Source organism: Pseudomonas sp. RL_15y_Pfl2_60, from assembly GCF_963970595.1.
In the GTDB taxonomy this organism is placed as follows: Bacteria; Pseudomonadota; Gammaproteobacteria; order Pseudomonadales; family Pseudomonadaceae; genus Aquipseudomonas.
The window spans coordinates 1-56,564 of record NZ_CAXAOE010000007.1 but is presented as its reverse complement, the minus strand read 5'-3'; the positions used below and the strand labels follow the sequence as shown (position 1 = coordinate 56,564).

Genomic DNA, 56,564 nt, shown 5'->3' with positions numbered 1-56,564 from the left:
TTTACTGGATGCCTGCAAGTTTCGCTTTCAGTCACCTTATGTTCAGGTAAAACACAATTTTGCCCAGTACTCGGCAGATTGCTTTGCGCCTCGCAAGCCACTGTTGCTCGCGGTTCAGGCACTTATGAACAAGATTTTTACCGAGTTCACCTTTGATGCAGTGGCCACACAGGTGGCGACCCCCTTGTTGCAGGTGCTGGAAGAGCGCCGCGGTGTGTGTCAGGACTTTGCCCACCTGATGCTGGCCTGTTTGCGCTCGCAAGGCGTGGCAGCGCGCTATGTCAGTGGTTATTTGCTGACGCAGCCACCGCCGGGGCAGCCGCGTCTGATCGGGGCCGATGCTTCCCATGCGTGGGTTTCGGTGTATTGCCCGCGCCAAGGCTGGGTCGATTTTGATCCGACCAATAATATCCGCCCGGCGCTTGAGCACATCACCTTGGCCTGGGGCCGTGATTTTGCTGATGTCTCGCCCTTGCATGGGGTGATTCTTGGCGGCGGAAGCCATGACCCGGATGTACAGGTTACAGTGCTGCCGCTCACGGAGGACGGTGCGATCGCGCAGGCCTGATGCAATATTCCAGCAAGTTTTTTTCCGCGTGCTAGCTTTTTTAAGGACTGCTGTACCTATTCCTTAGTGGAGCACGACCATGGACGATACAACCATCGTTAATGTTGGCACGGAAAAAATGAACGCGCTGTACAATCTGGTGACGCAGTACGGCGCCGCATTTGCCATAAAGATCCTTTCAGCTGTCGCCTTCTGGGTGATTGGCCGCTGGCTGATTGGCTTTGCAGTAGGCTTGGTGCAAAAAGGCCTGGGGCGCCAGCATGTTGATCCGACTGTTCTGCGCTACGTCGGCAACTTCATCACGGTCACCCTGAACATTCTCCTGGTCATTGGCATCCTCGGCTTCTTCGGAGTGCAGACCACAACCTTTGCTGCGTTGATCGCCGCGATTGGCCTGGCCATCGGCATGGCTTGGTCGGGCTTGCTGTCAAATCTTGCCGCGGGCGGCTTTATTATCGTCTTGCGTCCGTTCAAGGTTGGTGACTTCATCTGTGCCGGCGGTGTAACGGGGACTGTTACCGAGATTGGCTTGTTCGTCACCGCCATCAATACTCCAGATAATGTGCTGACGCTGGTGGGCAACAACAAGATCTTCAGCGACAACATCCAGAACTTCTCGCACAACGCATTCCGCCGGGTAGACCTCAAAGCCCAGCTTTCAGGTGCTACCGACTATAAAGCGGCGGCTGCGCTGCTCCGAGAGCGGATTGCCGGGATTGATAATGTGTTGGCGGAGCCGGCGGTTGAAGTCGAGATTCTTGAGTTCAATCTGGTCGGGCCTGTGATGGCGGTGCGGCCTTATTGCCACACTGATCACTATTGGCAGGTGTACTTCGACACCAACAAGATGATCAAGGATGCACTGGGCGAGGCGGGCTTCCCGGCACCAATGCCCGCGCAAACGGTGATCATGCAGCAGGCTGGTTGAATCTGAGTCGGTCTGTTGGTGATCAACTGGTTGAACAACGGCGGGCAAGCTTCGCGTTGCCCGCCCTACAAATGTCAGTAGGCGATAGCGACGGTCAGCAGCCTATTAGCCTTTGACCGCCTTCCATAGTTTAGTCCCCAGCGTCACAAGCACGAGCGCGATCGCACCCGCGATAATGCCCGCTACGCCGTTTAGCAGCACAGGTGCTGCACTGCTCATCAGTTCGATGCCAGAGCTGGTGGCCAGGTGCTCGGACGTTTGCTCTATCCAATGATGCACAACTGGCACTCCGTGGGTAAGGATGCCACCACCGACCAGGAACATTGCAGCGGTGCCAATCACTGACAGGCTCTTCATCAGGTAAGGAGCTGCGAACAAAATGCCCCGACCAAAGCTGCGCGTGGCGCGTGTGAACAAACCTTCGCCTTGGCGTTCGTTCAAATAGAGCCCGGCGTCATCCAGTTTGACGATGCCCGCAACCAAACCATAAACGCCAACCGTCATCACCAGCGCAATGCCCGAGACCACGATGATCTGCTGCGTCAGCGGTGCTCCAGCGACTGTGCCCAGGGTAATCGCAATGATTTCGGCCGAAAGAATAAAGTCAGTGCGAATAGCACCGCCGATTTTTTCTCGCTCGAATGCCTTGACCTCCTCAGGTGATTTGCTCGCGGCCTCAAGCAGCTCGGCTTTTTCTTGTTGATCCTCTTCCTTGGAGTGCAAAAACTTGTGAGCCAGCTTCTCGAAGCCTTCAAAGCACAGGAAGGCGCCACCAAACATCAGCAGTGGTGTTACCGCCCAAGGTGCGAGTGCGCTGATGACCAGGGCTGCGGGCACCAGAATAAACTTGTTGCGCAGCGAGCCCTTGGCAACCGCCCACACCACCGGCAGTTCTCGTTCAGCCCGCACGCCAGTGACCTGCTGGGCATTGAGTGCCAAGTCATCACCCAGTACGCCTGCGGTTTTCTTGGCTGCAACCTTGGTCATCAACGACACATCGTCGAGCACGGTTGCGATGTCATCCAGAAGGGTTAAAAGGCTACTGCCTGCCATGTAAGGGATTCCTTTGGTCTGCGAAGCTTGAAGTATCTGAGCAGTACCTTAGCCCAACAATCAAGCATTTAGCGATTAGAGATGTGGTGTCCGATGGATGTGTTTTACAGCAATATTGGTGACTTGCCGCAAGCTAATGGCACCAAAGCATTGTCCTAAAGCGCTTGGTGCGGCACTCTTGGGATTCTTATATAACCCATGGACGGAGGCTCGGCACGATGGATGCCAATCAAGCGCATATTTCGTTGACGGTTTCAGGTTTCACGGCAGACCTGCAAGTACTCAAGTTCGACGGCTCGGAAGCGCTAAATGAGCTGTATCAGTTTGACATCGAACTGGTTAGCGAAAAGCCTGATCTTGACCTCGATGGCCTGATCAATCAGCCCGCCTACCTACGCTTTGGGCCCGAGCAAAAGGGTGTTCATGGGATTATTTATTCGGCGCAGCAGGGTGATTCCGGCAAACGCCTGACCCGCTATCACATCAGCCTCAGGCCCCAGCTTGCGTACTTGATGCACAGTACCGATCAACGCATCTTCCAGCACATGACCGTGCAGCAAATCATCAGTGACGTGCTCAACAAGCACGGTATTCAAGCGGATGCCTATCGTTTTCAGCTTGGGCCGTACGTCTATCCTGAGCGCGAATACTGCGTGCAATACAATGAAACCGATTTGCACTTTATTCAACGCCTGTGCGAAGAAGAAGGCATCAGCTTCCACTTCCAACACAGTGCCGACGGCCATGTGCTGGTGTTTGGCGATGACCAAACCGTATTTCCCACGCTTGCGCCCCTGGCTTATCACCCCGACAGTGGCATGGCTGCGGCCAATGCGGTGGTCAAATCGCTGTTGGTCACCTTGGAAACCCGCAGCAGCGCGGCCAGTTTCCGTGACTACAACTTTGAAAAGCCCAAGCTAACCCTCGACGGCGAATACAAGGCCGAGTTCTTGCCCGAGCTTGATGTTTACGAATATCCGGGCCGTTTTACCGAGCGTGCGCGTGGAAAACACCTAGCCAAACGTGCGTTGGAACGCCTGCGCAGCAGTTATGAAGTGGCTGCCGGGCGCAGTGATGCGAGTTTGCTCAGCGGCAGTTTCCTCAGTTTGAGCAACCATCCACGCGCGCAATACAACGATCTGTGGCTGATCCACAGCGTCGAGCATCAAGGCCGCCAGCCACAGGTGCTTGAAGAGTCGGTCAGCAGCGATGCTAAGGCTGAAGACGGCTTCACCCAGGGCTACCGCAACAACTTTGTCGCCACACCCTGGGATATCACCTTCCGCCCGGCGCTCAAGCACCGCAAAGCTAAAGTCCAAGGCGCGCAAAGGGCGATTGTCACCGGTCCCAAAGGCGAAGAGATTCATTGCGACGAATACGGCCGGGTGAAAGTACAGTTCTTTTGGGATCGCGTCGGTCAGGCGGACGAGCAAACCAGCTGCTGGTTGCGCGTGAGTAACAGTTGGGCAGGTAACGCCTATGGTGCAGTGACCATCCCGCGCATCGGCATGGAAGTATTAGTGAGCTTCTTCGAGGGCGATCCCGACCAACCCATGGTCAGCGGTTGCTTGTACCACAAAGAAAACGCCGTGCCTTATGCGCTGTCCGAACATAAAACCCGCAGCACCTTCAAAACCAACAGCAGTCTTGGCGGTGGTGGGTTCAATGAACTGCGCATTGAGGACAAGGCCGGCCAGGAACAGATCTTCGTCCACGCCCAGCGCGATTGGGATCAGCGGGTCGAAAACGACCAGAAAATCCGTGTTGGCAACGAGCGTCACGACACAGTCGAAGCCAACAGCTACAGCGAATTCAAGGCTGAAGAACAGCGCACGACCCATCTCGACCGCAAGACCGCGGTCGACGCCAGCGACCACCTGAATGTCGGCGTGACCCAACATGCGAAAGTAGGTGTGGGCCAGTTCGTCGAAGCCGGTACAGAAATCCATTACTACGCGGGTAGCAAAATCGTCATCGATGCAGGCATGGAACTGACCGCAGCGGGTGGCGGCAGCTTTGTCAAAGTCGACCCAAGCGGCATCACCTTCAGCGGTGCAACCATCAAAATCAACTCCGGCGGCGCCCCTGGCGTTGGCTCCGGGATCGCCCTGCTGCTGCCAAAAATCGGCCAGCCAGCGGACCAGGCAATGCCGGGGGAGTTGCCCATGGCGCTAACAGCTCGCCAAGTCGGCGCTAGTCGTTGTCCTATCTGCGAGGCGTGTGCTGGAGGTGTCTGTGAAACCGGCGTTGCCTCATGAACACAGTGGTGAATGACTGGCTGATTGAGCAGCGACGGAAGCAGCGCGAATTCATATTAGTGATCGACAGCATGGCTGACCCAGACCCTATCAAGTATTTGTTTGGGGCAGATGTCATGCACGACTACACGCGGGTTTATGCCAGTAGTGCGCTGGCAGGCTTTATTGGCGCTAGCCCTTGGTTGGTACGATTGAGCGGGCAGCAAATAAACTTGGTCAAAGAGTTGCTGGCAACACCTGAAACCAATTGGGGGTGGATAGCCAGCACCACGCAAATGGATATCCACTTGCACACCCAGCATTGGTTGGATCGCACTTTGATTGAGGATGGTACTAAGCGCTCGCTGTATCGCCTGCAAGATAACCGCGTCATGGCCCATCACTTAAGCACGTTAGAAGTTGCGCAGCGGCCATTGCTACTGGGCTTAATGGACAGCGCAATTTGCTGGGACGCAGAAAAGTGGGTCGCTTTTGATAATCCGAGGCCAGACTTTTATCCCAAGCCCTTTGCGGCTCCCTGGCTAGACATCGCTGAGCCAGCGCCAGTAACCGATGCCATCGTCCGCCACAACCTCAAGCAATGGTTGTGGGAAGAACACCCTCACGCAACCAGTGCGTTAATTGAAACTCAACCCCTCGACCCTTGGTTGGATGAGCAATTGCAATTAGCAAAGGCTTGGGGTTGGAGTGAACCCGCACAACTCGAGTTCTTGCTCATCCACAAAATGCACCCTGCAACTGCGGACCTGTCAGTTTGGGCCCGACGCGATGATGAAACGGCTGCACAACATTATGGCCGTTGTGTAGATGTTTTGAGCGCAGTTTTGCGATCCAACTAATTGCGCCTGTGTCATCACTCAGTTGCTTTATGGAGCACATCAGATTGAAGGTTATTTATCGCTTGCAACGGGGCTTATTGATTTTTATCAGTGGTTTTACTCTGGCGAGTTGTAACCTTGCGGGCGATGCAGCAAAGGAGGGCGCGTTATCCCTTGTTTCCTTTGATGGGGCGGATATCTTTACCTTGCGCGGTACGCTGCCCGCCAACTTCAAGATAAAAGCTGAAGCCTATTATGGCTCAACCGATGGCGCCTGCAGCGCACGCGGTGATGGAAATACTTATAAAAGCACGCAGGATAATACGCCACACAGTTATGAGTTTAAAATCCCGGTTAGTTATCACAAAGGCTTATGTACGCTAACACTTGCTCGGGTGGCGCTCTATACGACAGGTCGGTATGGCGAGAAAGATTGGCAACAAACCTATGATAACGGCGGCTTAAGGGCTGTTGATAAATTGCCAGCCAAAGCCCCGGACTTTAATGCGCAGGGTGAGTTAGTCAAAGAAGCTCAGTGTACGTGGTGGTTTCAAATGACAAAGGCTAAGTCGCGACAAGGTGAGATTAGCAAGCTACTGGATTGTAAGGGTCTTGGTGCTTATATCGTTACTGAAAACTTACCGGGAAAAGTATTGACTATAAATATAAATGAAAATCCGGAGGAAGAACCATATATGAATGGTTACTGGCTAAAGGCTGAGAACGGTTGGAAACCATGTACAGGTAGATGGGGAACTGATTACGAAGAGCTTTGCACATCTCCACCGAAATTTAGAACCTTCCGGATGAATGATCAAGAGTGCAGTGTTTATCCGAATTGCACGGAGTGAGTTATTTTGAACGTTATTTATCACTTACAACGTGGCTTATTGATTTTTATCAGTGGTCTTACTCTGGCGAGTTGTAGCCTTGCGGGCGATGCAGTAAAGGAGGGCGCGTTATCCCTTGTTTCCTTTGATGGGGCGGATACCTTTACCCTGCGCGGTACGCTGCCCGCCAACTTTAAAATAAAAGCCGAAGCCTATTATGGTTCAACCGATGGTGCATGCAGCGCACGCGGTGATGGAAATACTTATAAAAGCACGCAGGATAATACGCCACACAGTTATGAGTTTAAAATCCCGGTTAGTTATCACAAAGGCTTATGTACGCTAACACTTGCGCGGGTGGCGCTCTATACGACAGGTCGGTACGGCGAGAAAGATTGGCAAGAAACTTACGATAATGGTGGCATAAGGCTAGTTGATCCGTTACCTGCGAATGCCCCTGGTTTTAGTGAGCAAGGGGAGTTGCTCGTAAACTCACAGTGTACGTGGAATTTCCAAATTAGTAAGTTGTACTTGGAATTGGGTAAGCTCCTAAACTGCAAGAATCTGGGTGCTTATGTTGTTGGTGAAACTCTCCCGGAAAAAGTGTTGACGTTAAATATAAATGAAAATTCTGAAGAAGAACCATATATGAATGGTTACTGGCTAAAGACCCAAAGCGGTTGGAAGCCATGTACCGGTAGGTGGGGGACTGACTACGAAGAGCTTTGCACATCTCCACCGAAATTTAGAACTTTCCGGATGAATGATCAAGAGTGCAGCGTTTACCCAAATTGTACGGAGTAAATTAGATTGAACGTTATTTATCGCTTACAACGTGGCTTATTGATTTTTATCAGCGGTCTTACTCTGGCGAGTTGTAGCCTTGCGAGTGATGCAGCAAAGGAGGGCGCGTTATCCCTTGTTTCCTTTGATGGGGCGGATACCTTTACCTTGCGCGGTACGCTGCCCGCCAACTTCAAGATAAAAGCTGAAGCCTATTATGGTTCAACCGATGGCACATGCAGCGCACGCGGTGATGGAAATACTTATAAAAGTACACAGGATAATACGCCACACAGTTATGAGTTTAAAATCCCGGTTAGTTATCACAAAGGCTTATGTACGCTAACACTTGCGCGGGTGGCGCTCTATACGACAGGTCGGTACGGAGAAAAGGACTGGCAGCAAACCTATGATAATGGCGGTTTAAGGGTTGTTGATAAATTGCCAGCCAAAGCCCCTGACTTTAATACACAAGGTGAGTTAGTCAAAGAAGCTCAGTGTACGTGGTGGTTTCAAATGACTAAGGCTAAGTCGCGACAGGGTGAAATTAGCAAGTTACTGGATTGCAAGGGTGATGGTGCTTATGTTGTTACTGAAAATCTACCGGGTAAAGTGTTGACTATAAATATAAATGAAAATCCGGAGGAGGAGCCTGCACAGGATGACACTTGGGTCAAGTTCCCCGCAGGATGGAAACCTTGCTTGCCCAAAAAGGGTTGGCCGAACTGTCAAACCCCTCCAGTATTTCAAAAATTCAAAATGGATGACCGTGTATGTACGGTTTACCCAAGCTGCACGGAGTAAATTGCTATGGAAGGCTCTAAAAAAGCTATATTACTAAATTGTCCTATGCGAAAAGCATGGGTCAGTTTTCGGTTTGTCAATGAGCATGGGGTCGGGGACGACTATGCAGGTTTAGAATTTACTGCTACTGATGCTTTAGGTCAAAAACATAGCGGAAATTTAGACTCAGATGGATATGTGAGAATAGATAATATTTGCAGCGGTATTTTGACTTTGTCTGTTGCAAAGCTCGACGCAGGAGATAAAGATCCGTGGTACAAAACGCTCCTGATTCGTCGAAAATTTAAGATATCCTTTACGCAGTTACAGGTTGCAGCAGAGCGGTCAGCTCATGGGCCGCGTCTGTTATCTGGAAATACCTATCTGGCGGAGCAACGTGCCGTCAAAGAAAATGCAAAATTTTATCGGATTGAAGTTCGTGATTTTACCGAGCATACCGGGCATCTTCCAGATACTGATTCCTCGTGGGGACCTAAACCATCAGTCAAGTTAGTGCAGGCCAGTAACGCAGCCACTGAAAAGTGTGTGGAGTTACAGCCCTGCCAACATCATGTATTTGAAGTAAAGGCACTGCGTGCCTACAGCCCATTATTATCTCGGGATAAAGCGTTTTGCGCCTTAAACGCTTATCATCTGGCGGTGATGACCACATTTGTCTATGCACCCTTTAGCACTGAAAGTGACCCTTATAAATCAGCACCGCCGCCCTATAAGCAACAAGGTTCTATTGGCAATGTGTTGCGTGAGCAACTGGCTGCACTGAAAAAAGCTCAGCAGTTTAATGATGCAGGGCCGTATAACTTGCTTTATGAAGAGGTGCCCTACTCAAAGCGCTTAGAGGTGATGCCTTATGACCCTGCGCTTTATACAGAAGAGGCAGCAGAAGGGTGGGAAAATCCCGAAGATGTACATTTTCTGTTTGATAGAGAGACTGAAAGCCAAGCGTTTATTACGCACAATGACAAGGTGGTTTTAATCTCTGTAAGGGGCACGGCTGGTGGGGCCGATGGGCTGCGCGATATGGACGCCCGGCAAGTACCTTATGCTGAAGGTGAAGGGCAAGCACACCGTGGATTTTATAATGCGTTTCTAGCCGTGAAACCATTTGTTGAGCGTTATCTCGATGCATTTTACACAGGCGAACAGACCGTCATCGTATGCGGCCACAGCCTAGGTGGCGCCATTGCATTATTACTGGCTGAGTGGCTGCGTAGAGAGTGGTCATATGATGACACTTTGCTTTACACCTTCGGCTCCCCTCGTGCAGGGGATCAAGGCTTTGTTACCGGTGCCAGCGCACTGACTCACCATCGCTTGGTTAACCACAATGATCCGGTGCCTTCCGTGCCAACAACCTGGATGGACGCTGAGTGGAAAGTCGCACTGGCGGGTACCGTTGTCTTGTTCAGTTCGCCGCCAGTTGGCGCGGGTTTATTGCTGGGCGGGTTGATTAACCTTAAGGGTGATAACTACGAGCACCATGGGCAACAGCGTCACTATATGCCGCGTAAGCCTAATGGCGGCAGTGAGGCATCGATTCTCTGGCAGTCGGGGTGTGAGTCTATTGATCAGCAGGCCTGCGCTGAGTTCGCTGGACGTATAAGCTTGGAAGGCGATATGCCCAAACGCGCCGGATTTATCAGGCAAATCATTAATATGGGTGAGCACTCCAGTGACACAGGTTATAGCCGGGCAGGATTGACCACACTTGTACGCTGGTATGCCAGTGCGACCGAGCGTGAGGGGGCTTTGTTCACCCCGCAAGAACTTAGAGATTTAGAGCCGCAAATCAAACAGGTTGAGCAACAAGTAAACGCTTGGCAAGCTGACTCTTTCCTCAGCTTCAAGCGTGCGACGCGCAACGATATGCGCTTTTATCGCAAAACCGATTTAGAACTGCTGGCGATGTATAACAACGGCATCTCCGAAGCGAAGTCATTGCAAGCTGTACAAAGCAAAAAGCTCAATCAAGTACGTGCCCGGTTACTGGCAGAAGCTCAACGAGTGGTCACCTTTCAGAGTGTTTTTGGTGAGCACGCTCAACGCGCGGATATGCCTGAGCTGATGGCCGAGTGGCGTGAGCTTAAAGAAATCCAGGAAGCTGAGCGACTGGCTCAAGTTGCCCCAGCCGCAAGTAATGCACCACGGTATGCGTAACCCAGCACTGCCAACCCCGCCTGTTGCTTAAGGTATTGATTGATATACCGGAAGTAGCTGCAGGTGGGGCGGGTCTGGCGCTTATACACAGCGAGGGTTTTCCCGGGGCAGCCCGAGATTATCTTGGGTGCCAATTGCCTCCACTGCAATCTCTCACCAGTGCTTTCAAACTTTGTGAACAGTAGCAAACTGCTGGCACTGTGATGAATTAGAATGCCGGCCCGCTGCTGGCGACGGAATGTTTATCCCCTTGCATTCACGCACGCCCATTTCATAAGAACAATACAGCGTCCTCTGTCCTCATAGCGCCCTCGCTTGCGCTGTGATCGATGTTCTTTTGATGTTCGCCTGAAGGCGAAGTAAGGAATTTCTTGTATATGAAAGGTTTTATGCGTGCGTTGCTGTTCGGTGGCAGTCTATTGATCAGTTTTGCAAGCTGGGCGCAGATGGAGACCCTGGAAGCGATGAATATGGCTGGCCTGCAGCGCAGCCTTGGGCAGATTATCGCCAAGGATTACATGATGATCGGCTCCGATGTGAAGGTGACGTCTGCCATACGCCAGCGAGACGAGAGCATCGCGCTGTTCGAGAAGCATCACCAGCAACTGAAAGACTACGCCCCAGATGATGAGATCCGCGCGTCGCTGGCGAAGGTTGAGGCGATCTGGGTTGAATACAAGCCAATGATCACTGTGCAGCCGGATAAGGCCCAAGCCGCGCTTGTGTTGGCCACGGCCGAGAAGCTGGTTAAGGAATGCCAGCAGATGGTCGATCTGCTAGAGAAGCACAACGGCGACGCAGCCTCTCACGCAATCAATCGCAGTGGTTGGAACCGCGTACTGACCCAACGCACAGCAATGTTCTACATGGCGCGCGCCTGGGGTGTGACGGCAGCGAACCTGGATGCCGAGTTTGATGCGTCCGTGAAGGAGTTTGGCAGCATCATGCAGGAGCTTCAGGCCAGCAACGCGCCTAATCCGGAAATCGCCGAAGCGCTGCGCAAGACCGATGCTAAGTGGCAGTTCGCAAGCAAGGCGCTGTCCTCCAAGGATTTTGTGCCAACCATTGTTGCGATCAATGCAGACTCGATGTTCCGTCAGCTCAATGAGATGACTCGTCTGTACGCAGGGCTAAGTACCGATAGCCTTTAGCAAGTCGCGCCCCTTTTGAATAGGGGCGCTGCGGTCTGGCAAGAGGTCTAGTCCGGCTTGCTGTTCTGCCAGCGCGGCGCTTCTAGGGGCTGCCAGTTTTGCAGCAATGTGAGCAGTTCATCTGGTGTTTCGCTGAGTTGCAACATGGCCCGGTGATTGGCGCGCACGAACTGCTCTTCTACCAACTGATCGAGAAAGTCCCCCAGCTTGCTGTAGAACCCCTCTACGTCGAGTAGACCCAGCGGCTTGCTGTGGTAGCCAAGTTGCGCCCAGGTCCAGACTTCAAATAGTTCTTCAAGGGTGCCAAGCCCGCCGGGCAGTGCGATAAAGGCGTCGCTAAGCTCAGCCATGCGTGCTTTGCGCGCGTGCATGCCATCAACCACTTCGAGCCGGGTAAGGCCCTGGTGGCCAACTTCAGCGCGTTTCAGGCTCTGTGGAATGATACCGATCACTTCACCGCCAGCCGCCAGTGCTGCGTCTGCGACAATCCCCATCAGGCCGACAGCACCGCCGCCGTACACCAGTTGGATATCGTGCTGGGCAAGGTGTTGGCCAAGCTTTATTGCCGCTTCACGGTAGATTGGATTGGCCCCGATACTCGCGCCACAGAACACACAGATCGAACGCAAACTCATGGTTTTGCTCCTGAACAGTTTTATGCTCAGGTTAGCTTTATTGGCTGCCCAAAACCATTTGGATGCTGTGTTTGCACCTGTCCACGCGGTTTCCTGTCTATGGGCTTACGCCGCTGTTACCGCCCGCATACGCTGCTAGCAGGCTTTGTAGCAGTTGGCTTAGGTGATTCTGTTGGCTGTTCATAAAAGTGGCTCCTTATTGATGAAGTCAGGTTAGCCTTGCGGGTTGGCAGTGGCTTGTTGATTGAGTTGATCGGCTTAATAGTATTCACCAGCAGTTGCACACAAAGACTGTGGAGTGAGCTGTGGGTAAGGTGGGCGTATCGGTCTGTATGCCGTGTAATACAAGGCTTACAGATGTTTGTACGTTTTTTGATCAAAAGTTGCTTGCTGTGCATTAAACAGTTATCCACCTGCCATTTCAGCCTGATCAAGTTGTCCACGGCTGCTGTGGGTAGGCCTGTAGATAACTATGGTATGTATTGCTGCATGCCTTATAAATAAAGGCTTGCAGGATATTGTTTGTTTTTTGATCAGCCCGTTTCAGGCTAAAAAAACAGGCTCATCAAGGCGTTTAGTCAAGCAAAAAGTTAATTATTTAGGCGTCTGGACTTACTTCTGTGCACAGTTATCCAACTTCTCTGTGGAGCGAGCTGTGTATAACCTGAGAGCTAAGCCAGCAAAGCCTTTAAGTACTAGGTGTTCGGCCATCTGTTTGTTTTTTGACCAATATTAATAAACTGCTGAATCAATGAGTTAGTCGCTTAGCTAAAAACTAGCCAAGCGCCCACGACATTTGTCCACGGCAATTGTGGGCAGTCTTGTTGATAACTAGGGTATGCATTGCTGAAGCCCTTGTAAGCAGGGGCTTTGCACAATTTGGTTACTTTTTGTACAGCCATATTTTGGTGTAAATGCCCCGAGAAAAATGGTCACTCGTCAAGCGAGTTCTTAACTATTTGCGATGCTGAACGAGGCATTTCAAATAGTTATCCAGTTTCTCTGTGCAGGGTTCTGTGGATAAGCTGCGTGCTAAGTTACCAATACCCCGGGAGACTAGGCTCGCACGCCGCTGTACGTTTTTTGATCGGTATAGATTAAATAACTAAATCAGTGGCTTAGGACCTTGTTCAGGTTTTGCATTGGCGCTGAAAGTTGTCCCCGTCTGCTGTGGGCAGTCCTGTTGATAACTAGGGTATGCATCGTCACAGCCCAGTGAAATCGAGGCTTTGCGCGGGATGGTTGTTTTTTGTACAGTGATTTTCAACCCAGAAAAAGTCTGTGATAAAGCGCCAGAGTCAAGAAATTATTCCGCTATTTCAGTGGCTTATGATTTTAACAAGCGCAGTTATCCCAGATCTCTGTGTAAGCTTCTGTGGATAAGCTGCGGGTTAAGACCTGTGAGCCACGCAAGACTAGGTGTTGCTGGGTCTGTACGTTTTTTGATCAATTACTGCAAGGCGCTGATACGGGTAGAGCGGCCCAGTAGCTGCAGTGCGCGGTCAGGGTAATCTGTGATTAATCCCTGGGCGCCTAAGTCAATCAGCTTGCGCATGGCTGGCTGTTCGTTGATTGTCCACAGCTGCACGTTGAGACCGCGTGCTTTCGCCGACTCGATCAATGCATGGCTGGCAAGCTCCACGCCGCTGTGGCGAGGGGGGATTTGCAGTACCTGATAAGAGGGCGAAAGCACGCGGCTCAGGCCCAGCCAGTCCATCGCGAGCCAGAGGCGTATCGAGCTTGGGCTAGCTGAGGTGGCGACCCCAGGGCAGTTGTGGCGTAGGCGGACCAGGTTGGATTCGTAGTAGCTGGCAATGATCACGCGGTCGCGTTGCTCGTTGCGGTCCAGGCTCTGGCAGACTTTGTCCACAAGGCTATTGTCCGCCAGCTTCAACTCGATGACCTTGGCCATTTTGGGTTCAGCTTGCAGCACCGTATCGAGCAATGGGATGCCGATGCCCTGGCCGCGGTATGGGTAGCTCTGTCCACCATCGGCTGTCCACCTGTAGCCCGCATCCAGTTGCTGCAGTTGCGCCAAGGTAAAACTATTCACAGGGCCTTCGCCATTGGTCGTGCGGTCAACGCTGTCGTCGTGGATAACCACGACTTGCCCGTCGCTTGTCAGGCGTACATCCATTTCCAGCATATCCACACCCAGTGCAGTGGCGCGCTGGAAGGCAAACAGGCTGTTTTCTGGCCACAATCCACGGCCGCCTCGGTGCGCAATGACCAGGGGTTGCTGGTCAAATGAGCTGAGCACCTTGGGTGTTTGCGCAGGTTTGCTGGTCAGCGCCAACACTGCGAGTGCGATGGCAATCAGTAACGTGGGGGCAATAAGGAAACGGGCGAGGCGCAACATGATTTTCTGTCCGGTCCGGGGGCTAATTGACTATGACAGAGTAGAGGCTAAGTGGCTGATGAACTGGAGCACAGTTGTGGGTATTGGGGATAAACCTACAGCCGCACGGCTGTAGGTATAGTGCGATAGACCCTGGAACTAGCCGGCAAGCAACCAAGCACCGGTCAGCGCAGAAGCTGCACCTGCAATACGCACCAGGGGCGCGGCTGTTTGTGGCAGAAAGCGCACCAGGGCGTAACCGCTGGCATGCAGTGCCGCAGTGGCCACAACAAAGCCAATAGCGTAGGTTGCCGGGCTTGCCAGTGCGGGCAGCTCAAGGCCGTGGGCAATGCCGTGGCTCAGGCCAAACACAGCGGTGAGCGTGATGGCGAAGACAGCTGGCAGGCGAGCAGCAACCGCAACCAGCACGCCGAACGCCAGTACCGAGCCAGCAATTGCGGTTTCCATCAACGGCATCTCGACACCGCTAAAGCCCAGTACGCCACCGATCAGCATGCTGCTGACGAAGGTTACCGGCAATGTCCAACGCGCCGCGCCCTGTTGTTGTGCTGCCCAAAGGCCTACAGCGAGCATGGCCAGTAGATGGTCAAGGCCAAATACAGGGTGGGCCAGGCCAGCCATAAGTCCGGATTCGTGATGACCGGGGTGGGCAAATGCCAGCGCAGGCGTGAGAAACAGGGCAAGGCTAAACAGGGATTTACGCAGGTTCATAATAAGCGTCCTTGTGGATATTCGAGTCAGGCAGCGTTGAGCATGCCGTGGCGTTCAATGAAGGCGATGATGTCTTCGAGGCCTTGGCCAATTTTCTGGTTGCTGAAAACAAAGGGTTTGTCGCCGCGCATTTTTTTGGTGTCGCGGTCCATGACCTCAAGCGATGCACCCACCAGCGGAGCGAGGTCGACCTTGTTAATCACCAGCAAGTCTGACTTGCAGATGCCGGGGCCACCCTTGCGCGGCAACTTGTCACCGGCGGATACGTCGATCACATAGATGGTCAGGTCCGACAGTTCCGGGCTGAAGGTGGCCGACAGGTTGTCACCACCGGACTCGACCAGAATGATGTCGAGGCCGGGAAAGCGTTTATTCAACTGATCAACCGCTTCAAGGTTGATCGAGGCATCTTCGCGAATAGCGGTATGCGGGCAGCCACCGGTTTCAACACCGATGATGCGCTCGGGGGCCAGGGCCTCGTTACGCACCAGGAACTGGGCATCTTCCTGGGTGTAGATATCGTTGGTCACGACGGCGATGTTGTAGCGTTCACGCAGGGCCAGGCACAGGGCCAAAGTCAAAGCGGTTTTGCCGGAACCGACCGGGCCGCCGATGCCGACGCGCAAGGGTTGGCTGTTCATGTTGGAGTTTCCTTTTAGGAGCGAAATAGTCGGCTGTACTGGCGCTCATGCGCCATGCTCGCCAAGGCCAGGCCAAATGCGGCGCTGCCCCAGTGAGCGGATTCAGTTTGATTGCATAGCTGTTGCGCCTGTTGCAACACCGGCAACAGGGTCGATGTCAGGCGTTGCGCCGCTTGTTGGCCGAGGGGCAGGGTTTTCATCAGCACCGCCAGTTGGTTTTCCAGCCAGCCCCAGAGCCATGCGGCCAATGCGTCGTTCGAGTCGATTTGCCAGGCCCGTGCAGCCAAGGCCCAGCCAAGCGCGAGCCCTGGTTCTTGCAGGCTTTCGAAGAATTCGCGGGCGGGCGCATCCAGTTCGGGCAGGCCTTGCAAGAGTTGTTGGATTGAATAACCCATCTGCCGGCTTTCCAGGCGCAATTCGCGGGTCTCGCGGCTGGCGCGGTGTTGCTCGGCGAGCGACTTCAGCGTTTGCCAGTCGTTGCGCTGTGCTGCCTGGCAGTGGGCGAGCAACAGGGGAGCTTCGAAACGTGCGAGGTTGCATAGCAATTGGTCGCTGATCCAGCGTTGTGCGCTGGCCGCATCCTTGACTATGCCTTGCTCCACCGCCATTTCCAGGCCTTGCGAGTAGCTGTAGCCGCCAATGGGCAGCTGCGGGCTGGCCAGACGTAACAGCGCCCAGGCTTTATTCACTTGCGCACACCAAACTGGTGCAGGCGCGGTGCATAGCTGAATTCGGCATCACCTGCATGTGAGTGGTGATGGCCGCCACCGTAGGCGCCATGTTCTGGCTGATAAGGCGCCTCGATCAATTCAACCTTGGCATCGAGTTGTTCGAGCATGGCCTTGAGTACGTAGTCATCGGGGAGGCGCAGCCAGCCATCACCCAGTTGCAAGGCGACGTGGCGATTACCCAGGTGATAGGCCGCGCGCATCAACTCAAACGGGCTGTCGCAAGTCACGTGCAGCAGTTGTTCGGCGCGGGCGCCGACGCGAATAACCCGTCCATCCTGAGCTTGCAGGCATTCGCCATCGTGCAGGGGTGGTTGGCCGCGCTCAAGAAACAGACCGACGTCTTCACCCGTTGTTGTGAAGCAGCGTAGGCGGCTTTTACTGCGAGCCTCAAAGGTCAGCAGCAGCTCTGCGTCCCATTTTTCCTGAGGCTTGATACGTTGATGAATCACCAGCATGCGTTAGTTTCCTGCAGGACAATGCAGTGTTACAGAGCAAGGGGCTTGCCAATGCTGTGAAGCGCTGAAATGGTGCGGGTTGTAGCGTCTGCGTGATTATTGTTGATGCGTGGCTTGGGGCTTATTTGGTGCGATACAGCGGCTATTGCGCCACTTTGGTGCGTCGCAGGTGCTTGGCCAGGGGTTGGGTGCCGGGAACGTGCCAGTATTTAGCGCCGATGAAGATGACTCGTAGTTGCTCGATCATCTTGGCGGCGGGTTGCAGGTGAGGTGGTAATGGCTGTGCCGGGGTGTCGATCAGCTCCGGCAGTGTGGCAAACACCGTTTTCACGATCATGTCAGCGAGCAGTTCAAGTTCTTCGCGATCATGATGCTGGTGCTTGGGCATCAGGGCCAAGTCCGCCGCAAGATCGGACATTATGCGACCCCGCAAGGCGCCGATGGCTTGGCGCACAGGCAGCGAACCGCCAAATTGCTCACGGGCGAGAAAGATGAACTGGGGCCGATTGGCATCCACTGCGTCGAGGAAGATGCGTACTGATGCGTCGATCAATCCGCCCAGCTCGAATTCGTTGTGGCGAACCTTGCGGATGGTCCCGCGAAAGGTCTCGCCGACTTCAGCCACAAGGGCCAAGCCCAGTGAGTCCATGTCCTGAAAGTGCCGATAAAAACCGGTCGGGACTATGCCCGCTGAACGTGCGACTTCACGCAGGCTCAGGCTGCAAAAGCCACGACCTCCGGCCATCAGGCTGCGAGCCGCATCCATCAAGGCGTGGCGGGTTTGCAGTTTTTGTTCGGCGCGAGGTTGCATCAGTCAAGACTTCCGGAAGATTGCAGCACACTTTAACAAATGGCTCGCAAGGGCGTCGATTCTAGCGTGCTTGTGCCTGCTGCGCGCACTCAACGCAGTACCAGCATTGTCCTGGAGGTTTGATTGCAGCGGGTCAGTAACCTAACACGCGCGCCCGGGCCCGGGCATTTTCTTCCATTTGCTGGCAGCTCATAAAGCCTTTGCTGTCGACACGATCCGCCGAGTTGAAGCTCACATAATACGGCTGCTGGTGACCCTCATTGTTGAGGATATAGTTGTTACAGGTTCCAGGTTCAACACTGCGGTTAATGACCGATGAAGGTTGGCCGCCGAGCTGCAACACTTCCTTTTTAGTCATGTCGTCCACCACATCCCTGACCAATGGCTGGTCATTGAAGGTGAAGTAGTCAACCGGGTTCTCCGGCTTGTCTCCAGCGCAGCCAGACAAGCCAGCGAGGGCGGTTAAAGTAAAAGCAATGCCCAGAACTTTCTTATTCATGATGTTCTCCTGTTTAAAATCAGCAATCACTTTAATGCATGAGTCTTATGACTGTAGATCGCTTTAGAAGTTGTGTTCCTGGGCTTTTATACCGTCGAATTATAAGTGCGCTGCAGGTATGCTTGCAGGCTCTCTAGCTGGCACGTCAGGGCGCGTCAGGCGGTTGTGACGTAGTTGAGGAGCCTTGGGAATATGCCTGCTGTTCTAGCAATTTTGCCGATCTTTGGCTTGATCGTACTCGGTTATCTGTTGGGCTGGCGCCAATGGTTGAGTATTGAGAGTGCCGCTGGCTTGGCCAATATCACGTTCAAGCTGTTTATGCCGACACTGTTGTTTGCCGGCATCGCCAAGGCACCGCTGGCCGATGGGTTATCGGTCACCTTATTGCTCGCTTATTTTATTCCCGTGGTGCTGGTGTTTGGCCTGGTCAACTTTATCGTCCATCGCCAGAGCGGCGCGGCGACACCGCTGGGCCTGGCCGCTGCGTTTTCCAACAATGTGCTGGTCGGTATTCCAATCGTCACCACCTTGATGGGCCATGATGGCTTGGTGTACCTGTTCGCCATTCTGGTGTTTCACAGCCTGACATTGTTTTCGATGCAGAGCTTCTACGCCGCGTTCGGTAGCCCGGAGCGGGTCAATGTGCCTGCATTGCTGAAAAACCTGGCCAACCCAATGATCATCGGCTTGTTGCTGGGCGCACTGCTTAACCTGTCGGGCTGGGTTGCGCCGGAGCCGCTGTGGAAAATGGTCACTTGGTTGGGGCAGGCGGCATTGCCCTGTGCGCTGATTGTATTGGGGGCGAGCCTGTCGCGTTTTCGATTGCGGCCAAGCATCAGTGTGCTCGCGCTGACGGTAACCAAGCTGGTGCTTTTTCCGGCACTGGTTTGGTGGTTCAGCGGTCTCTTGCCACAATTGAGCGATGGTGCACGAAGTGTGCTGGTGTTGATGGCTGCGTGCCCGAGCGGGGTGAATATTCTCGGCTTTGCAAAAACTCAGGATGATGTGCGTAGCGTCAGCTCCACGGTGTTTTTATCCACCGTTCTTGGTGCGCTGACGCTACCTGTTTGGGTTTTATTGGTCATTTAGGAAGTCCCGTCGCACTGCATTAGCCAGTGGTGCGGGCATCAATGGTGCGTTGGGCGCCACCTTCGGCGATGCGAAATTGCGCGCCTGGGGTGCGAGACGAGCCGTTTTCGGCCAAAGGTTCCAGGATTTTAATATCTTCCTGGCTGCCTTTAAGTTCACTTAACAACGGCTGTGGGCTGAAGCTGGGCAGTGCAAATGCCTGTGCGGCGAATAGGCTTAGGACCAAGCTGATAGCGAATTTGCTTTTCATGACTGACTCCTCGAATTGGGTTGTGATGCTTACGGGAGTCAATACTAGAGATGTGGCGAAAAATAAGAACTTGAGCGCTTTAATAGTATTCATCGACTGTGCTGATGGCGACTGCTGACAGCGTACAACGCCGTTGTGAAGTGCTGTTTTGCCAAAGGCGGCTAAGCTACAGCATCAGGCCCGATGGGGGAGGCTGTTGCTAAGCTCCCTGCGAAAAGTGCCTGAGCGCATGACTTGTCATCCATGCCCAAGTGCAGCCAATGCGCGACTTTTGTCCGCGAGTTTTTCAATCCAGTAGAAACAAGGACGTCAGGTGATGAGTCATTCTGCGGCGGTGCGCTACCCATTGGTCTTGGTGCCTGGGATGTTGGGCTATGTGAGTTTGCTGGGATACCCCTATTGGTACGGGATTGTCGGTGCATTGCGCAAGAGCGGCGCCAAGGTCTTTGCGATCCAGGTTTCGCCGCTTAATTCCAGCGAGGTACGTGGCGAGCAACTCTTGGCGCACATTCGAGATGTGCTGGCCAAAACCGGTGCCGAAAAGGTGCATCTGTTAGGGCACAGCCAAGGTGCGTTGACTGCACGCTATGCGGCAGCATTGCAGCCGCAATGGGTCGCCTCCGTGACCTCAATCGCAGGGCCAAATCATGGTTCGGAACTCGCTGATTTCTTGGCCCGGAAAGCGGCCAAGGGCAGTCTCGCCGAGACGTGCTTGAGGTTGCTGTTGGTTGGCTTTGCGCGGGTCATGGGTTGGCTTGAACTTGGTTACAAAGGGCCGCCTTTACCTGTTGATATTTCGGCCGCACATGGCTCATTAACCAGCGAAGGGGTTGCGGCCTTTAATCGCAAGTATCCACAAGGCTTGCCTGAGCATTGGGGAGGGGAAGGGGCTGGCGAGGTCAATGGGGTTCGCTACTATTCGTGGTCCGGAACGCTGCAGCCGGGGATCACCAATCGTGGCGGCAACCGGGTTGACGGGCCAAATCTGGTGTGTCGAATATTTGCCAAGACCTTTCGCCGTGAAGCCGGCCAGTGTGACGGCATGGTTGGGCGCTACAGCTCGCACCTGGGGAAGGTGATTGGCGACGATTTCCCGCTTGATCACTTCGATATCATCAACCAGACCTTCGGCCTTGTCGGTAAAGGTGCGGACCCTGTGCGACTGTATGTGGAGCATGCACAGCGTCTGCGCGATGCAGGGCTGTGAAGTCTCAACCATTGTTGGCCCCAGCGTACAAGCCTGTTTGTATCAAGGATAAACCATGCGCCGCCTGATCAGACTACTGCGCGCTATTGCGCTGATATTCGTCCTGTTTGCCGTTGGCTTTGTGGTGATCAATTGGGCGCCTGACTTGCCTCTTGCCGAGCTGAAAGCACGCTGGGCGCCGCCGCCTTCAAGCTTTGTCAGCATAGATGGCATGCAGGTACATATTCGTGACCAGGGCTTGCGCGAAGACCCTGAGCCTGTGCTACTGCTGCACGGTACTTCAGCAAGTTTGCACACCTGGCAAGGCTGGGTTGAGCGCCTTGAGTCAAACCATCGAGTCATCAGTATTGATCTGCCGGGCTTTGGCTTAACCGGCCCGTTCAAGGACGATGATTACAGTATTGAGCATTATCAGCGCTTTCTAGAGCAGCTTTTGCTCCAGCTTAAATTGCAGCGAGTCACCTTGGTGGGCAATAGTTTTGGTGGCCAGTTGGCTTGGTTATTTGCACTTAAACAACCGCAACAGGTCGGGCATTTGGTGCTGGTCGACGCGGCGGGTTATCCACGCCAATCCACTTCGATCCCGCTGGGGTTCAGGCTGGCTCAAAATCCTCTGCTGGCGCCTCTGATGCGTAAAGTGCTGCCGCGCAAGATGATTGAATCCAGCGCCCGTAATGTCTACGGCGACCCATCCAAGGTCAGCGAAGAGCTGATAGATCGTTACTACCAGCTCACCTTGCGTGAAGGTAATCGCCAAGCACTGGTTGAGCGTTTTAGGCAGGTTGGATTTGAAAATTATGCGCAGATAAAACAACTAAAAGTGCCGACCCTGATTCTATGGGGCGCTGAGGATCATTTGATTCCTGTCGCCAATGCCGAGCGTTTTGCTGCTGATATTGCTGGTAGTCGGCTGGTGATATTCGAAGACCTTGGGCATGTCCCGCAAGAGGAAGATCCCGTGCGCACAGTGGCAGCATTGAGCAGTTTTCTAGCGCAATAACAAGGCTGAGCAGCTCACAAGTGACAGCCAACTTCAGGGCTGGTGACTTGTGCGCAAAGCCGCGAGCCCGGCACATCCCGCTCATGCAGTGGATTTCGCGTCTATATTCAGACTTGGGTGAAACGTTCAGCTGTGCCCGGTGCGTGTCGCGTGCCGCGGATATACCTGGCTGCTGGGGCATAAAGTGGCCGGAGTTGGTTTTATTTGATCTTCGACTAGTCTGACTAAATAACTATCAGAAAGCAGGGATCGCCATGCGTAGGCTTATCTGTGGCTTTGTACGGGGAGTGGAGAAGATCAATCGGCTGGTAGGCCGGTTTGCGATGTACTTGATTTTCGCCATGTTGGGCGTCTTGTTGTATTCATCAATCAGCAAAACTTTCTTCCAGCCCTCCATCTGGACGCTGGAAAGCGCGCAATTCTTGATGGTCGCCTACTTTCTGCTGGGCGGCGCCTACTCGATGCAGCTTGATGCGCATGTGCGCATGGATCTTATCTACAGTCGCTGGTCGCCAACCACGCGGGCGGTGGTTGATGCATTCACCGTGGTTTTGCTGATCTTCTATCTGGTGTTCTTGTTGTATGGCGGCATATCGTCAACCCAGTACGCCCTTGAATACAGTGAGACCAGCTATTCGGCATGGTCGCCATCCATGGCGCCGATCAAGATCGTCATGTGTATTGGCATCTTTCTGATGCTGTTACAGGCAATTGCCACCTTTTTTAAAGATGTCGCTGCCGCGCGTGGGGAGACCTTGTAATGGGGTATGAACTCATCGCGCTGCTGATGTTTTCTTCAATGATGTTGCTTCTCCTGACCGGTAAACGCGTATTTGGCGCCATTGGTTTCGTCGCGGTTGTGGCTGCCTTGATGCTGTGGGGCGATGGTGGCTCCGAAGTGGCTTTCAGCGCTGCCATGAAACTGATGAAGTGGTACCCGTTATTGACCTTGCCGCTGTTCGTGTTCATGGGCTACATGCTTTCCGAATCTGGCTTGGCGGATGATCTGTACCGCATGTTTCATGTGTGGATGGGGCCACTCAATGGCGGGCTGGCGATTGGCACCATCGCCTTGATGGTGGCGATCTCGGCGATGAATGGCTTGAGTGTTGCCGGTATGGCGATCGGTGCAAGCATCGCGCTGCCTGAATTGCTGCGCCGGGGCTACGACAAGATCATGGTCACCGGCGTTATCCAGGCGGGCAGCTCCTTAGGTATTTTGATTCCGCCAAGCGTGGTGCTGGTGCTCTACGGCATGATTGCCCGGCAACCGGTTGGCCAGCTCTGGCTGGCAGGCGTATTTCCCGGCTTGCTGATGGCCGGGCTGTTTGTGTTGTACATCGCGATTCGTTGTCGCCTGCAACCTGAGCTTGGGCCAGCGCTCAGCGCCGAGGAGCGCAAGGACATTACCTGGGGCCAGAAAATTCGCTTGCTGCAAGCCGGGATCGTGCCGCTGTTTATCTTTTTCAGCATGACCGGTTTATTCCTGATGGGCATTACCAGCCTGGTCGAAAGTTCTGCAGTAGGCGCTGCGGCTGCAACCCTGGCGGCCCTGTTCAAGCGCCGTCTGAATCGCGTTGTGATGGAAGAAACGCTGCGTAAAACCCTGGCGATCAGCTGTATGTTCATGTGGATCATTCTTGCCGCGCTGTGCTTTGGCGCCGTGTTTGATGGCTTGGGGGCGGTCAAGGCGATCGAAGGCTTCTTTATCGACCGTATGGACCTGAGCCCGTGGCAAGTGCTGATCATGATGCAGGTCTCGTTCATCATCATGGGTATGTTTCTCGACGACACAGCGATGCTGGTGATCGTCGCGCCCTTATATGTGCCGTTGGTGGGGGCATTGGGCTTTGATCTGGTCTGGTATGGCGTGCTCTACACCATCACCTGCCAGATCGCCTATATGACGCCACCCTTTGGCTACAACCTATTTCTGATGCGGGCCATGGCGCCGCCTGAAATCACCCTGCGTGACATCTACGTCTCCGTGACTCCGTTCGTGTTGATCATGATGCTGGCGCTGATCCTGGTGATGGTGTTCCCGCAAATAGCCTTGTGGCTGCCGCAATGGCATTACGCGCGCTAAGGCCTGTGTCAGATAAACCGTGCGCGTTGTTCAGTTGTGCGCACAACCAGGTTAGCGAGTGATCGCCAACCTTATAAAGCGTGTCCACCGAAGGGAGTCCCTAAAAACCTTGGCAAAGGGCCGTTGAATGTTGTGAGCGGCTCATTAGCTGGGCACTGGCTGGTGCAGTGGTTTTCAGGGGGTGTTTAAGAGTGGGCGCCAATCTGCGGTTGTATTGCATCTGAATCGACACTATGGAGAGCACAGCATGAGTACGAGACGCGATTTTCTGAAGACCGCTGCGGTGACTACCGGCGCAGTTGGAGCCACGGCGCTGGGGTCAGCGCATATTTACGCGGCCGAACCGAAAAAAATCACCTGGCGATTGCAAACCTACGCAGGCCCCGCATTGGCTGAGCACGTCATCAAGCCGTCCATCGACGCCTTCAATAAAGCGGCCAATGGCCAGATGGAAATTCAGCTGTATTTTGCTGATCAGTTGGTCCCGACAGGAGAGCTGTTTCGCGCCATGCAGCGCGGCACCATTGATGCAGTGCAGAGTGACGACGACTCAATTGCAGCACCGGTTGATGTCGCGGTGTTCGGTGGTTACTTCCCCTTTGCCACACGTTACAGCCTGGATGTGCCGGTGTTGTTTGAAAAGTACGGGCTCAAGGAAATCTGGGAAGAAGCCTACGGTGAGGTCGAGGGCGTGACCTGGCTCGGCGCTGGCGCCTGGGACCCATGCAACTTTGCCACTGTTGAGCCGATCAAGAGCCTGGACGACCTCAAGGGTAAGCGCATTTTCACCTTTCCAACCGCGGGCAAGTTCCTTGCGCGTTTTGGTGTGATTCCGGTCACGCTGCCTTGGGAAGATGTCGAGGTGGCGGTGCAAACCGGCGAGCTCGATGGCATCGCTTGGTCGGGCATCACCGAGGACTACACAGTCGGCTGGGCCAACGTCACCAAGTACTTCCTGACCAATAATATTTCTGGCGCCTGGTGCGGCTCCTACTTTGCAAATTCGGAGAAGTGGGCTGAGGTGCCGGAGCATCTGCAGACCCTGTTCAAGTTGTGCATGGACAGTTCCAACTATTACCGCCAGCACTGGTATTGGGGCGGCGAAGCCCAGTTGCGGGTTGAGGGCAGCAAATTGCAACTGACCAGCATCCCACCTGAGCAGTGGAAAAAAGTCGAAGACGAAGCCCAGCTGTTCTGGGATGAGATTGCCAAGACCAGCCCACGCTGCGCCAAAGTGGTCGAGATATTCAAGAAATACAACGCACTGATGGCCAAGGCTGGCTCGCCGTATCGATAACCATGGGCCTTGCACGCCTGAGCCTGTGATCAAGCGGGCTCAGGCGTTGTGCGTTTAATCATTCACTGCCATCTAGTTCGTGCGTTCGCTAAACCGACAGGGATGTTGGTCATAACAATTAGACAGGGGGCATCATGCTCAATCCGCGGGATGTGAAAACCATCGAGGATGCCAAGCGCATTATCGAGGAGCGAAACCTGAGTCATATCAAAGTCGGTCTGTTTGATAACGACGGCGTCATGCGCGGTAAATACATGAGCCGCAGCAAATTCTACTCATCGCTGGAGCATGGTTTTGCATTCTGCGATGTGGTGCTCGGCTGGGATGTCAAAGACCAGCTTTACGATAACGCCAGCTACACCGGCTGGCACACGGGTTATCCCGATGCGCCAGTGCGTATTTTGCCTCACACCTGCCGCGATATTCCGTTCGAGAATGGCATGCTGTTGTTCCTTGCCGAGTTTGACCAGCAAGCTGAAGCGGTCTGCCCGCGCGGTACTTTGCGCAAGGTTATCAAGCGTTGCCAAGACATGGGGTATGACCCATTTGCAGCGCTGGAATATGAGTTTTTCATGTTTGATGAAACACCCGAGTCGGTACGCGAGAAGGGCTATCGCAACCTCAAGCCCTTCACGCCGGACTGGTTTGGATATTCGATGGTTCGCAACTCGGTACACGCCGAGCTTTACCATCAGATTCTCGAAATGTCGGAAATCATGGATTTCCCCATCGAAGGCCTGCACACCGAAACCGGGCCGGGCGTGCTTGAAGCCGCAATCGCATACGACCATGCCGCCGATGCTGCCGACAAAGGTGCGCTGTTCAAGACCTTCATGAAGGTCTTGGCCCAGCGCAATGGCTTGATGGCGACTTTTATGGCCAAGTGGTCGGGAAAGTATCCGGGGCAGAGCGGGCATATTCATGTTTCGCTGCGTAATCGCAGCAATGGCAAGTCGGCCTTCTTCGACCCCGGCCAAGCGCACAATATGAGCGAGGTGCAACGTCACTTTCTGGCGGGACAACAGCGCTTGATGCCCGAATTTCTGTGCATGGTCGCGCCTACGCTCAACAGCTACCGGCGGATGATTCCTGGCTTCTGGGCGCCGACCGATGCGACCTGGGGTGTCGAGAATCGTACGGCTGCGCTGCGGGTTATTCCCGGCAGCGATAAGTCACAACGCCAGGAGTACCGCCTCGGCGCTGCGGACGCCAATCCTTATCTGGCGTTGTCCGTTGCATTGGCATCGGGCCTGTACGGTGTGATGCAAAAGTGGCAGCCGACTGATCCAGTCGTGGGTAACGCCTACGAGCAAAAGCACCCTGAACATCTGGCCCTGCCGCGCACCTTGTGGGATGCCGCCCAGCGTTTAAGAGCCTCAAGCGCTGCCCGGGAGATGTTTGGCGATGCCTTCGTCGAGCACTTTGCGGCAAGTCGCGAGTGGGAAGAGCGTGAGTACCGCCGGCACGTCAGCGATTGGGAGCTGGAGCGCTACTTTGAAATTATCTAGCGCGGTTGCATCAAGTATTGCGCCTGCCACTTTGTGGCCAGGCCCGGCAAATGTGTGGAGTGTTTTATGGCTAGCTTGAAATGTATTTCACCGATTGATGGCTCGGTCTATGTCGAGCGAGAACTGGCGACAGCCCATGAGATAGACGCCGCATTGGCACAGGCTGAAAAAGCCCAGCTGCACTGGAAACAGACGCCCTTGAGCGAGCGCATTGCTATCGCCCGTAAGGCGATTGATATCTTTAGCGCTAAAGAAGGCCTGCTGGCGCAAGAGTTGTGCTGGATGATGGGACGTCCAGTCCGCTACGCCGCTGGCGAAATCAAAGGTTTTGTCGAGCGCGCCAGTTATATGGCCGATATCGCCGAGCAGGCATTGGCGGATATCCAGCTTCCCGACAAAGCCGGTTTCATTCGGTTTATCCGTCGTGAGCCGCTGGGTGTCGCGCTGGTCATTGCACCCTGGAATTACCCCTACCTCACTTCTGTAAATGCGGTGCTCCCGGCATTGTTGGCCGGTAACACGGTATTGCTTAAACATTCTGCGCAGACGCCGCTGTGTTCAGAGCGCATGGTGGCGGCATTTCAGGAAGCCGGGCTGCCTAAAGGGGTCTTCCAGTATTTGCACCTGAGCCATGCAGACACTGAAAAACTGATACAAGCACCCGCCGTACAGCACGTCGCGTTTACCGGCTCGGTGCCAGGTGGGGCGATGGTCGAGCGCGCAGCGGCCGGGCGTTTTATCAGCACCGGGTTGGAGCTTGGCGGCAAAGATCCAGCGTATGTGCGCGCCGATGCTGACTTGACTCATGCGGTGGAAACCACCATCGACGGTGCCTTTTTCAATTCAGGGCAATCCTGCTGCGCGATTGAGCGCATTTATGTGCATGAGTCGCTCTACGAGGACTTCGTCAAACAAGCGGTGGCGCTGGTCAATACTTACAAGCTGGGCCGTTCCGATGACCCGGAAACCACTTTGGGCCCCTTGGTAAAACCCCAGGCTGCTGATTTTGTCCGCGAGCAAATCGAGGAGGCAACACGACAGGGCGCCACTGCGCATATTGATCCGGCAGACTTCGCCATGGATAAACGCGGCAGCGCCTATTTGGCGCCGCAACTGTTGACCGACGTCGACCACCGCATGCGGGTGATGACCGAGGAATCATTTGGCCCGGTGGTGGGTGTGCAGAAGGTCAAGGATGATGAGCAAGCCCTGGCCCTGATGAACGACAGTGAGTTTGGCTTGACCGCGGCAATTTTTAGTCGCGATATAGAAGCGGCAATGGCGCTGGCTGATCAAGTCCAGGCCGGTACTGTATTTCTCAATCGCTGTGACTATCTGGACCCTGCGCTGGCCTGGACCGGAGTGAAGAACTCAGGGCGTGGCTGCACCTTGTCCAGTGTTGGTTTCGAGCACCTGACCCGGGCAAAATCCTTTCACTTCAAAACCGAATTGTGAGGTCGATATGAGTCTTGATCAGTACCGGATGAACTGGAACTACCCGACCTCCATGCGTGTGGGCGTCGGGCGTATCGCCGAGTTGGCGCAGGCCTGTAGCAGTTTGGGTATGCATGCGCCGTTGATCGTGACCGATCCTGGTCTCGCCGCATTGCCGATGATTGAAGCCGCGCGGGCGCAGTGCCGTGATGGCGGCTTGAAGGTTGGCGTGTTCTCGGCAATCAAGGGCAACCCGACGGGTGACAATGTCATGGCTGGCGTCGCCGCGTTCAAAGCCGGTGGCCATGATGGAGTGATTGCCTTTGGCGGTGGCTCGGCCTTGGATGCCGGTAAAGCCATTGCACTGATGGTCGGGCAAGACCGACCGCTCTGGGATTTCGAAGACATTGGCGATAACTGCAATCGGGTAAATGTCGCTGGCATGGCGCCAGTGGTTGCGGTGCCGACCACCGCTGGCACCGGCAGCGAAGTCGGACGTGCTTCGGTGATCACCGATGCCGAGGCTCATATCAAGCGGATCATTTTCCACGCACGAATGCTCCCGGCTGTGGTGATACTCGACCCGGAATTGACCTTGGGCTTGCCCGCCAGGATCACTGCCGCAACGGGCATGGATGCGCTGTCACACAACCTTGAAGCCTATTGCTCACCCTTGTTTCACCCAATGGCTGAAGGTATTGCGCTCGAAGGCATGCGCCTGGTGCAGCAGTTTTTGCCGCGAGCGGTTGCCCATGGCGACGATGTCGAGGCGCGTTTGCAGATGCTGGTGGCCTCGAGCATGGGCGCGACGGCATTTCAACGTGGGCTGGGCGCCATGCATGCGCTGGCGCATCCGCTTGGCGCCCTGTATGACGCTCACCATGGCTTGCTCAACGCCGTGCTGATGCCCTATGTGCTGCAAGCGAACAAGGCGCAGATTGCACCGCAAATGGAGAAGCTGGCGCGCTATCTGGATTTGCCGGAAGTGGGCTTCAATGCTGTGCTTGATTGGGTGTTGGGGCTGCGTGAGGAACTGGGCATTCCGCACAGCCTGGCTGAAATTGGCATCGACGATACGCAGATTGAGCGTGTCGGCAGTATGGCCCAGGCTGATGCTTCGGCAGGCACCAACCCGATTGCGTTCAGCGCGGCGCAATACAGTCAATTATTCCTGCGAGCGCTGGACGGCAAGTTGTAACCTTGTGGGTCTGTAGCCGGGCCGCCTGATTGGCGGCCCGGCAGGCTGTTTATTCCTCTGCTTGTTGCGCAGCTTTCAACGCTTCATAGGCGGGTGCTGCGTAGATTCCAGCCTCAACCGCCAAGGCCATGACGCGATCAAGGTCAGTGCTGTAAACCAGCACCGCCTGCAACTCGTCATCCAACGGCTCGCTTAAATCAACCAGCACATACCCCTTGGTTTCCGGGCTCAGGCTGCCGAGCTGTACCTGGATACGATTAAGCGCTTTTAGCGGCTCGACTTTCACCAGTTGCTTGGGCTTGAGTACAAAACTGACCTGTGGCCCGAACGAGTCGACAATCTGCTGGAACAGCGCGTCGTAGCTGTCGGCCTGAAACAGCACGGTTTCCGGCAGGCTGCCGATGACCACCCACTCGCCCAGCGGGATAGGAAAGCTGTCGTCATAGTTGATGTCTGGGTTAGCGGCCAGAAACGCCTGCGGGTCGGCATAGGCTTGCGCCGCCTCATCAGCGATCTTGGCCACTTCTTCAGGGAGCATGCAGCCCGAGCTAATTTTACTGATCAATTCTTCGAGCTGGGCTTTCATCTGGAATCCTGTGTATGTGGCTGGGAAGTAAGTAGGAATGTTGGACGTCTCAAGGGACCCTAGCGTAACTCCGCCTCCGCCAAGGTTAGTTTGCGCGGTATCAGGCTGCTGTCCCAATGCAGGATCGCCCATTTCAGTAATTCGCCGGGGCTGGCGGCAGTGGCATCTTCCGGCGTCGCTTGGCCTAGGCTTCGCAGGGCGCGAAGTAGCTGCGCAGTCGCCTGCTCAGCCTTTAACGGCGGTGAACGATAGGATTTACCCAGTTTATGGCCATCTGGCTGAATAATCAGCGGCACATGCAAGTAACGCGGCTGAGCGAAACCGAGTAGCTCCTGTAAATACAGCTGGCGCGGGGTTGAGTCGAGCAGGTCTGCGCCGCGCACGACATCGGTAATTCCTTGCCAGGCATCATCGATCACCACTGCCAACTGATAGGCATACAAACCGTCGCGGCGGCGAATCACCATGTCGCCCACTTCTTGGCCCAGATGCTGGCGAAACTCACCCTGTACACGATCGGTAAAGTGATAGCTCAGCTCGGGCACTCGCAAGCGTATTGCCGCATTATCGACTGGCTTGCCGAGGTTGCGGCAAAAACCGGGATAGATGCCGTGGTAGGCCTCCAGCTCTTTGCGTGAGCAGGTACAGGCGTAGGCCAGGCCTTTGCTGAAAAGGTCCTCTAAAACATGCTGATAGTGCTCATGGCGCTCGCTTTGGCGCACCAGTTCACCGTCCCACTCGAATCCGTAGTTCTCAAGGGAGGTCATGATCGCCGCTTGCGCGCCGGGCATTTCACGTGGTGGGTCAAGATCTTCCATACGCACCAGCCAGCGACCACCGACTGCGCGTGCGTCTAGATAGGACGCCAGGGCTGCGACCAGTGAACCGAAGTGTAGGTAACCGCTTGGAGTGGGGGCGAAGCGCCCGATATAGTCAGGATTATTCATGGGAGCGAGCCAGCCTGATGCAGGCAAGTGTGCGCGTTGGAAGCGGCACGGGGAGAATCAAAACGGGGTGCCTTGGCACCCCGTTTTTCAGATCAGGAACCGACCTGTTTTTCTTTGATTTCCGCTAAGGTTTTGCAGTCAATGCAAAGTGTCGCGGTTGGGCGGGCTTCAAGTCGGCGGATGCCGATTTCAACGCCGCACGACTCACACCAGCCGTAATCTTCGTCTTCGATTAACTGCAGGGTTTCGTCAATCTTCTTGATCAGCTTGCGCTCGCGATCGCGTGCGCGCAGTTCCAGGCTGAACTCTTCTTCCTGGCTTGCACGATCCGCAGGATCAGGAAAGTTGGCTGCCTCGTCCTGCATGTGATGCACAGTGCGATCGACTTCTTGCATCAATTCCAGCTTCCACTTGTTGAGGATGCCGGTGAAATGCGCACGCATAGGCTCACCCATGTACTCCTCACCCTTACTCTCTTGGTAGGGTTCGAAGCCACGAATCAGTTGACCGCTTTTTGCTTTTGCTTTGGTGGGCATGGATGACCGCCTCTCACTTTCTCAATTCTACTGCGCAGGATGATATCCCTTTGCCGATTTTCAATCGGCCCTGCGGCTGCAAGCGGGCGAACTTACCAGATCAATACCCATCGCGCTACTCCCGGTTGTCTAGCGCATCACGCTTTTGTGGCCTTGGTGGGCATATATGCCTCTGTTTTTATTGGTAATCCGATTTTGCGTCCGCACTGGATGCCTGTAATAGATGGCTTTCAGCGGTTTTCGTGGTTCGTTTAAACAATAAGCGTATAGACAGAAGATTTAAGTATTTTTATTTTGGCGAAGGCGTTTTCGGCTGACTTCTCTGCCGTTTTGCCCTCCGGTTGGTTAGACTCCTGCGTTTGTTTACCTGCCAAGGCAATTTCATGGCCCAATCCTACAGTGCTCGCAGCCGCGCGATCGAACCCTTCCACGTGATGGCGCTGTTGGCCCGCGCCAACCAGCTGCAAACGGACGGCCATGATGTCATTCACCTTGAAATCGGCGAGCCCGATTTCACCACGGCTGCGCCAATCGTGGCTGCCGGACAGGCCGCCTTGGCAGCAGGACATACCCGCTACACCCCGGCGCGTGGCATTGCGCCGTTGCGTGAGGCTATCTCGAACTTTTATACCCAGCGCTATGGGCTCAATATTGATCCGCAGCGAATCCTGATTACCCCGGGTGGCTCCGGCGCCTTGCTGCTGACCAGCAGCTTGTTGGTCGATCCGGGCAAGCATTGGTTACTGGCTGACCCGGGTTATCCCTGTAACCGGCATTTTTTGCGTTTGATTGAAGGCGCCGCGCAGTTGGTACCGGTGGGGCCTGATGTACGCTATCAACTGACGCCCGAACTGGTTGCCCGGCATTGGGATGGCTCTAGTGTTGGGGCTTTGGTTGCATCACCGGCTAACCCGACCGGGACGATTTTGCAGCGCGAAGAACTGGCCGGTTTATCGCAAGCGGTGAAGCAGCGTGGCGGCCATCTGGTTGTCGATGAGATTTATCACGGCCTGACTTACGGCGTTGAGGCGGCGAGTGTGCTTGAGGTTGACGACGACGCTTTCGTGCTTAACAGCTTCTCCAAATACTTCGGCATGACCGGCTGGCGCCTGGGCTGGATGGTCGCGCCTGAAGCGGCGGTGCCTGAACTTGAGAAGTTGGCGCAGAATCTCTACATCAGTGCGCCAAGCATGGCGCAACATGCAGCGCTGGCCTGTTTTGAACCGGCCACTATCGAAATTCTCGAACAGCGCCGCGAACAGTTTGCCAAGCGCCGCGACTTCTTACTGCCAGCATTGCGCGAGTTGGGCTTTAAAATTGCGGTTGAGCCCGAGGGTGCCTTCTATCTATATGCAGATATCTCGGCGTTTGGCGGCGATGCCTTTGCCTTTTGTCAGCACTTTCTTGAAACCGAGCATATCGCCTTCACTCCGGGGTTGGATTTTGGGCGTCATCAAGCGGCGCAGCATGTGCGCTTTGCCTATACGCAAAGCCTGCCGCGCTTGCAGGAAGCGGTCGAACGTATTGCCCGTGGCCTAAAAAGCTGGAGTGCCCATGCAGTTTGATCCGCCGCTTGAAGAGGGGCGATTACTGCGTCGCTATAAACGGTTTTTGGCAGATATTGAAACCTGCAGCGGCGAGTTGCTGACGATTCACTGTGCCAACACCGGCTCAATGCTCAATTGCATGAGCGAAGGCGCGCGAATCTGGTTTAGCCGCTCCAATGATCCCAAGCGCAAGTTGCCCGGCAGTTGGGAAATAGGCGAGACCCCACACGGGCGCCTGGCCTGTATCAATACGGCGCGGGCCAATGCTCTGGTTGAAGAGGCGCTGCAGGCGGGGCTGATTAGTGAGCTCAACGGTTTTACCGCACTTAAGCGCGAGGTGCCTTATGGGCAGGAGCGCAGCCGGATTGATTTCCGGCTTCAATACCCTTCTGGTTTTGCCTTTGTAGAAGTTAAAAGCGTCACCCTAGGCTTTGCTGATAGTGATGTGGCGGCTTTTCCCGATGCGCGTACCGAGCGCGGAGCCAAGCACCTGCGTGAATTGGCCGCTTTGGCCAGGGACGGGGTGCGCGCGGTGCAACTTTATTGCGTCAATCTTTCGGGAATCACCGCAGTGCGCGCGGCCAGTGAAATTGATCCAGCCTATGCCGCCGCCTTGCTTGAAGCCAAGCAGGCTGGAGTCGAGGTGTTGGCGTATGGGGTGGATATCAGCCCCTTGGGAATAAGTCTGGTGCGGCCTTTGCCCGTCAATTGGGCAGGTTGACCCAGATACCCTGGGCGTCTTCCCCGCAGTCCACGGCCGCCAATGATTGCCCCTCGCAAGGCCCGGTGACGCACTCGCCTGAATCGATCAGGAACAAGGCGCCATGGGTTGCGCATTGGATCAAGCTGGCGCTGCTGTCGAGAAACTGGTCGGGCTGCCACTCCAGTGGCACGCCGCGATGGGGGCAGCTGTTGTGGTAGGCAAACAGCTGGGCATCTTTGCGCACGATCAGGATTTGCTGCCCAGCCACTTCAAAACCAAGGCTCTGGCTTTCTGCAAGCGCCGTGCTGGCGCATAGGTAGATCATGAGGCTCTCCACAATTAGCGCGCATTATCACGCATCTGATGGCGAGCGGAATAGGGTGCGCATCCTTGCGCAATTTGTAAACTCGGGTGGCGTCTTGGTGGACAGGCTTCGCGTTGTCACACCCTACTGACGGCGTTCATTTGTCGCGGTTCATTAGTATTGCCAGGAGGCCGACATCCGCACGCTGCGCCCGACTTCGCTGTAGTAGTCATCGGGTTGGACGAGCGCGCCGTCTGGTACGTTCAGTGCATTCCAGTATTTCTTGTCGAGGATGTTGAAGACACCCGCTTGCAGCTTGACGCCGTCCAACGCTGCGGGCTGCCAATAGGCGGTCATGTCCACGACACCGTAGCCGGGGGCTTTAAAGTCGGCATCTGTCTCGACCTTGTCACGTGCGCTGGCTGCGGTCAGCATCAAGTCACTGCCAAAACGCTCGTGCTCGTAGCTCAGGCCGACGGTGGTGGTCAGCGGCGCAACCGAGTTCAGGTCTTGATTGGTTTTGCGGTCTTTGCCGCGTGCCCAGGCAACGGCACCCCACAGTTTCCAGTCTTTGCTAAAACCCCAGTGCGCGGTCGCTTCGGCGCCGTAGATGCGGACTTTGTCACGGTTCTCGGTACGGGTTACACCGAATGGGTAATCCGCTACATCGAGGCCAAGATCGGCAACTTGTTGGCTGTCGAGCAGGACGCCTTCATCAATAAAGTTCTTGTAGTGATTGTCGAACAGGCTCAGCGAGCCGCCCAACTGGTTGTTGCCAAATTGGCCACCAACCTCGTAACCGTTACTCTCTTCTGGCTTGAGATCCGGGTTGCCGACGCGCAGGTAAGTGCCCGAGGCGCCGTAATTCATGTACAGCTGGGTGGCGTCCGGCGCTTTGAAGCCTTGCGCCCATTGCGCATAAAGCAGCGCTTGCTCAGCCACCTGCCAGGTTGCCAGTAAGCTGGCGGATAACTTGCTGTCATCGCTGTCGGTAAGGGATGAGTTGTTATTGAGGTTGACGTTGTTGGCGTAGTCGCCACCTGCGTCGGGTTCAACTTTATAGGCGTCGTAGCGCAAGCCCGGGGTCAGTTTGAATACTCCATCGGCAAAGCTGATTTCGTCTGCTGCGTACACCGCCCATTGGCGGCCTTTGGCTTCAGGACTGTCGGCCTGGTTGGTATGCAGGAAGTCGCAAGCGCTCGGACCCATGTACACGGGTGAGCCTGGCGACGGAGATACCAGGTTGGCCGGGCAGTTATCCTGGCCTTTGGAGGCTTGTTGGGTCTCGATCCAATACAGCTCGCCACCCAGGCTGAAGTCGTGGTCCAGGCCCGCCAGTTGCTGCTTTTTACCCACCTCGCCGGTGAAGCCATACAGGGTTTTTTCGATACGGTTGTTACGCTGAAAAACCCCGCTTGGGTATTTGTACGGGTTTTCTGGCAAGCCAAACATCTGGAATACAAAGTCAGGAATGCCAGCGCGCGAGTCGAGGGCGCGCACGGCGTCCTGATCATCTTCGCGTTCGATTTTTTGCCAGTAAGTGATTGCATGGGCGCGGTCGAGCCAGCCGTCGCTGTCTTGTGCCTTGAAGTCATAGTCCAGCGACAGGCGTTGGCGCTTGGTGTCTTCCTGGGTGCTGTTTTCACCGGCCAGATAGGTACTGCCTTGGCCGGTGCGGGTGTCGATGTCATTCTCGCGTTTGAAGTATTCAGCGGTAAAACCTAGCTGGTGGCCACCGTCGAAGCCTTGTTGCAGCTTGAACAGGGTGTTGTGCCGGTCGACATCAGCTGGGTTGGCCTCAGTGCGCCCGGTGCCCAGTAGATTGTCATTGCCCGAGGTTTCGAGTTCGTCGCCTTGGCGTTTGCCCGCTTGCAACAGCCATTTGGTGTTGTTGTAGCGGCCCGCTAGCGCGGCGTTCAGCCCCCAACTGTTGTCTGCGCTGTCGTAATCGGTTTTGGCCAGGGTTGCGAAGTCTTGTCCTTCGCGGAGCAGGTCATCCGGGTTGAGGGTGAACAACTGCACCGCGCCACCGAGTGCACCGGAACCAGCCTGGCTGGAGTTGGCGCCGCGAACGATATCCACCGCCGACAAGCTATTGAAATCAATTGCATCCAAACCGCCCTGGGCTCCACCGGTTGGTCCCTGGCTGCGTGCGCCGTCCGTCATCCAAGGCACGCGAATACCATCAATGGTGGTCAACACGCGATCCCGGTCAAGCCCGCGAATATTGATGCTCTCATTGCTGCGATTGAAGTTAACCCCAGGTTCAGAACGCCGCCCAAGGTCATCAAAACTGCGGATAAAGCGCTTGTCCAGCGCTTCGGCATCGGTGCGGGTTGTGGTCGGCAAAGGTGCCTGTATCGGTGCCCCGGTCACTTCCGTGTCGGCGAGTTGAGCTGGCTCTGTTGCCGCAAGGCTTAAAGATGGGCTGAGCAACATAAGCACCAGGTATGAGCGCAAGGGAAAGGGTGCAGTGGCAAACATGAAAACTCCTAAAGGTGTGTTGGGCAGCTTCTGTGAGTGCTTGTTGGAATTTGCGCAAACAGTAATGAGATTGATATGCTAATGCAAATGATTATCAAGTCTAATTGATAAAGAAAAAATGCCAGCCGTCCTTTGCTGCCGCAGACATTCGTCGTGCGGCAGTAGGAAAAAACCGTTTATTAGGAGCCGTTCAGTTATGAGTAATCTCAACGCGTCGCAGGTCTGCGATCTGTACCGAAACTGGCAACAACTTCGTGGCGCCCAGCCTCGATTACGCGCGCGTGATGCCGCTGTGCACTTGAGTGTCAGTGAGGCTGAGCTGGTTGCCAGCCGGTTGGCGGTTGATACAGTGCGATTGCGCCCTGATTGGGCAGAGTTGCTGCCGGCGCTGGGTGAGTTGGGCTATGTGATGGCTTTGACCCGCAACGAGCATTGTGTGCATGAGCGCAAAGGTTTTTATCGCGATGTGACTGTGAGTGCTGGCGGGCAAATGGGGCTGGTGGTATCGGCTGATATTGACCTGCGCTTGTTTCTGGGCGGCTGGAACAGTGTCTTTGCCATCGCCGAGCAGACCGACAAGGGCATCCAGCGCAGTATTCAGGTGTTCGACCATCAAGGTATGGCGATCCACAAGGTATTTCTCACCGATACCAGCGAGTCAGCGGCCTGGCAGCCCTTGGTCGAGCGCTTCCGTGCTCCGCAGCAAACTGCCGAGTTACAGCTGCAAGCACGGCCCGAACTTCAAGCGGCCAGGCCGGACAGCGAGATTGATCAGCTGGCGTTGCGCGAGGGTTGGTCCGAACTTAAAGACACACATCACTTTTTTGCCTTGCTGAAAAAGCACGGCGCTGCGCGTACCCAGGCGTTGCGTCTGGCGGGGAATGAATGGGCTGAACCCTTGGAACCGAGCGAGCTGACCCGAGCGATGGAAATGGCGGGGGAGCGGGATATCGCCATTATGGTGTTTGTTGGCAATCGGCATTGCATCCAGATTCATTCCGGGCCGATCAGCAAGCTACGCTGGATGGATACTTGGTTCAATGTGCTGGATCCGGAGTTCAATCTGCACCTTAAAACCCCGGCCATCACCGAGTTGTGGCGTGTCCGTAAACCCAGCAGCGATGGCGTTATCACCAGCCTTGAGGCGTTCGATGCTGATGGTGAGTTGGTGATCCAGCTCTTTGGCGCGCGCAAGCCTGGTATCCCGGAACTTCGAACCTGGCGTGAGCTGGTTGAGTCGCTGCCGGTGGCAACGCAATAGTCTCTGTTGGTTTATGAAGGCGGTGCCAGCGCCGAGTCGCGCGGGTGCTTTTAGCGGATAAGTGTCGCGAGATTTATGGATATCAGCATGAGCATGGGCATTAGTGGGTTTGTTGTAAGTGTGGTGGCAGGCATGATGTTTTGGGGTATCGCCCAGGCTGAAGCATTGCCGCAGCGCTGGGTGAGTGCGGGTGGGTCGATCAGCGAGTGGGTGGTCGAGCTGGGCGGTGAGTCGAAACTGGTCGGGGTCGACACCACCAGCCAGCATCCAGCCGCGTTGCAGGAGTTGCCAAGCATTGGTTATCAACGCCAGCTCGCCGCCGAAGGCATTCTCGCGCTGAAACCGGACGTGCTGCTCGGCAGCGATGAAATGGGGCCGCCGCCCGTACTGGGGCAGTTGCAGGCAGCGGGGGTGAATATTGAGCGCCTGTCGGTTAGCCCGCAGTTATCTGCCTTGCAGGCCAATCTGCAACGTATTGGCGAACTGCTTGGTGATCCCGCGCGCGCTCAGTCTGTATTCGAGGCCTATCAACAGCGCCTTGAGCTTCAGCAGCAGTGGGTTAGCCAGGCGCAGGCAGATAAAGCCGCGCCGAGGGTTTTGTTGCTGTTGGGGCATACCGGCGGCAGCCCGCTGGCGGGTGGTGTTGAGACTTCGGCAGACTGGCTTATCAAGCAAGCGGGCGGCGTCAATCTGGCCAGCCATAGCGGGTACAAGGCCTTGTCCAGCGAGGCATTGGTCGGGCTCGATCCGCAGGTGATTGTGATTGCCGATCGCAGCCTTGAGGGCGAGCAAGCCAAACAAGCCTTGCTCAAGCAAAACCCCGCATTGGCTGCGACTCGGGCGGCACGGGATGGTCGGCTTATTGGGCTGGACCCGACGTTGCTGGTGGGTGGTTTAGGACCGCGTTTGCCGGATGGGCTGGCGGCCTTGTCCGCAGCCTTTTATCCTGAGCGCCAACCTTTGACTGCTGACGCCAAGTTGACCCCATGAATCTAGTTGTCAAACCGCGCCCACTGCTGATTGCATTGGGCGTGTTGCTGTTGTGCGCATTCAGCCTATCTTTGGCGTTGGGGCCGGTCAGCCTGTCTCTCGCCGATACCGCTAAAGCCTTGCTTAAGCTACTGGGTTTGCCTGTTGAAGGTGCTGAGCAAGCGCAGTTGATCATTGAGCAAATCCGCATGCCGCGCAGCCTCTTGGGCGCAGCGGTTGGCTGCGTATTGGCGCTGTGCGGGGTGGCGATGCAAGGGTTGTTTCGTAACCCCTTGGCAGACCCCGGTTTGGTCGGTGTGTCGAGCGGCGCGGCCTTGGGCGCTGCGGTGGCCATTGTGGGCAGCGCGATGTTCGGCGGGATCCCGGCGGCGATTTCACCCTATCTGTTGTCGCTCTTTGCATTCGCTGGCGGCATGCTGGTGACGGCGATGGTCTATCGATTGGGCCGGCGCGACGGCGTTACCCATGTTGGCACCATGTTGTTGGCGGGCATCGCCCTGACCGCATTGGCTGGCGCAGCGATTGGCTTGTTCACCTATCTGGCTGATGACGCAACACTGCGCACCCTGACATTCTGGAACCTGGGCAGCCTCAATGGCGCCAGCTACCCGCGCCTCTGGCCATTGTTGATCGTCACCATTGGTGTTGGTTTGTGGCTGCCACGTCGGGCAAGCGCATTGAATGCCTTGTTGCTCGGTGAGTCCGAGGCCCGGCATTTAGGCATTGATGTCGAGCGGGTCAAGCGTGAGCTGGTGCTCTGTACCGCCCTTGGGGTTGGCGCGGCTGTTGCGGCGGCTGGGATGATTGGCTTTATCGGTCTGGTCGTTCCGCATCTGGTCCGCTTGTTGGCCGGTCCGGATCATCGCCTGCTGTTGCCTGCATCGGCACTGGCTGGAGCGAGCCTGTTGCTCTTTGCTGACTTGTTGGCGCGCCTGGTGCTGGCCCCGGCGGAGTTGCCAATCGGTATTGTGACCGCGCTGATCGGCGCGCCGTTCTTTCTCTATTTATTGCTACGAGGGCGCGCCTGATGTTGCGAGCCGAAAATGTCGCAGTCAAACGCGGAGCCAGCACCGTGTTGTCCGGAATCACCTTGCAGCTGCAGCCGGGCCAAGTGCTGGGTGTGTTGGGCCCCAATGGCGCGGGCAAAAGTACTTTGCTGGGTGCTTTGAGTGGCGAGCTTGAAACCGCCGAAGGTGAGGTTTACCTCGAGCACAGGCCCTTAACGGATTGGTCAGGCACAGAGCGTGCGCGGCGTTTAGCTGTGCTGCCGCAAAGTTCGACGCTCAACTTTGGCTTTCTGGTCGAAGAGGTCGTGGCGATGGGGCGCCTGCCGCACGCCAGTGGCGCAGCCTGTGACGCCGATATTATCAAGCAAGCCTTAACCGCTGCCGATGCCATGCATCTGGCTGGGCGCAGTTATTTGGCGCTGTCCGGCGGTGAGCGCCAGCGTGTACATCTGGCGCGCGTGTTGGCGCAATTATGGCCGGGGCTTGAAGGACAGACGCTGCTGCTTGATGAGCCAACCTCGATGCTTGATCCACTGCATCAACACACCACCTTACAGGCCACCCGCACCTTTGCCGAGGGCGGCGCGGCGGTGATGGTGATCTTGCATGACCTGAACCTTGCCGCGCGTTATTGTGATCAGCTGTTGCTGCTCGATCGTGGTCAGGCGTGCTTGCTCGGCAGTCCGGCAGAGGTTCTTCAGGCTGGACCGCTACGTGATGTGTTCGGCCTTGAAGTGTTGATCCAACAGCATCCCGAGCGGGGACATCCTTTGGTGATTGCGCGATAAGGACGTGGTATGCGACTAGGGCTATTAATCTGTGCCGGCCTGCTTGCTGGTTGTCAGGCGGCATTGCCAACTCTGCCTGAGTGGCAAAGCCCGCAAGGGCGAGACGCCAGCTACCTTGGCCAGATCAAGGATTTGCGTAGTGGGCAAATATTGACCGCGGCCGAACTGGTTGAGCGACTATCAGACGCAGGTCAGGTGTTGGTTGGCGAGCAGCATGATAATCCCGACCATCATGCGCTGGAGCTGTGGTTATTGCGTGCGCTTGCCAGTCATCGCGAGCAGGGCAGCGTCTTGATGGAAATGCTCACCAGCAGTCAGCAGCGGGCAGTTGATCAAGCGCAAACAGCTTCACGGGTCGGCCAGCCGATAGCTGATTTGCCCAAAGCCTTGGATTGGCAAGATGGCTGGGATTGGTCGATGTATGGGCCCATTGTGCGTTATGCACTGCAGCAGCCCGCGCAGTTGCAGGCTGCGAATCTGGACCGCGAAGAGATGATGCAGATTTACCGCAAACAGCCCGCGCTGAGAGGGTCGGCATCAACCTCAAATGCGGTACGTGAACCTTTGCTTGAGCAAATCCGTGAATCGCATTGCGGCTTGCTCCCCGACAGCCAGTTGCCCGCCATGCTGGCGGTGCAACAGCAGCGTGACCGGCGCATGGCCGAGCGCCTGCAACAAGCCGACAAACCCGCTGTATTGCTGGCAGGCGCGTTTCACGTGCGCCGTGATTTGGGCGTACCTGTGCATTTACGAGACCTGGGCGATAGATCAACCAATGCGGTGTTGATTTTCAGTGAAGTGGGTAAACCGGTCAGCGCTGAACAGGCGGATTACGTCTGGTACACCGCTGCGGTCGAAGATAAGGATTATTGCGCCGAGATGCGCAAGCGCTAGAAACAGGCGTCTAAGGACTTACACAAACGAACGGTGGGTAAAAAAGCGTTACCCACCCTACGGCGAATTACCCAGCCTTCAAAAGTAGGGTGCGACAACGCGAAGCTTGTCCACCAAAGCAATTACTCTCAGATTACGCCCCGGGTGATGACCCAGCGCCCTGCTTGATGCAGGCACTTTTGCGCAGGCAAAAAAAGACCCGGCAAAAATGCCGGGTCAATAACCGTGATTAGCCTGATGAGGAGATAATCTGAAGAGTCCGACTGAAGGTCTCTTGAGCTTATCAGCTGATCTCGCGATCAGATGGTTGAATAATAACAATTCTCATTATCATGTCAACAGCCTAGGAAAATTAATTTCAAAGTTCTTTTCGCAGGCAAAAAAAGACCCGGCAAAAGTGCCGGGTCAATAACCGTGATTAGCCTGATGAGGAGATAAGCTGGAGAGTCCGACTGAAGGTCTCTAGAGCGTATCGGCTGATCTCGCGACCAGTTGAGTTAATAATAACAATTCTCATTATCATGTCAACTGTCGTTGTCAGTTTTTTTGGAGCGGGTGTTCTGGCGTGTTTCAGATGCAACAAAGCCGGCGCGTGGCCGGCTTTGTTTTGAGCACAAAGTGCCTACGCCTCGTTGCTTGAACGCAGCTGGGTGACTTCTTTATTAAGCAGGTCGATGCGCCGGGCCATATTCTCTATCAGGCTGTGGGCAATGCGTGGGTTGCTTTGCATCAGGCTGAGGAACTGGTCCTTGGGAATCAGCATGACGGTGCAGGCCTCAGATGCGATAACCGTAGCGCTGCGTGGCTCATGGGTGAAGACAGCCATGGCGCCGAAGATCTCATCTTTCTGCACATCACCCACTTTTTGCCCGTCAACAAAGGCTTCGGCGTGGCCCTCGATGATCACGAATACATGCTCGGCATCATCGCCTTGGTGAATCAGTTCTTCACCCGCAGCAAAATGCTGGAAGCCGGTAGAGGGGCGGATTTCCGGCTGCTTCAAGCGTGCCAGAGCATCTGACAGCAATGCGGTGTGGCCGATCAGGTATTGAACCAGCAAGTCCTGCCGGTTGGAGTCGGCATAGATGTGGTTGAAGGCTTCGCTGCGTGAATAAGGGATCAGGCTCAGGGGTTCATCGCAGCTGTAGCGACAGCTTGGCAGGTCGAGGCCTTGGCGTAGCCCGAGGAGGTCGCCTTCTTGCAGGTAGAACAGGGGGCGTTCATCTACCAATGCGTGGAGCAAGCCATTTTCGATGATAAATAGCGTGTTGTCGGGTAGACATGCGCTCAAGTCATCGCTTTGCTCTACATGGATGACCTCGCCTGAGGGGGCCAAACCTTCCAGCAATTGACTGGGAATACTCTGCAGTCGGTTGATCAACTGGTCGGCGTAAGCGGGTTGCTCCCCGAGTAGATACATAATGTGATTCCTTGAACTGGCTTGGCAGGCATAAACGCACGAACATCCCTCCGACAATATGCTGGGCAGCCATTTTGGTAAATCACTCTTGGCGGAGGTTGTGAGCTAGCTCTTATTGCGCGAGCTTCCTGCGTCGAGTTGGCCATTTAATTTGGCTTTGTGGTCTTCTGGCAGCTCGTTCCAGTAGATATCCAACAGTGCGCCCTCGATCGAGTAAAGCAACACTTTGGACGCTCTGAACCCCCGTGCCTTTACCGCTCGGTAGGCGCTGACTGCACCGAGCCTGCGCAAGTCATTGGCGCTGTGGATACCCGAGGCATGCAGCCACTGGGCAGAGGTTTTCCCCAAGTTTTTCAAGTGTTGCAGCTCGTCGTTCATTGAGCCTCCATGGCGCCGCCCATGTGCGATTATTAGCTATCGCCTTTGTGTACTTGAACGAAAGTGTAGCGGCACACTGAGAAATATGTGGCGAACTGACATCTTTGGTGGTTTTGCTGGCGCGCAACGCCACTTGGGCTGCCTTAAGGCGTCAGTCAGGCGAGGGCAGGGAAGAGGTGATTCACGCCAGGGCAAGCGCGTCTGGCGGCTGTTTCTCTATACCGGGGCAGCTTGCCCGCCCCGGTAAGTGACGGGATTGTTACAGGCCTGGCAAGCGCTGACGGATGCGTGCAACCAAGCTGTCCAAACTGGCGCTGTCATTGGTTTCAATGCATTGCTCGTTGACCCGTTCTGCGGCGGTTAGTGCTTCACGGTTGGCCAGTTGTGCCTCGATAACGTGCATCGTCGCGTCGGAAGGGTCCTTGGCTTCTTGCTGGCGATGTTTGAGCCAGCCAGCAATCACCTCGGTGGGTGCGTTGCAGCTGAGGATCAAAAACGGCACGCCGGTTTGTTCTGCAATCTGCATCGCCGCCTGGCGTTGTTCCAGCTTGAGGTAGGTTGCGTCTATGACCACCGGGAAACCTGCATGCAAGGCCGCATCGGCAACCTCATGCAGACGTCGATAAGTGGCAATGCTGGAGTCTTGGTCGTAGATCCCTTGGTCTTGCTGGCCTTTTTGGGCATCGCTTTGCTCGCCAAACAGGCGTTTGCGTTCGACATCAGAGCGCAGGCGAATGGCGCCAAGCGCTTCGACCATGCGCATGGCCACCTGGCTTTTGCCAACTGCCGAGACGCCATGGGTGATGGCCAGGAAACGCGAAGGAATCGAACTGTAACTTTCAGCCAGCGCAGCGTATTTGCGGTACTGGCGCAAAATGACCTTACGCTGCACCGCGCTTTGCTCTTGGCCGAGGCGGAACAGGCTGACTTTGCCACGGACCATCGCCCGGTAGGCCTTGTAGAAATTGAGCAGTTCGAGCGATGCGTAATCGCCGGTGTATTCAAGCCATTTGCTGACAAACCGGCGCGCAAGGCACTTTAGGCCACGGTCTTCGAGGTCCATGACCAGAAAGCCGACGTCCGCCATTACGTCAGTCATGCGGAACGGTTGGTTGAACTCAATGCAGTCAAACAAGGTGACATGGCCATCAAGAATGGCGATGTTGCCGAGGTGGATATCACCATGGCATTCACGAATAAAGCCATCGGCTTTGCGCTTGGCCAGCAAAGGCTTGAGTCGCTCATAGCTGGTTTCAGCCCAGGCCTGTAACGCGTCGAGTTGTTGCAGGTCGGCTTTTTCCGAGAGCATGGGACGAGCCTGCTCGAAATTTTGTAAGACTGGGGTCATCACCGCTTCGGGTGTCCCCAGTTCATGGTCTTGGGCGACCTGGGGTGCATTCAGGTGAAATTGAGCAATTTTTTCGGCCAGTTCGTCTATGTGCGCTTCGCTGAGCTCGCCGCGCGCCTGTACTTCGCTGAGCAACTGGTTTTGCGGGAACTGGCGCATTTTCAGCACGTACTCAATAACCGGGCCGTCATTTGCCAGGTTTGGCGCCTCGACGCTGCCACAAACGGGTAACACCTCGAGATACAAACCTTCGGTTAGACGTTGGTTGAGGCGTAGTTCTTCGCCACAGAAGTGCTCGCGGTCGCTCAGTTGCGTGAAGTCGAGAAAACCAAAATTAACTGGCTTCTTGATCTTGTAGGCGTACTCGCCAGTGAGCAAAACCCAGGAAATATGCGTCTCGATTACTTGGAAACTGTCGACCGGGTGCGGGTACAAGGCCGGGTTCTGCAGGGCTTCAATCAGGGCTTGGCTCACGGAGGGTCCTTGGTTTTAAACAACAAAGTAGTGGCGCTCATTATGGCCTTTGAATGCCCGTCTGCAAACCGCTGGGTAGCGCCTGCTTGTGGCAAGCAAAATGCGTATAATGCCGCGCCATGACTCGACCTAAATCTTCCCGTTCCCGTTCTAAACGTCGCTCTCGCGGCACTCGTCCTTGGCTTGGCTGGGCTGTAAAGCTCGGTTTGGTTGGCTTAGTAGTGTTTGCAGGATTTGCGGTTTACCTCGATGCCGTGGTGCAGGAGAAATTCTCCGGCAAGCGCTGGACTGTGCCCGCCAAGGTCTATGCCAGGCCTTTGGAATTGTTCGTCGGTGAAAAACTGGCGAAAACCGACTTCCTCAAAGAGTTGGACGCGCTGGGTTATCGGCGTGAAAAAACCGTTGATGGACCGGGTGGCGTTTCAGTCGCCGGTAACAATATCGAGTTGTACTCACGTGGCTTCCAGTTCTATGAAGGTGCCGAGCCTGCGCAGCATGTGCGGGTGCGTTTCTCGGGCGACTATGTGGCTGGCCTGTCCAAGGCCAATGGCGGCAAGCTGGCAGTTGCACGCCTGGAGCCGATGCTGATCGGTGGCCTGTACCCGGCGCACCAGGAAGACCGTGTGCTGATCAAGCTGGATCAGGTGCCGCCTTATCTGGTTGAAACCCTGGTGGCGGTTGAGGATCGCGAGTTCTTCAATCACTTTGGTGTATCGCCGAAGTCGATTGCCCGGGCGATCTGGGTCAATGCCTCCTCTGGCCAGTTGCGCCAAGGCGGCAGTACGCTGACCCAGCAGCTGGTGAAAAACTTCTACCTGACCAATGAGCGTAGCCTCACGCGTAAAGCCATCGAGGCGATGATGGCTGTGCTGCTTGAGCTGCATTACGACAAGAAAGACATCCTTGAGGCGTATCTCAACGAAGTCTTCCTCGGCCAGGACGGCAATCGCGCCGTGCATGGCTTTGGTCTGGCCAGCCAGTACTTTTTCAGCCAGCCATTGTCCGAGTTGCACTTGGAGCAGGTCGCGTTGTTGGTCGGTATGGTCAAAGGCCCTACTTACTACAATCCGCGTCGCCATCCCGAGCGGGCCAAGACGCGTCGCGACTTGATTCTTGACCTGCTCGCCGCCCAAGGTGTGGTAACGCCTGAGCAAGCAGCAGCAGCCAAGGCGCGCCCGCTGGGCGTGACCACGCGCGGCAGCATGTCTAATGGCTCGTTCCCGGCGTTCCTTGACCTGGTCAAGCGCCAGTTGCGTCAAGATTATCGTGATGAGGATCTGACCGAGGAAGGTCTGCGCATCTTTACCAGTTTCGATCCGATCATGCAGATCAAGGCCGAAGATTCGCTCAGCGAAACGCTCAAGCGTCTGTCGGGCCGCAAAGGGGTCGATAAGGTTGAGGCGGGCATGGTCGTAACGAACCCGGAAACCGGCGAGGTCCAGGCTTTGCTGGGTGGACGCCAGCGTAACTTTGCCGGGTTCAACCGTGCAATTGATGCCGTGCGGCCCATCGGTTCTCTGGTCAAACCCGCTGTGTACCTGACCGCCCTGGAGCGTCCAAGCCAGTACACCTTGACCAGCTTCATTAAGGATCAGGCGTTTTCGGTCAAGGGCCAGGATGGGCAGGTGTGGCGCCCGCAGAACTATGACCGCAAGTCCCACGGCACTATTTATCTGTATCAGGGCTTGGTCAACTCATACAACTTGTCGACTGCCAAGTTGGGCTTGGAACTGGGTGTGCCCAATGTGCTCAAAACATTAGCGCGTCTTGGTGTTGAGCGTGAGTGGCCGGCTTATCCGTCGATGCTGCTGGGGGCGGGCTCATTGAGCCCGATGGAAGTTGCTGGCATGTATCAGACCATCGCCAATGGTGGTTTCAATACGCCGTTGCGTGGTATCCGCAGCGTATTGACTGCTGAAGGTGAACCACTCAAGCGCTACCCATTCCAGATTCAGCAGCGCTTTGATGCCGGTTCGATTTACCTGTTGCAAACCGCAATGCAGCGAGTGATGCGTGAAGGAACCGGGCGATCGGTTTACAACCAGTTGCCACGTTCGCTGAATTTGGCGGGCAAGACCGGCACCAGTAACGACTCCCGTGACAGCTGGTTTGCCGGTTTCAGCCAGGATGTTCTGGCCGTTGTGTGGCTGGGGCGTGACGATAACGGCCCAACACCGCTCACTGGTGCGACCGGTGCGTTGCAAGTGTGGACCAGCTTTATGGCAAAAGCTGACCCCTTGCCACTGGACATGCCGCAGCCTGATAACGTGGTTCAAGCATGGATTGATGCAAAGACCGGTCAAGGTTCTGATTCCAGCTGCCCGAATGCAGTGCAGATGCCGTATATTCGTGGCAGTGAGCCAGCACCTGGCCCTGGATGTGGTATCCAGGCTCCGGTCGACTCGGTCATGGACTGGGTTCGTGGCTGGATGAATTAAGGCAAGAGGGCGTAACGTGATTAAGTGGTTGATTCCAGTAATAACAGCTTCGACAGTATTGGCAGGTTGCGCCAGTGTGCCCAATGGCTCGATTCCAGTGGTAGACGCCGGTGCACCGGCCTCAGCCAACCGTATGGATCGCGTAGGCGGCGCGGCACCGACCAATGCCCCGCAAGCACAGCCGCAAGACTCTGGTGTTGTGGTGATGGTGCCAGGTACCGCAGGTGGCTCTGGCAGCCAGCCATTGACGACTTCGCCAATTACCACGGGGCCAATCACTACCGGCCCCATCACCAACGACTCCGCAGGCAGCAGCACCTATTCGCAGCCAAGTGCGCCGCAAACGCCAGCCAGTAGCGGTTCTACTTCCGGTGCGTCAGGCGGTTTATCGGCAGACGAACAGCTGGATGGCCCGGTGCTTGCGTTGCTGACAACTGCTCAGCAGCAGCAGGGCGGTGGCGATCTGGATGGCGCAGCTTCAAGCCTGGAGCGTGCCCAGCGTATCGCGCCGCGGGAACCGCAGGTGCTTTATCGCCTGGCCGAGGTCCGCCTGGCTCAGGGTGATGCTGCGCAAGCGGAGCAGTTTGCGCGTCGTGGCCTGAGCTATGCTGGCGGTCGTCCTCAGTTGCAGGCAAGTTTGTGGGATCTGGTTGCACAGGCCCGCGAAAAACAAGGTGATCCTGCTGGCGCTGCGCAAGCCCGCGAGCGGGCCAAGGTCGCCCTGTAATGGATCCGCGCACAGTTGAAATTGCTGAACAGCTGCTGTTGATTGAGCGTGAGTTGCGCACGCAAGGTTGGTGGACTGAGTTGCCACCAAGCGATAAGGCAATGGCCAGTCCAGAGCCGTTTTGCGTAGACAGCATGCCGCTTGAGCAGTGGCTGCAATGGATCTTCTTGCCGCGTATGAAAATCATGCTTGAGCAAGGAGCGCCATTGCCAGCCGTCTCCGGCATTCAGCCGATGGCAGAGCAGGTTTATGGCGTCGGCAATGCTCAGGCGCGTGTGCTGATCAAGTTGCTCGGCGAGTTTGACGAAATCCTGACCGGCGCGAACTGAGTCGCGCCGGGGCTCTAACCAAAACTGCCAAGCTTATTGGCAGTTTTCGCTGATGGCTTTCTTCGTTTCAGCAATGCGCTGCTGGCGCTCTTCTTCGGTGATCCGCCGAACTTCACCATCAATCTCGACGCGCACCCGCGGATTGTTCTCAATCTGCGCCAGGCTGGTTCGCACATCCGTGCAGTACTGTTTGCGCTCGGCTTCTTTGGCGGCGACTTCCTGCTTAACCTTTTTATCGATTTCAGCTTGTTCAGGGTCGGCTATGTCATTAAAGCTGGGGGCAGGCTCTTCTACCGCGGGTTTGCCTGACGGCGTCGGCACTGCGGTATTGATTTCTGTGCTTTGCTGGCCTTGTGGCGGTTGCGCGCCAAAATGGGTCACACCCTGTGCGTCAACCCACTTATAGACCTGGCTGGCCATCGCTGTTGAGCTGATAGCAAGTAGCAGGCTGGTGGCGAGAATCATACGGCGCATGCTGTTTCCTTAGTGAAGTACTGCGAAAGCTAAGATTACTATAACCAATATTAGTCGGGCGTCATCCTGCGCCAGATCACAGCAGAAGATTGTCGATTCATGCACAGATTGCTTGACTTAAAGGCCTGCAATCCCAACAATCGAACATTCGCTGTAGTGGAGTCAGCCGCAAGCAGGCTTTAGCTCAGTAGAGATGAGGTGCACACCCGCGCCGACCTAGCAACACCCGCAACGCGTTACCTCGCGCTGGGTGGGAAGACCCCGCAACACTTTGGGGCATTCCCAATACTTGCTCAGTTGTAGCTGACGTAGTCGGCGACCACCGTCGCTCATGCTCTGCTTAGCAGTAAAACCTATTTTAGATCGTCCCCTTTTGGGCGATTTCTGGCGTTTAGAGGTGATCAACGTGGAGCTTTTATCCGGCGCTGAAATGGTCGTGCGCTTTTTGCGTGACGAAGGCGTTAAAAATATCTATGGGTACCCGGGCGGTGCCTTGCTGCATATCTATGATGCGCTGTTCAAAGAACCAGAGGTGAACCACATCCTGGTGCGCCACGAACAAGCCGCAACGCACATGGCCGATGGCTACGCACGTGCTACAGGTAAAGCTGGAGTGGTGCTGGTGACCTCGGGTCCCGGTGCAACCAACGCCATTACCGGTATCGCCACTGCCTACATGGATTCCATTCCGATGGTGGTCCTGTCAGGTCAGGTGCCTAGCAGCATGGTCGGCACCGATGCCTTCCAGGAAACCGACATGATCGGTATCTCGCGTCCTATCGTGAAGCACAGCTTCATGATCAAGCACGCCTCTGAAATTCCTGAAGTGATGAAGAAAGCCTTCTATCTGGCTGAGTCGGGTCGTCCTGGTCCTGTTGTTGTCGATATTCCGAAGGACATGACCAATCCGGCTGAGAAGTTCGAGTACGTCTACCCGAAGAAGGTCAAGCTGCGTTCATACAGCCCTGCATTGCGCGGCCACTCGGGCCAGATCCGCAAGGCGGCTGAAGTATTGCTCGCTGCCAAGCGCCCGGTCATTTACTCGGGCGGTGGCGTGATCCTGGGTCACGCCGCTGAGCCGCTGACCGAGTTGGCGCAGATGCTCAATATCCCGGTGACCAACACCTTGATGGGCCTGGGCGGCTATCCGGGTACTGATCGTCAGTTCCTCGGTATGCTCGGCATGCACGGTAGCTACACCGCCAACCTGGCAATGCATCATGCGGATGTGATTTTTGCTGTTGGCGCGCGCTTCGATGACCGGGTTATCAACGGTCCGAGCAAATTCTGTCCGAACGCAAAAATTATCCACATCGACATCGACCCAGCTTCGATCTCCAAAACCATCAAGGCCGATGTGCCTATCGTTGGCCCGGTTGAGAGCGTCCTGACCGAGATGGTTGCGATCCTCAAGGAAATCGGCGAGAAGCCAAGTAAAGAGGCGCTTGCCAGTTGGTGGAAGCAAATTGAAGAGTGGCGTGGTGATCGTGGCATGTTCCCTTACGACAAGGGCGACGGCAGCATTATCAAGCCACAGACCGTGATCGAAACCCTGTGTGAAGTGACCGAAGGCAATGCCTATGTCACCTCCGATGTGGGCCAGCACCAGATGTTTGCTGCGCAGTACTATCGCTTCAACAAGCCTAATCGTTGGATTAACTCCGGTGGCTTGGGCACCATGGGCTTTGGCTTCCCAGCAGCAATGGGCGTTAAGTTGAGCTTCCCGGATGACGATGTTGCCTGCGTTACCGGTGAAGGCAGCATCCAGATGAATATCCAGGAGCTGTCGACCTGCCTGCAGTACGATTTGCCGGTGAAGATCATCAACCTGAACAATGGCGCGCTGGGTATGGTGCGCCAGTGGCAGGATATGAACTACAACAGCCGTCACTCGCACTCTTACATGGAGTCTTTGCCGGACTTCGTTAAGTTGGTCGAGGCTTATGGCCATGTTGGCATGCGCATTACTGACCTCAAAGACCTGAAGCCAATGATGGAGAAAGCCTTCGCGATGAAAGATCGCCTGGTTTTCCTTGATATTCAGGTTGATACCAGTGAGCACGTCTATCCGATGCATATCAAAGACGGTGCTATGCGCGACATGTGGCTGAGCAAGACGGAGCGGACTTAATCATGCGACACATTATTTCCCTGTTGCTGGAAAACGAGCCGGGTGCACTGTCCCGTGTGGTGGGTCTGTTTTCCCAGCGTAACTACAACATCGAAAGCCTGACCGTTGCGCCAACCGAAGATCCGACCCTGTCGCGTCTGACGTTGACCACTGTTGGTCATGATGATGTCATTGAGCAGATCACCAAAAACCTCAATAAGCTGGTCGAGGTGGTCAAGCTGGTCGATTTGTCAGAGAGCTCGCACATTGAGCGTGAGTTGATGCTGGTTAAGGTCAAGGCGACAGGCGCACAGCGCGCCGAGGTCAAGCGCACAACGGATATCTTCCGTGGCCAGATCGTTGATGTAACCACCAGCGTCTACACCATTCAGTTGACGGGCACTAGCGATAAGCTTGATAGCTTCATTCAGGCCATAGGCACAGCCTCAATCCTGGAAACTGTACGCAGCGGCGTTACCGGCATTGCCCGGGGCGACAAAGTACTCAGTATCTGATTGCGCTGGATTTAAAAAAACCTCGCATTATTGCGAGGTTTTTTTTCGCCCTTATTTAGCGTTGGCGATTCCAGAAGGCATTGATCAGCGGCTCCTTCAGACGCTTTTCCAGGGCAAACAGGCCAATGTCATAAGCGGTGAGTGGCGGCTGGATATCGTAGGTGCGGATGCTGGCGGTCAGCGGGCTGTTGTCGAGTACGATTTGCGGTACGACACCGATGCCAAACCCCAGGCTGACCATGCTGACGATGGCTTCATTACCACTGACCTGGGCGTAGATTCGTGGCTTGATGTTATGGTTTTTCAACCAGCGATCCGTGCGAGTTCTCGCCAGCCCCTCTTCAGAAAGGATCATCGGTACATCACGCCAACTGGTTGCGCTCGGGTTTTTAAGCTGCTCGTCAGTTAAGAGTTGGGGCGACTGCGGGCCAATAAAGCACAACTCCGAGCGCGCAATGGATTGAAATGCAATGCCACTGGCCAGGTTGTCGGGGCGGGCACCGATGGCCAAGTCTTCAAGGCCTTGCTGGATGCGTTCCACTGCTTTAGCCGCATCACCTGTGTGCAGCTTCATTTCAATCCGCGGATAGTCTTGGCGAAAGCTGCTGAGAATATCGTAGAGAAAGCTGTAGCTGGCCGTGACAGAGCAGTAGAGGGAAAGCTCACCCTGCAGGATCAGTTGGTCTTGCTTGAAGGTTTGGCGCATGGCTTGCCAGCCGCCGATGACATCCTTGGCGTACTCGCGAAACTGTTGACCCTCGCGGGTCAGGCGCACGGAGCGGTTGTCACGAAGAAATAGCGGGGCGCCGAGTTCGTCCTCCAACTGCTTGATGCTGCGGCTAAGTGCGGACGGGCTGACATGCTGCTCGCGGCTGGTTTTGCCAAAGTGCAGATTGTCGGCCAGAGACAGGAAAAGTATAAGCGCGTGGCTATCCATGGTTATTTCATATATCGGCATGTTGTGTTGCAAATATATCATTTTACGCAATGGGGCTGATCACTTAAAGTGTCTCCGTCGCGGTGCTTAAGCGCCCATCCTTTTCGCCTAAAAGAGCCAAGAACATGAAAGTTTATTACGACAAAGACTGTGACCTTTCCATCATCCAGGGCAAGAAAGTTGCCGTTATCGGTTACGGTTCCCAAGGCCACGCTCAGGCGTGCAACCTGAAAGATTCTGGTGTTGATGTCACTGTCGGCCTGCGTAAAGGCTCTGCAACTGTCGCCAAGGCTGAAGCCCACGGCTTGAAAGTTGCTGATGTTGCGACTGCTGTTGCCGGTGCTGATCTGGTCATGATCCTGACTCCAGACGAATTCCAGTCGCAGCTGTACAAGAACGAAATCGAGCCAAACATCAAGCAGGGCGCAACCCTGGCGTTCTCCCACGGTTTCGCGATTCACTACAACCAAGTTGTGCCGCGCAGCGATCTGGACGTGATCATGATCGCGCCAAAGGCTCCGGGCCACACTGTGCGTTCCGAGTTCGTCAAGGGCGGCGGTATTCCTGACCTGATCGCGATCTACCAAGACGCTTCGGGCAACGCCAAGAACGTTGCACTGTCTTACGCGTCGGGCGTGGGTGGCGGCCGTACCGGTATCATCGAAACCACATTCAAGGACGAAACTGAAACCGACCTGTTCGGTGAGCAGGCTGTTCTGTGTGGCGGTTGCGTTGAGTTGGTTAAAGCTGGCTTCGAAACACTGGTTGAAGCCGGTTACGCGCCAGAAATGGCTTACTTCGAGTGCTTGCACGAGCTGAAGCTGATCGTTGACCTCATGTACGAAGGCGGTATCGCCAACATGAACTACTCGATCTCGAACAACGCTGAATACGGTGAGTACGTTACTGGTCCGGAAGTGATCAACGCAGAGTCGCGTCAAGCCATGCGCAATGCACTGAAGCGCATCCAGGACGGTGAGTACGCCAAGATGTTCATTCAGGAAGGTGCTGCTAACTATCCTTCGATGACTGCCTATCGCCGCAACAACGCTGCCCACGGTATCGAAGTTGTGGGTGAGCAGCTGCGCTCGATGATGCCGTGGATTTCCGCGAACAAGATCGTCGACAAAGCTAAAAACTAAGTCTTACCGACTTACATAAAAAACGCGGCTAATCAGCCGCGTTTTTTTATGCGTTCAGTGTCTTCTGGTATAAAGCGCGTAATGATTACGCTTATATAATCTGCGTAGCGCTGTAACATAGGTGCTGAATTTTCAATCCAGTTGTAAGGTACATCCATGAGCGAACGCCCAGAAGAGCCTAATTCGGCTCCCGACGCAGAAAGTCTTTTGCCGGTTGATGAACACGAAGAAGAGGGTCATGACGACGAAGGGCGTAAGGTTCGTCATCGTGGCGTCTATTTGCTGCCGAATTTGTTCACCACCGCTAATCTGTTCGCGGGGTTCTACGCAATTATCAATGCCATGAACGGCAACTACTATGTGGCGGCCGCGGCTGTATTCGTTGCCATGGTGTTGGACGGTCTTGATGGTCGTGTTGCGCGCATGACTAATACCCAAAGTGCATTCGGCGCCGAATACGATTCGCTGTCGGACATGGTCGCCTTTGGTGTCGCGCCTGCATTGTTGGCGTTTGAATGGGCGCTGGGCAGTCTGGGGAAAGTAGGCTGGATGGTTGCCTTCATCTATGTAGCGGGGGCAGCGCTGCGTTTGGCTCGCTTCAACACCCAGATTGGCAGCACCGATAAACGCTACTTTATTGGCTTGGCCAGCCCAGCTGCGGCAGGTGTAGTGGCGGGTACTGTCTGGGCCTTTAGTGATTTTGGCATACAGGGTTCCAAGATGGCCTTCTTGGTCGCGATCCTGGTTGCTGCTGCCGGCATGTTGATGGTCAGCAATATCAAATATCACAGCTTCAAGGACCTGGATCTAAAAGGGCGAGTGCCGTTTGTTGCTATCTTGGCCGTGGTGTTGGGGTTTGCTGTGGTGTTCAGTGATCCACCGCGTATCCTGCTGATTATCTTCCTCGCTTACGCCTTCTCGGGCCCCGTTCAATATTTGTTGCAGTTACGTCGCCGCAATAAGGCTGCGTGATGTAATTTCATGAGGGCTTCGTGGTCTACTGGTCATCGTTTACCTGTAGTTGCGGAGTCCTCATGTTGATCAAGGTCCCATCTGCATCCGCTTGCAAAGAGTCGGATGTAACCCCAGAAGCGCTTTATCTTTCTCGTCGTTCCTTTATTGGCGGCTCTATCGCTGGCCTGGCACTGGCTGCGGCGCCGGGTGTTACATTTGCCCAGGATGCTTCGCGTTACCCTGATGTCCAAGCAGTTGATGGCCCCGATTGGTTCAAGCAAAAGTTGCCGACAACCCAGTGGCAGGCCGTGACCGTCAAAGGTGAGGCAATCACGCCATTCAAAGATGCAACTCACTACAACAACTTCTATGAGCTGGGCGCCGACAAGGGCGACCCATCAGCCAACGCGTCGGCACTGAAAACCGAGCCATGGACTGTTGTTATCGATGGTGAGGTGGCAAAGCCTGGTCGCTATGCACTGGAAGACTTCATCAAGCCTTATGAGTTAGAGGAGCGAATCTATCGCCTGCGTTGTGTTGAGGCCTGGTCGATGGTCATTCCTTGGATGGGCTTTCCGCTTTCGGCGCTTCTTAAGCAGGTGCAGCCGACCAGCAAGGCTAAATACATTCGCTTTGAAACACTGGTTGATCGCAAGGATCTCCCGGGGCAGCAGTCGAGCTTTGGCTTGATTGACTGGCCTTATGTTGAGGGCCTGCGCCTTGATGAAGCGATGAATCCGTTGGCGATACTTGCCGTTGGTATGTATGGCCGGGTGCTGCCTAATCAAAATGGCGCGCCACTGCGCCTGGTCGTGCCTTGGAAGTACGGTTTTAAAAGCATTAAGTCGATTGTGCGTATCAGCCTGGTTGAGGAACAACCCAAAACCACTTGGCAGTCTATTGCTGCAGATGAATACGGTTTCTATGCCAACGTTAACCCAAAGGTGGATCATCCGCGTTGGACGCATGCGCGCGAGCGTCGCCTGCCCAGCGGCCTGTTCAGTCCAAATGTACGCGATACATTGATGTTTAATGGTTATGGCGATGAGGTCGCATCGCTATATGCAGGCATGGACCTGAGGGTTAACTACTGATGCGTTTCCCGCTATTTCGCTTGATGGTCTTTATTGTGGTCGCAGCTGTACCGCTTTACTGGCTGTATGAAGCATGGACGTTTGCCCTTGGGCCGGATCCAGGCAAAACCCTGGTTAACCGGCTTGGCCTGGGCACGTTAATACTCTTGTTCATCACGCTGGCAATGACCCCGCTGCAGAAGCTAACGGGCTGGTCGGGCTGGGTCATTACGCGTCGCCAGCTGGGTCTATGGTGCTTTGCCTTTGTGGTATTGCACATGGCGGCTTACTGCGTGTTTATTTTGGGGCTTGATTGGGCGCAGCTGGGGGTCGAACTGCGTAAGCGACCTTACATAATAGTCGGAGTGTTTGGCTTCATAGGGTTGCTGGCGCTAGCGGTCACATCGAACCGCTACAGTCAGCGGCGCTTAGGTCGGCGATGGAAGAAGTTGCATCGCGCTGTCTATGGGATTTTGGCCTTGGGCTTATTACACATGCTCTGGGTGGTACGGGCCGATCTCAAGGAATGGAGCCTGTACGCACTTATTGGTGCTGCCTTGATGTGCCTGCGTATTCCGGCGGTAGCGGCTCTGTTGCCACGGATTCGCGCTAAAACTGCTAATACAGTAATAAATCCGCAATAAACCCTTGACGGCAAATCTGAGGTGCCTATAATGCGCACCTCTTCCGGCGTAGACCTCTCGAGAAACCTCTTGTAAAACAAGAAGTTAGCTTAAAAAGAGGGGTTGCAAAGCAGCGAAAGCTGTGTAGAATGCGCCGGGCTCTGAAGGGTGTTTTGAATGGCCTTTGGAGTGATCGCCTCGGTGATCGGAAGCGGTAGAAAAAGAGGTGTTGACAGCGGTTTTGAACGCTGTAGAATGCGCCTCCCGCTGACGAGAAGCTGGTTTGATCGGAAGCGCAAGTGGTTGAGTAGAAA

The 56,564-nt window shown here is 55.2% G+C and carries 54 protein-coding genes and 1 pseudogene (1 of these 55 running past the window's edge); 34 read left to right on the top strand and 21 right to left on the bottom strand.

What is annotated here, in order from left to right:
- Window positions 1-568, top strand: partial view of a transglutaminase family protein gene (locus AACY26_RS18565; RefSeq protein WP_339516204.1) — the 3' portion only. 386 nt of this gene lie to the left of the window's left edge; 568 of the gene's 954 nt are visible here — the last part of the coding sequence; its start codon lies off the left edge, out of view; its stop codon occupies window positions 566-568.
- A 79-nt stretch (window positions 569-647) separates the two neighbouring features.
- Window positions 648-1,496 (top strand): mechanosensitive ion channel family protein, encoded by an 849-nt coding sequence (locus tag AACY26_RS18560; protein ID WP_339516202.1) that lies wholly within the window; start codon window positions 648-650, stop codon window positions 1,494-1,496.
- A 105-nt stretch (window positions 1,497-1,601) separates the two neighbouring features.
- Here the strand turns inward: AACY26_RS18560 and AACY26_RS18555 are convergent, their stop codons facing one another.
- Window positions 1,602-2,549, bottom strand: a complete 948-nt coding sequence (locus tag AACY26_RS18555) for a DUF808 domain-containing protein (protein ID WP_339516200.1) — start codon at window positions 2,547-2,549, stop codon at window positions 1,602-1,604.
- Window positions 2,550-2,767: 218 nt separating this feature from the next.
- On the opposite strand from AACY26_RS18555, the gene AACY26_RS18550 reads away from it, so the two are divergent.
- From AACY26_RS18550 to AACY26_RS18520, 7 genes are all read left to right on the top strand, one after another.
- On the top strand, window positions 2,768-4,807 hold the full coding sequence (locus AACY26_RS18550; RefSeq protein ID WP_339516198.1) for a type VI secretion system Vgr family protein: 2,040 nt from the start codon (window positions 2,768-2,770) through the stop codon (window positions 4,805-4,807).
- Window positions 4,804-5,646, top strand: coding sequence for a DUF4123 domain-containing protein (locus AACY26_RS18545; RefSeq protein ID WP_339516197.1), 843 nt, complete (start codon window positions 4,804-4,806; stop codon window positions 5,644-5,646). The genes AACY26_RS18550 and AACY26_RS18545 overlap by 4 nt, the downstream gene beginning before the upstream one ends.
- 44 nt (window positions 5,647-5,690) lie before the next feature.
- Window positions 5,691-6,476, top strand: coding sequence for a hypothetical protein (locus tag AACY26_RS18540; RefSeq protein ID WP_339516195.1), 786 nt, complete (start codon window positions 5,691-5,693; stop codon window positions 6,474-6,476).
- A 6-nt stretch (window positions 6,477-6,482) separates the two neighbouring features.
- Window positions 6,483-7,259 (top strand): hypothetical protein, encoded by a 777-nt coding sequence (locus AACY26_RS18535; protein ID WP_339516193.1) that lies wholly within the window; start codon window positions 6,483-6,485, stop codon window positions 7,257-7,259.
- A gap of 6 nt (window positions 7,260-7,265) precedes the next feature.
- Window positions 7,266-8,042 (top strand): hypothetical protein, encoded by a 777-nt coding sequence (locus AACY26_RS18530; RefSeq protein WP_339516191.1) that lies wholly within the window; start codon window positions 7,266-7,268, stop codon window positions 8,040-8,042.
- Window positions 8,043-8,048: 6 nt separating this feature from the next.
- Window positions 8,049-10,199 carry a lipase family protein gene (locus tag AACY26_RS18525; RefSeq protein ID WP_339516190.1) on the top strand — a complete coding sequence of 717 codons (2,151 nt, stop codon included), beginning with the start codon at window positions 8,049-8,051 and terminating at the stop codon, window positions 10,197-10,199.
- A gap of 377 nt (window positions 10,200-10,576) precedes the next feature.
- A complete protein-coding gene (locus tag AACY26_RS18520; RefSeq protein WP_339516189.1) occupies window positions 10,577-11,350 on the top strand; it encodes a type IV pili methyl-accepting chemotaxis transducer N-terminal domain-containing protein in 774 nt (257 codons plus the stop codon).
- Between the two features lie 47 nt (window positions 11,351-11,397).
- Here AACY26_RS18520 and AACY26_RS18515 read toward each other — a convergent pair whose 3' ends face one another.
- The 8 genes from AACY26_RS18515 to osmE all read right to left on the bottom strand — a co-directional run bounded on the left by AACY26_RS18515 (window position 11,398) and on the right by osmE (window position 18,192).
- Window positions 11,398-11,985 carry an LOG family protein gene (locus tag AACY26_RS18515; RefSeq protein WP_339516186.1) on the bottom strand — a complete coding sequence of 196 codons (588 nt, stop codon included), beginning with the start codon at window positions 11,983-11,985 and terminating at the stop codon, window positions 11,398-11,400.
- Between the two features lie 1,450 nt (window positions 11,986-13,435).
- Entirely contained in the window at window positions 13,436-14,344 is a 909-nt protein-coding gene (locus tag AACY26_RS18510; RefSeq protein ID WP_339516184.1) for a glycerophosphodiester phosphodiesterase, read from the bottom strand.
- 138 nt (window positions 14,345-14,482) lie between these two features.
- The gene (locus AACY26_RS18505) at window positions 14,483-15,055 is read right to left on the bottom strand and encodes a HupE/UreJ family protein (RefSeq protein ID WP_339516182.1); all 573 of its coding nucleotides are present in this window, start codon (window positions 15,053-15,055) and stop codon (window positions 14,483-14,485) included.
- A gap of 26 nt (window positions 15,056-15,081) precedes the next feature.
- Window positions 15,082-15,696, bottom strand: a complete 615-nt coding sequence (gene ureG, locus AACY26_RS18500; protein WP_339516180.1) for an urease accessory protein UreG — start codon at window positions 15,694-15,696, stop codon at window positions 15,082-15,084.
- 14 nt (window positions 15,697-15,710) lie between these two features.
- Window positions 15,711-16,385: an urease accessory protein UreF gene (locus AACY26_RS18495; protein WP_339516178.1), complete on the bottom strand. Its 675-nt coding sequence runs from the start codon at window positions 16,383-16,385 to the stop codon at window positions 15,711-15,713.
- On the bottom strand, window positions 16,382-16,882 hold the full coding sequence (ureE, locus tag AACY26_RS18490) for an urease accessory protein UreE (RefSeq protein ID WP_339516176.1): 501 nt from the start codon (window positions 16,880-16,882) through the stop codon (window positions 16,382-16,384). Before ureE ends, AACY26_RS18495 begins: the two co-directional genes overlap by 4 nt.
- A gap of 142 nt (window positions 16,883-17,024) precedes the next feature.
- Window positions 17,025-17,693 carry a TetR family transcriptional regulator gene (locus tag AACY26_RS18485; protein WP_339516174.1) on the bottom strand — a complete coding sequence of 223 codons (669 nt, stop codon included), beginning with the start codon at window positions 17,691-17,693 and terminating at the stop codon, window positions 17,025-17,027.
- Between the two features lie 133 nt (window positions 17,694-17,826).
- Complete coding sequence (gene osmE, locus AACY26_RS18480; RefSeq protein ID WP_339516172.1) at window positions 17,827-18,192, bottom strand: osmotically-inducible lipoprotein OsmE; 366 nt, start codon at window positions 18,190-18,192, stop codon at window positions 17,827-17,829.
- A 192-nt stretch (window positions 18,193-18,384) separates the two neighbouring features.
- Between osmE and AACY26_RS18475 the strand changes: the two genes are divergently transcribed.
- The gene (locus AACY26_RS18475; RefSeq protein ID WP_339516170.1) at window positions 18,385-19,281 is read left to right on the top strand and encodes an AEC family transporter; all 897 of its coding nucleotides are present in this window, start codon (window positions 18,385-18,387) and stop codon (window positions 19,279-19,281) included.
- A 19-nt stretch (window positions 19,282-19,300) separates the two neighbouring features.
- On the opposite strand, the gene AACY26_RS18470 is transcribed toward AACY26_RS18475, so the two are convergent.
- Window positions 19,301-19,531: a hypothetical protein gene (locus tag AACY26_RS18470; RefSeq protein WP_339516168.1), complete on the bottom strand. Its 231-nt coding sequence runs from the start codon at window positions 19,529-19,531 to the stop codon at window positions 19,301-19,303.
- 316 nt (window positions 19,532-19,847) lie between these two features.
- Here AACY26_RS18470 and AACY26_RS18465 point away from each other — a divergent pair, with 316 nt between their 5' ends.
- The 8 genes from AACY26_RS18465 (at window position 19,848) to AACY26_RS18430 (ending at window position 29,261) form a co-directional block, all read left to right on the top strand.
- Window positions 19,848-20,738, top strand: a complete 891-nt coding sequence (locus AACY26_RS18465) for an esterase/lipase family protein (protein WP_339516166.1) — start codon at window positions 19,848-19,850, stop codon at window positions 20,736-20,738.
- 55 nt (window positions 20,739-20,793) lie between these two features.
- Entirely contained in the window at window positions 20,794-21,738 is a 945-nt protein-coding gene (locus tag AACY26_RS18460) for an alpha/beta fold hydrolase (RefSeq protein WP_339516164.1), read from the top strand.
- Window positions 21,739-21,992: 254 nt separating this feature from the next.
- Window positions 21,993-22,499: a TRAP transporter small permease subunit gene (locus AACY26_RS18455; protein ID WP_339516163.1), complete on the top strand. Its 507-nt coding sequence runs from the start codon at window positions 21,993-21,995 to the stop codon at window positions 22,497-22,499.
- Window positions 22,499-23,824, top strand: coding sequence for a TRAP transporter large permease (locus AACY26_RS18450; protein WP_339516162.1), 1,326 nt, complete (start codon window positions 22,499-22,501; stop codon window positions 23,822-23,824). Before AACY26_RS18455 ends, AACY26_RS18450 begins: the two co-directional genes overlap by 1 nt.
- Before the next feature lie 247 nt (window positions 23,825-24,071).
- Window positions 24,072-25,121: a TRAP transporter substrate-binding protein DctP gene (gene dctP, locus AACY26_RS18445; protein ID WP_339516161.1), complete on the top strand. Its 1,050-nt coding sequence runs from the start codon at window positions 24,072-24,074 to the stop codon at window positions 25,119-25,121.
- 134 nt (window positions 25,122-25,255) lie between these two features.
- Window positions 25,256-26,629, top strand: a complete 1,374-nt coding sequence (locus AACY26_RS18440) for a glutamine synthetase family protein (protein WP_339516159.1) — start codon at window positions 25,256-25,258, stop codon at window positions 26,627-26,629.
- A gap of 66 nt (window positions 26,630-26,695) precedes the next feature.
- On the top strand, window positions 26,696-28,084 hold the full coding sequence (locus AACY26_RS18435) for an aldehyde dehydrogenase family protein (RefSeq protein ID WP_339516157.1): 1,389 nt from the start codon (window positions 26,696-26,698) through the stop codon (window positions 28,082-28,084).
- 7 nt (window positions 28,085-28,091) lie between these two features.
- Window positions 28,092-29,261: an iron-containing alcohol dehydrogenase gene (locus AACY26_RS18430; RefSeq protein WP_339516155.1), complete on the top strand. Its 1,170-nt coding sequence runs from the start codon at window positions 28,092-28,094 to the stop codon at window positions 29,259-29,261.
- A gap of 49 nt (window positions 29,262-29,310) precedes the next feature.
- Here AACY26_RS18430 and AACY26_RS18425 read toward each other — a convergent pair whose 3' ends face one another.
- From AACY26_RS18425 to dksA, 3 genes are all read right to left on the bottom strand, one after another.
- Entirely contained in the window at window positions 29,311-29,847 is a 537-nt protein-coding gene (locus AACY26_RS18425; protein ID WP_339516153.1) for a hypothetical protein, read from the bottom strand.
- Between the two features lie 59 nt (window positions 29,848-29,906).
- Window positions 29,907-30,794 carry a tRNA glutamyl-Q(34) synthetase GluQRS gene (gluQRS, locus tag AACY26_RS18420; RefSeq protein WP_339516152.1) on the bottom strand — a complete coding sequence of 296 codons (888 nt, stop codon included), beginning with the start codon at window positions 30,792-30,794 and terminating at the stop codon, window positions 29,907-29,909.
- A 92-nt stretch (window positions 30,795-30,886) separates the two neighbouring features.
- Window positions 30,887-31,330 (bottom strand): RNA polymerase-binding protein DksA, encoded by a 444-nt coding sequence (dksA, locus tag AACY26_RS18415; protein WP_010487649.1) that lies wholly within the window; start codon window positions 31,328-31,330, stop codon window positions 30,887-30,889.
- Window positions 31,331-31,713: 383 nt separating this feature from the next.
- Here dksA and AACY26_RS18410 point away from each other — a divergent pair, with 383 nt between their 5' ends.
- Entirely contained in the window at window positions 31,714-32,895 is a 1,182-nt protein-coding gene (locus AACY26_RS18410) for a pyridoxal phosphate-dependent aminotransferase (protein WP_339516151.1), read from the top strand.
- The gene (gene sfsA / locus AACY26_RS18405) at window positions 32,885-33,598 is read left to right on the top strand and encodes a DNA/RNA nuclease SfsA (protein WP_339516149.1); all 714 of its coding nucleotides are present in this window, start codon (window positions 32,885-32,887) and stop codon (window positions 33,596-33,598) included. The genes AACY26_RS18410 and sfsA overlap by 11 nt, the downstream gene beginning before the upstream one ends.
- Here the strand turns inward: sfsA and AACY26_RS18400 are convergent.
- Both AACY26_RS18400 and AACY26_RS18395 read right to left on the bottom strand, forming a co-directional pair.
- Window positions 33,582-33,905, bottom strand: coding sequence for a Rieske (2Fe-2S) protein (locus AACY26_RS18400; RefSeq protein WP_339516148.1), 324 nt, complete (start codon window positions 33,903-33,905; stop codon window positions 33,582-33,584). The two genes, sfsA and AACY26_RS18400, sit on opposite strands and share 17 nt — an antisense overlap.
- 153 nt (window positions 33,906-34,058) lie before the next feature.
- The gene (locus AACY26_RS18395) at window positions 34,059-36,368 is read right to left on the bottom strand and encodes a TonB-dependent hemoglobin/transferrin/lactoferrin family receptor (protein WP_339516147.1); all 2,310 of its coding nucleotides are present in this window, start codon (window positions 36,366-36,368) and stop codon (window positions 34,059-34,061) included.
- 196 nt (window positions 36,369-36,564) lie between these two features.
- Between AACY26_RS18395 and AACY26_RS18390 the strand changes: the two genes are divergently transcribed.
- The 5 genes from AACY26_RS18390 to AACY26_RS18370 all read left to right on the top strand — a co-directional run bounded on the left by AACY26_RS18390 (window position 36,565) and on the right by AACY26_RS18370 (window position 41,308).
- Window positions 36,565-37,629, top strand: a complete 1,065-nt coding sequence (locus AACY26_RS18390; RefSeq protein ID WP_339516146.1) for a hemin-degrading factor — start codon at window positions 36,565-36,567, stop codon at window positions 37,627-37,629.
- A 132-nt stretch (window positions 37,630-37,761) separates the two neighbouring features.
- Window positions 37,762-38,619: a heme/hemin ABC transporter substrate-binding protein gene (locus AACY26_RS18385; protein ID WP_445261336.1), complete on the top strand. Its 858-nt coding sequence runs from the start codon at window positions 37,762-37,764 to the stop codon at window positions 38,617-38,619.
- Window positions 38,616-39,647 (top strand): FecCD family ABC transporter permease, encoded by a 1,032-nt coding sequence (locus tag AACY26_RS18380; RefSeq protein ID WP_339516145.1) that lies wholly within the window; start codon window positions 38,616-38,618, stop codon window positions 39,645-39,647. Before AACY26_RS18385 ends, AACY26_RS18380 begins: the two co-directional genes overlap by 4 nt.
- Before the next feature lie 44 nt (window positions 39,648-39,691).
- Entirely contained in the window at window positions 39,692-40,414 is a 723-nt protein-coding gene (locus AACY26_RS18375) for a heme ABC transporter ATP-binding protein (protein ID WP_445261335.1), read from the top strand.
- Window positions 40,415-40,423: 9 nt separating this feature from the next.
- Window positions 40,424-41,308 carry a ChaN family lipoprotein gene (locus AACY26_RS18370; protein WP_339516141.1) on the top strand — a complete coding sequence of 295 codons (885 nt, stop codon included), beginning with the start codon at window positions 40,424-40,426 and terminating at the stop codon, window positions 41,306-41,308.
- Window positions 41,309-41,930: 622 nt separating this feature from the next.
- Here the strand turns inward: AACY26_RS18370 and AACY26_RS18365 are convergent.
- From AACY26_RS18365 to AACY26_RS18355, 3 genes are all read right to left on the bottom strand, one after another.
- Window positions 41,931-42,728, bottom strand: coding sequence for a Crp/Fnr family transcriptional regulator (locus AACY26_RS18365; protein WP_339516139.1), 798 nt, complete (start codon window positions 42,726-42,728; stop codon window positions 41,931-41,933).
- Between the two features lie 105 nt (window positions 42,729-42,833).
- Window positions 42,834-43,106: a TfoX/Sxy family protein gene (locus AACY26_RS18360; protein WP_339516138.1), complete on the bottom strand. Its 273-nt coding sequence runs from the start codon at window positions 43,104-43,106 to the stop codon at window positions 42,834-42,836.
- Window positions 43,107-43,365: 259 nt separating this feature from the next.
- Window positions 43,366-44,928, bottom strand: coding sequence for a bifunctional aminoglycoside phosphotransferase/ATP-binding protein (locus tag AACY26_RS18355; RefSeq protein ID WP_339516136.1), 1,563 nt, complete (start codon window positions 44,926-44,928; stop codon window positions 43,366-43,368).
- A 119-nt stretch (window positions 44,929-45,047) separates the two neighbouring features.
- On the opposite strand from AACY26_RS18355, the gene mrcB reads away from it, so the two are divergent.
- Genes mrcB through AACY26_RS18340 form a run of 3 tightly spaced genes read left to right on the top strand, consistent with a single transcriptional unit; the run spans window position 45,048 to window position 48,422 of the window.
- Complete coding sequence (gene mrcB, locus AACY26_RS18350) at window positions 45,048-47,366, top strand: penicillin-binding protein 1B (RefSeq protein ID WP_339516134.1); 2,319 nt, start codon at window positions 45,048-45,050, stop codon at window positions 47,364-47,366.
- A 16-nt stretch (window positions 47,367-47,382) separates the two neighbouring features.
- Entirely contained in the window at window positions 47,383-48,093 is a 711-nt protein-coding gene (locus AACY26_RS18345; RefSeq protein WP_339516132.1) for a tetratricopeptide repeat protein, read from the top strand.
- Complete coding sequence (locus tag AACY26_RS18340; RefSeq protein WP_339516130.1) at window positions 48,093-48,422, top strand: YqcC family protein; 330 nt, start codon at window positions 48,093-48,095, stop codon at window positions 48,420-48,422. Before AACY26_RS18345 ends, AACY26_RS18340 begins: the two co-directional genes overlap by 1 nt.
- 33 nt (window positions 48,423-48,455) lie before the next feature.
- On the opposite strand, the gene AACY26_RS18335 is transcribed toward AACY26_RS18340, so the two are convergent.
- Window positions 48,456-48,896 carry a DUF4124 domain-containing protein gene (locus AACY26_RS18335; protein ID WP_339516128.1) on the bottom strand — a complete coding sequence of 147 codons (441 nt, stop codon included), beginning with the start codon at window positions 48,894-48,896 and terminating at the stop codon, window positions 48,456-48,458.
- Between the two features lie 406 nt (window positions 48,897-49,302).
- Between AACY26_RS18335 and AACY26_RS18330 the strand changes: the two genes are divergently transcribed.
- Both AACY26_RS18330 and ilvN read left to right on the top strand, forming a co-directional pair.
- Window positions 49,303-51,027 (top strand): acetolactate synthase 3 large subunit, encoded by a 1,725-nt coding sequence (locus tag AACY26_RS18330; protein ID WP_339516127.1) that lies wholly within the window; start codon window positions 49,303-49,305, stop codon window positions 51,025-51,027.
- 2 nt (window positions 51,028-51,029) lie between these two features.
- Window positions 51,030-51,521 (top strand): acetolactate synthase small subunit, encoded by a 492-nt coding sequence (ilvN, locus tag AACY26_RS18325; RefSeq protein ID WP_010487678.1) that lies wholly within the window; start codon window positions 51,030-51,032, stop codon window positions 51,519-51,521.
- 55 nt (window positions 51,522-51,576) lie between these two features.
- On the opposite strand, the gene ilvY is transcribed toward ilvN, so the two are convergent.
- Window positions 51,577-52,458 carry an HTH-type transcriptional activator IlvY gene (ilvY, locus tag AACY26_RS18320; RefSeq protein ID WP_339516125.1) on the bottom strand — a complete coding sequence of 294 codons (882 nt, stop codon included), beginning with the start codon at window positions 52,456-52,458 and terminating at the stop codon, window positions 51,577-51,579.
- A 125-nt stretch (window positions 52,459-52,583) separates the two neighbouring features.
- On the opposite strand from ilvY, the gene ilvC reads away from it, so the two are divergent.
- From ilvC to msrQ, 4 genes are all read left to right on the top strand, one after another.
- A complete protein-coding gene (gene ilvC / locus AACY26_RS18315) occupies window positions 52,584-53,600 on the top strand; it encodes a ketol-acid reductoisomerase (protein WP_339516124.1) in 1,017 nt (338 codons plus the stop codon).
- Between the two features lie 156 nt (window positions 53,601-53,756).
- On the top strand, window positions 53,757-54,572 hold the full coding sequence (gene pssA / locus AACY26_RS18310) for a CDP-diacylglycerol--serine O-phosphatidyltransferase (RefSeq protein ID WP_339516122.1): 816 nt from the start codon (window positions 53,757-53,759) through the stop codon (window positions 54,570-54,572).
- Between the two features lie 62 nt (window positions 54,573-54,634).
- Window positions 54,635-55,648, top strand: coding sequence for a protein-methionine-sulfoxide reductase catalytic subunit MsrP (gene msrP / locus AACY26_RS18305; RefSeq protein WP_339516120.1), 1,014 nt, complete (start codon window positions 54,635-54,637; stop codon window positions 55,646-55,648).
- Window positions 55,648-56,271: a protein-methionine-sulfoxide reductase heme-binding subunit MsrQ gene (gene msrQ, locus AACY26_RS18300; RefSeq protein ID WP_339516119.1), complete on the top strand. Its 624-nt coding sequence runs from the start codon at window positions 55,648-55,650 to the stop codon at window positions 56,269-56,271. Before msrP ends, msrQ begins: the two co-directional genes overlap by 1 nt.
- Before the next feature lie 84 nt (window positions 56,272-56,355).
- Here msrQ and AACY26_RS18295 read toward each other — a convergent pair.
- Window positions 56,356-56,564: pseudogene (locus AACY26_RS18295) on the bottom strand (hypothetical protein); the annotation flags it as partial.

Excerpts from the sequence above, each read along its gene's own strand:
- AACY26_RS18560 (WP_339516202.1), top strand. The coding sequence starts at position 648 with ATGGACGATACAACCATCGTTAATGTTGGCACGGAAAAAATGAACGCG.
- AACY26_RS18555 (WP_339516200.1), bottom strand. The coding sequence starts at position 2,549 with ATGGCAGGCAGTAGCCTTTTAACCCTTCTGGATGACATCGCAACCGTG.
- AACY26_RS18550 (WP_339516198.1), top strand. The coding sequence starts at position 2,768 with ATGGATGCCAATCAAGCGCATATTTCGTTGACGGTTTCAGGTTTCACG.
- AACY26_RS18545 (WP_339516197.1), top strand. The coding sequence starts at position 4,804 with ATGAACACAGTGGTGAATGACTGGCTGATTGAGCAGCGACGGAAGCAG.
- AACY26_RS18525 (WP_339516190.1), top strand. The coding sequence starts at position 8,049 with ATGGAAGGCTCTAAAAAAGCTATATTACTAAATTGTCCTATGCGAAAA.
- AACY26_RS18520 (WP_339516189.1), top strand. The coding sequence starts at position 10,577 with ATGAAAGGTTTTATGCGTGCGTTGCTGTTCGGTGGCAGTCTATTGATC.
- AACY26_RS18515 (WP_339516186.1), bottom strand. The coding sequence starts at position 11,985 with ATGAGTTTGCGTTCGATCTGTGTGTTCTGTGGCGCGAGTATCGGGGCC.
- AACY26_RS18510 (WP_339516184.1), bottom strand. The coding sequence starts at position 14,344 with ATGTTGCGCCTCGCCCGTTTCCTTATTGCCCCCACGTTACTGATTGCC.
- AACY26_RS18505 (WP_339516182.1), bottom strand. The coding sequence starts at position 15,055 with ATGAACCTGCGTAAATCCCTGTTTAGCCTTGCCCTGTTTCTCACGCCT.
- ureG (WP_339516180.1), bottom strand. The coding sequence starts at position 15,696 with ATGAACAGCCAACCCTTGCGCGTCGGCATCGGCGGCCCGGTCGGTTCC.
- ureE (WP_339516176.1), bottom strand. The coding sequence starts at position 16,882 with ATGCTGGTGATTCATCAACGTATCAAGCCTCAGGAAAAATGGGACGCA.
- AACY26_RS18485 (WP_339516174.1), bottom strand. The coding sequence starts at position 17,693 with ATGCAACCTCGCGCCGAACAAAAACTGCAAACCCGCCACGCCTTGATG.
- osmE (WP_339516172.1), bottom strand. The coding sequence starts at position 18,192 with ATGAATAAGAAAGTTCTGGGCATTGCTTTTACTTTAACCGCCCTCGCT.
- AACY26_RS18475 (WP_339516170.1), top strand. The coding sequence starts at position 18,385 with ATGCCTGCTGTTCTAGCAATTTTGCCGATCTTTGGCTTGATCGTACTC.
- AACY26_RS18470 (WP_339516168.1), bottom strand. The coding sequence starts at position 19,531 with ATGAAAAGCAAATTCGCTATCAGCTTGGTCCTAAGCCTATTCGCCGCA.
- AACY26_RS18465 (WP_339516166.1), top strand. The coding sequence starts at position 19,848 with ATGAGTCATTCTGCGGCGGTGCGCTACCCATTGGTCTTGGTGCCTGGG.
- AACY26_RS18460 (WP_339516164.1), top strand. The coding sequence starts at position 20,794 with ATGCGCCGCCTGATCAGACTACTGCGCGCTATTGCGCTGATATTCGTC.
- AACY26_RS18455 (WP_339516163.1), top strand. The coding sequence starts at position 21,993 with ATGCGTAGGCTTATCTGTGGCTTTGTACGGGGAGTGGAGAAGATCAAT.
- AACY26_RS18450 (WP_339516162.1), top strand. The coding sequence starts at position 22,499 with ATGGGGTATGAACTCATCGCGCTGCTGATGTTTTCTTCAATGATGTTG.
- dctP (WP_339516161.1), top strand. The coding sequence starts at position 24,072 with ATGAGTACGAGACGCGATTTTCTGAAGACCGCTGCGGTGACTACCGGC.
- AACY26_RS18440 (WP_339516159.1), top strand. The coding sequence starts at position 25,256 with ATGCTCAATCCGCGGGATGTGAAAACCATCGAGGATGCCAAGCGCATT.
- AACY26_RS18435 (WP_339516157.1), top strand. The coding sequence starts at position 26,696 with ATGGCTAGCTTGAAATGTATTTCACCGATTGATGGCTCGGTCTATGTC.
- AACY26_RS18430 (WP_339516155.1), top strand. The coding sequence starts at position 28,092 with ATGAGTCTTGATCAGTACCGGATGAACTGGAACTACCCGACCTCCATG.
- AACY26_RS18425 (WP_339516153.1), bottom strand. The coding sequence starts at position 29,847 with ATGAAAGCCCAGCTCGAAGAATTGATCAGTAAAATTAGCTCGGGCTGC.
- gluQRS (WP_339516152.1), bottom strand. The coding sequence starts at position 30,794 with ATGAATAATCCTGACTATATCGGGCGCTTCGCCCCCACTCCAAGCGGT.
- dksA (WP_010487649.1), bottom strand. The coding sequence starts at position 31,330 with ATGCCCACCAAAGCAAAAGCAAAAAGCGGTCAACTGATTCGTGGCTTC.
- AACY26_RS18410 (WP_339516151.1), top strand. The coding sequence starts at position 31,714 with ATGGCCCAATCCTACAGTGCTCGCAGCCGCGCGATCGAACCCTTCCAC.
- sfsA (WP_339516149.1), top strand. The coding sequence starts at position 32,885 with ATGCAGTTTGATCCGCCGCTTGAAGAGGGGCGATTACTGCGTCGCTAT.
- AACY26_RS18400 (WP_339516148.1), bottom strand. The coding sequence starts at position 33,905 with ATGATCTACCTATGCGCCAGCACGGCGCTTGCAGAAAGCCAGAGCCTT.
- AACY26_RS18395 (WP_339516147.1), bottom strand. The coding sequence starts at position 36,368 with ATGTTTGCCACTGCACCCTTTCCCTTGCGCTCATACCTGGTGCTTATG.
- AACY26_RS18390 (WP_339516146.1), top strand. The coding sequence starts at position 36,565 with ATGAGTAATCTCAACGCGTCGCAGGTCTGCGATCTGTACCGAAACTGG.
- AACY26_RS18385 (WP_445261336.1), top strand. The coding sequence starts at position 37,762 with ATGATGTTTTGGGGTATCGCCCAGGCTGAAGCATTGCCGCAGCGCTGG.
- AACY26_RS18380 (WP_339516145.1), top strand. The coding sequence starts at position 38,616 with ATGAATCTAGTTGTCAAACCGCGCCCACTGCTGATTGCATTGGGCGTG.
- AACY26_RS18370 (WP_339516141.1), top strand. The coding sequence starts at position 40,424 with ATGCGACTAGGGCTATTAATCTGTGCCGGCCTGCTTGCTGGTTGTCAG.
- AACY26_RS18365 (WP_339516139.1), bottom strand. The coding sequence starts at position 42,728 with ATGTATCTACTCGGGGAGCAACCCGCTTACGCCGACCAGTTGATCAAC.
- AACY26_RS18360 (WP_339516138.1), bottom strand. The coding sequence starts at position 43,106 with ATGAACGACGAGCTGCAACACTTGAAAAACTTGGGGAAAACCTCTGCC.
- mrcB (WP_339516134.1), top strand. The coding sequence starts at position 45,048 with ATGACTCGACCTAAATCTTCCCGTTCCCGTTCTAAACGTCGCTCTCGC.
- AACY26_RS18340 (WP_339516130.1), top strand. The coding sequence starts at position 48,093 with ATGGATCCGCGCACAGTTGAAATTGCTGAACAGCTGCTGTTGATTGAG.
- AACY26_RS18335 (WP_339516128.1), bottom strand. The coding sequence starts at position 48,896 with ATGCGCCGTATGATTCTCGCCACCAGCCTGCTACTTGCTATCAGCTCA.
- ilvN (WP_010487678.1), top strand. The coding sequence starts at position 51,030 with ATGCGACACATTATTTCCCTGTTGCTGGAAAACGAGCCGGGTGCACTG.
- ilvY (WP_339516125.1), bottom strand. The coding sequence starts at position 52,458 with ATGGATAGCCACGCGCTTATACTTTTCCTGTCTCTGGCCGACAATCTG.
- ilvC (WP_339516124.1), top strand. The coding sequence starts at position 52,584 with ATGAAAGTTTATTACGACAAAGACTGTGACCTTTCCATCATCCAGGGC.
- pssA (WP_339516122.1), top strand. The coding sequence starts at position 53,757 with ATGAGCGAACGCCCAGAAGAGCCTAATTCGGCTCCCGACGCAGAAAGT.
- msrP (WP_339516120.1), top strand. The coding sequence starts at position 54,635 with ATGTTGATCAAGGTCCCATCTGCATCCGCTTGCAAAGAGTCGGATGTA.
- msrQ (WP_339516119.1), top strand. The coding sequence starts at position 55,648 with ATGCGTTTCCCGCTATTTCGCTTGATGGTCTTTATTGTGGTCGCAGCT.